Source organism: Tenacibaculum sp. SZ-18 (genome assembly GCF_002813915.1).
Taxonomy (GTDB): Bacteria; Bacteroidota; Bacteroidia; order Flavobacteriales; family Flavobacteriaceae; genus Polaribacter.
The window spans coordinates 2,661,236-2,718,906 of sequence record NZ_CP019335.1 but is presented as its reverse complement, the minus strand read 5'-3'; the positions used below and the strand labels follow the sequence as shown (position 1 = coordinate 2,718,906).

The 57,671-nt window shown below is 30.5% G+C and carries 57 protein-coding genes (1 of these 57 cut by a window edge); all 57 read right to left on the bottom strand.

The features are described 5' to 3' along the window. Positions 1–1,509: 1,509 nt before the first annotated feature. Positions 1,510–1,959, bottom strand: a complete 450-nt coding sequence (locus tag BTO06_RS12075) for a hypothetical protein (RefSeq protein ID WP_100925549.1) — start codon at positions 1,957–1,959, stop codon at positions 1,510–1,512. Between the two features lie 162 nt (positions 1,960–2,121). Next, positions 2,122–2,817 carry a hypothetical protein gene (locus BTO06_RS12070; protein ID WP_100925548.1) on the bottom strand — a complete coding sequence of 232 codons (696 nt, stop codon included), beginning with the start codon at positions 2,815–2,817 and terminating at the stop codon, positions 2,122–2,124. A gap of 160 nt (positions 2,818–2,977) precedes the next feature. Further along, positions 2,978–3,610, bottom strand: a complete 633-nt coding sequence (locus BTO06_RS12065) for a hypothetical protein (protein ID WP_100925547.1) — start codon at positions 3,608–3,610, stop codon at positions 2,978–2,980. A 217-nt stretch (positions 3,611–3,827) separates the two neighbouring features. Further along, the gene (locus BTO06_RS12060; RefSeq protein ID WP_100925546.1) at positions 3,828–4,235 is read right to left on the bottom strand and encodes a lipocalin family protein; all 408 of its coding nucleotides are present in this window, start codon (positions 4,233–4,235) and stop codon (positions 3,828–3,830) included. Between the two features lie 236 nt (positions 4,236–4,471). Then, on the bottom strand, positions 4,472–5,257 hold the full coding sequence (locus BTO06_RS12055; protein WP_100925545.1) for a hypothetical protein: 786 nt from the start codon (positions 5,255–5,257) through the stop codon (positions 4,472–4,474). Beyond that, positions 5,214–5,417, bottom strand: coding sequence for a hypothetical protein (locus BTO06_RS18515; RefSeq protein WP_157811831.1), 204 nt, complete (start codon positions 5,415–5,417; stop codon positions 5,214–5,216). The genes BTO06_RS12055 and BTO06_RS18515 overlap by 44 nt, the downstream gene beginning before the upstream one ends. Before the next feature lie 176 nt (positions 5,418–5,593). Beyond that, on the bottom strand, positions 5,594–6,019 hold the full coding sequence (locus tag BTO06_RS12050; protein WP_100925544.1) for a hypothetical protein: 426 nt from the start codon (positions 6,017–6,019) through the stop codon (positions 5,594–5,596). After that, positions 6,016–6,534, bottom strand: a complete 519-nt coding sequence (locus BTO06_RS12045) for a TPM domain-containing protein (RefSeq protein ID WP_157811830.1) — start codon at positions 6,532–6,534, stop codon at positions 6,016–6,018. The genes BTO06_RS12050 and BTO06_RS12045 overlap by 4 nt, the downstream gene beginning before the upstream one ends. A gap of 1 nt (position 6,535) precedes the next feature. Then, entirely contained in the window at positions 6,536–8,479 is a 1,944-nt protein-coding gene (locus tag BTO06_RS12040) for a WG repeat-containing protein (protein ID WP_100925542.1), read from the bottom strand. A 62-nt stretch (positions 8,480–8,541) separates the two neighbouring features. Beyond that, positions 8,542–9,246: a hypothetical protein gene (locus BTO06_RS12035; RefSeq protein WP_100925541.1), complete on the bottom strand. Its 705-nt coding sequence runs from the start codon at positions 9,244–9,246 to the stop codon at positions 8,542–8,544. Positions 9,247–9,292: 46 nt separating this feature from the next. Then, positions 9,293–10,150 (bottom strand): tetratricopeptide repeat protein, encoded by an 858-nt coding sequence (locus BTO06_RS12030; protein WP_100925540.1) that lies wholly within the window; start codon positions 10,148–10,150, stop codon positions 9,293–9,295. A 308-nt stretch (positions 10,151–10,458) separates the two neighbouring features. Then, positions 10,459–10,872, bottom strand: a complete 414-nt coding sequence (locus BTO06_RS12025) for a biotin/lipoyl-containing protein (RefSeq protein WP_100925539.1) — start codon at positions 10,870–10,872, stop codon at positions 10,459–10,461. Positions 10,873–10,918: 46 nt separating this feature from the next. Further along, on the bottom strand, positions 10,919–11,797 hold the full coding sequence (locus BTO06_RS12020; protein WP_157811829.1) for a copper resistance protein NlpE N-terminal domain-containing protein: 879 nt from the start codon (positions 11,795–11,797) through the stop codon (positions 10,919–10,921). Positions 11,798–11,881: 84 nt separating this feature from the next. After that, complete coding sequence (locus BTO06_RS12015) at positions 11,882–12,922, bottom strand: NADH:flavin oxidoreductase (RefSeq protein WP_232731453.1); 1,041 nt, start codon at positions 12,920–12,922, stop codon at positions 11,882–11,884. Positions 12,923–13,151: 229 nt separating this feature from the next. Beyond that, the gene (locus BTO06_RS12010; RefSeq protein ID WP_100925536.1) at positions 13,152–14,255 is read right to left on the bottom strand and encodes a linear amide C-N hydrolase; all 1,104 of its coding nucleotides are present in this window, start codon (positions 14,253–14,255) and stop codon (positions 13,152–13,154) included. Positions 14,256–14,506: 251 nt separating this feature from the next. Then, positions 14,507–14,986, bottom strand: a complete 480-nt coding sequence (locus BTO06_RS12005; RefSeq protein ID WP_100925535.1) for an acyltransferase — start codon at positions 14,984–14,986, stop codon at positions 14,507–14,509. Between the two features lie 160 nt (positions 14,987–15,146). Then, positions 15,147–16,904: an alpha/beta hydrolase-fold protein gene (locus BTO06_RS12000; protein ID WP_232731452.1), complete on the bottom strand. Its 1,758-nt coding sequence runs from the start codon at positions 16,902–16,904 to the stop codon at positions 15,147–15,149. Positions 16,905–17,022: 118 nt separating this feature from the next. Next, positions 17,023–20,292 (bottom strand): VPS10 domain-containing protein, encoded by a 3,270-nt coding sequence (locus tag BTO06_RS11995; protein WP_100925533.1) that lies wholly within the window; start codon positions 20,290–20,292, stop codon positions 17,023–17,025. A gap of 218 nt (positions 20,293–20,510) precedes the next feature. After that, positions 20,511–21,242 carry a TlpA family protein disulfide reductase gene (locus tag BTO06_RS11990; RefSeq protein ID WP_100925532.1) on the bottom strand — a complete coding sequence of 244 codons (732 nt, stop codon included), beginning with the start codon at positions 21,240–21,242 and terminating at the stop codon, positions 20,511–20,513. Positions 21,243–21,542: 300 nt separating this feature from the next. Further along, entirely contained in the window at positions 21,543–22,961 is a 1,419-nt protein-coding gene (locus tag BTO06_RS11985) for a TlpA family protein disulfide reductase (RefSeq protein WP_100925531.1), read from the bottom strand. A gap of 941 nt (positions 22,962–23,902) precedes the next feature. After that, a complete protein-coding gene (locus tag BTO06_RS11980) occupies positions 23,903–24,235 on the bottom strand; it encodes a hypothetical protein (RefSeq protein WP_100925530.1) in 333 nt (110 codons plus the stop codon). Positions 24,236–24,395: 160 nt separating this feature from the next. Then, complete coding sequence (locus tag BTO06_RS11975; RefSeq protein ID WP_100925529.1) at positions 24,396–25,499, bottom strand: hypothetical protein; 1,104 nt, start codon at positions 25,497–25,499, stop codon at positions 24,396–24,398. A 149-nt stretch (positions 25,500–25,648) separates the two neighbouring features. Further along, the gene (locus tag BTO06_RS11970) at positions 25,649–26,260 is read right to left on the bottom strand and encodes a DUF6563 family protein (protein ID WP_100925528.1); all 612 of its coding nucleotides are present in this window, start codon (positions 26,258–26,260) and stop codon (positions 25,649–25,651) included. Positions 26,261–26,485: 225 nt separating this feature from the next. Next, complete coding sequence (locus tag BTO06_RS11965; protein ID WP_157811828.1) at positions 26,486–26,917, bottom strand: hypothetical protein; 432 nt, start codon at positions 26,915–26,917, stop codon at positions 26,486–26,488. Positions 26,918–27,128: 211 nt separating this feature from the next. After that, positions 27,129–27,803, bottom strand: a complete 675-nt coding sequence (locus tag BTO06_RS11960) for a DMP19 family protein (RefSeq protein ID WP_100925526.1) — start codon at positions 27,801–27,803, stop codon at positions 27,129–27,131. A gap of 165 nt (positions 27,804–27,968) precedes the next feature. Continuing rightward, complete coding sequence (locus tag BTO06_RS11955; RefSeq protein WP_100925525.1) at positions 27,969–29,225, bottom strand: Yip1 family protein; 1,257 nt, start codon at positions 29,223–29,225, stop codon at positions 27,969–27,971. A gap of 1 nt (position 29,226) precedes the next feature. Then, positions 29,227–30,534 carry an ATP-binding protein gene (locus tag BTO06_RS11950; RefSeq protein WP_100925524.1) on the bottom strand — a complete coding sequence of 436 codons (1,308 nt, stop codon included), beginning with the start codon at positions 30,532–30,534 and terminating at the stop codon, positions 29,227–29,229. 56 nt (positions 30,535–30,590) lie between these two features. Continuing rightward, positions 30,591–31,406, bottom strand: coding sequence for an IS3 family transposase (locus BTO06_RS11945; RefSeq protein WP_100925523.1), 816 nt, complete (start codon positions 31,404–31,406; stop codon positions 30,591–30,593). A gap of 105 nt (positions 31,407–31,511) precedes the next feature. Continuing rightward, positions 31,512–31,814 (bottom strand): transposase, encoded by a 303-nt coding sequence (locus BTO06_RS11940; protein WP_232731451.1) that lies wholly within the window; start codon positions 31,812–31,814, stop codon positions 31,512–31,514. 204 nt (positions 31,815–32,018) lie between these two features. Further along, positions 32,019–33,515, bottom strand: coding sequence for a nitrilase-related carbon-nitrogen hydrolase (locus BTO06_RS11935; RefSeq protein ID WP_100925522.1), 1,497 nt, complete (start codon positions 33,513–33,515; stop codon positions 32,019–32,021). A gap of 39 nt (positions 33,516–33,554) precedes the next feature. Next, positions 33,555–33,770: a hypothetical protein gene (locus BTO06_RS11930; protein WP_100925521.1), complete on the bottom strand. Its 216-nt coding sequence runs from the start codon at positions 33,768–33,770 to the stop codon at positions 33,555–33,557. 81 nt (positions 33,771–33,851) lie between these two features. After that, on the bottom strand, positions 33,852–34,766 hold the full coding sequence (locus tag BTO06_RS11925; RefSeq protein ID WP_198517077.1) for an alpha/beta hydrolase family protein: 915 nt from the start codon (positions 34,764–34,766) through the stop codon (positions 33,852–33,854). A 167-nt stretch (positions 34,767–34,933) separates the two neighbouring features. Next, entirely contained in the window at positions 34,934–35,839 is a 906-nt protein-coding gene (locus tag BTO06_RS11920) for a retropepsin-like aspartic protease (RefSeq protein WP_100925520.1), read from the bottom strand. A 100-nt stretch (positions 35,840–35,939) separates the two neighbouring features. After that, complete coding sequence (locus tag BTO06_RS11915; protein WP_100925519.1) at positions 35,940–36,446, bottom strand: DMP19 family protein; 507 nt, start codon at positions 36,444–36,446, stop codon at positions 35,940–35,942. Positions 36,447–36,537: 91 nt separating this feature from the next. Beyond that, positions 36,538–37,113, bottom strand: coding sequence for a hypothetical protein (locus tag BTO06_RS11910; protein ID WP_100925518.1), 576 nt, complete (start codon positions 37,111–37,113; stop codon positions 36,538–36,540). Positions 37,114–37,154: 41 nt separating this feature from the next. Continuing rightward, positions 37,155–37,970: an IS3 family transposase gene (locus tag BTO06_RS11905; protein WP_100925517.1), complete on the bottom strand. Its 816-nt coding sequence runs from the start codon at positions 37,968–37,970 to the stop codon at positions 37,155–37,157. Positions 37,971–38,005: 35 nt separating this feature from the next. Then, positions 38,006–38,377: a transposase gene (locus tag BTO06_RS11900; protein ID WP_100925513.1), complete on the bottom strand. Its 372-nt coding sequence runs from the start codon at positions 38,375–38,377 to the stop codon at positions 38,006–38,008. A gap of 138 nt (positions 38,378–38,515) precedes the next feature. After that, positions 38,516–38,659, bottom strand: coding sequence for a hypothetical protein (locus BTO06_RS18510; RefSeq protein ID WP_157811692.1), 144 nt, complete (start codon positions 38,657–38,659; stop codon positions 38,516–38,518). Between the two features lie 1,509 nt (positions 38,660–40,168). Continuing rightward, on the bottom strand, positions 40,169–40,765 hold the full coding sequence (locus BTO06_RS11895) for a hypothetical protein (RefSeq protein WP_100925516.1): 597 nt from the start codon (positions 40,763–40,765) through the stop codon (positions 40,169–40,171). 155 nt (positions 40,766–40,920) lie between these two features. After that, positions 40,921–41,829 (bottom strand): hypothetical protein, encoded by a 909-nt coding sequence (locus BTO06_RS11890; protein WP_100925515.1) that lies wholly within the window; start codon positions 41,827–41,829, stop codon positions 40,921–40,923. A gap of 52 nt (positions 41,830–41,881) precedes the next feature. After that, complete coding sequence (locus BTO06_RS11885) at positions 41,882–42,697, bottom strand: IS3 family transposase (RefSeq protein WP_100925514.1); 816 nt, start codon at positions 42,695–42,697, stop codon at positions 41,882–41,884. A gap of 35 nt (positions 42,698–42,732) precedes the next feature. Beyond that, on the bottom strand, positions 42,733–43,104 hold the full coding sequence (locus BTO06_RS11880) for a transposase (RefSeq protein ID WP_100925513.1): 372 nt from the start codon (positions 43,102–43,104) through the stop codon (positions 42,733–42,735). Positions 43,105–43,889: 785 nt separating this feature from the next. Next, on the bottom strand, positions 43,890–44,477 hold the full coding sequence (locus BTO06_RS11875) for a hypothetical protein (protein ID WP_100925512.1): 588 nt from the start codon (positions 44,475–44,477) through the stop codon (positions 43,890–43,892). 122 nt (positions 44,478–44,599) lie between these two features. Continuing rightward, positions 44,600–45,094: an STM3941 family protein gene (locus BTO06_RS11870; protein WP_157811827.1), complete on the bottom strand. Its 495-nt coding sequence runs from the start codon at positions 45,092–45,094 to the stop codon at positions 44,600–44,602. 164 nt (positions 45,095–45,258) lie between these two features. After that, positions 45,259–45,645 (bottom strand): hypothetical protein, encoded by a 387-nt coding sequence (locus BTO06_RS11865; RefSeq protein WP_100925510.1) that lies wholly within the window; start codon positions 45,643–45,645, stop codon positions 45,259–45,261. A 323-nt stretch (positions 45,646–45,968) separates the two neighbouring features. Beyond that, positions 45,969–46,346, bottom strand: a complete 378-nt coding sequence (locus tag BTO06_RS11860) for a hypothetical protein (RefSeq protein WP_232731450.1) — start codon at positions 46,344–46,346, stop codon at positions 45,969–45,971. 107 nt (positions 46,347–46,453) lie between these two features. After that, positions 46,454–47,365 (bottom strand): hypothetical protein, encoded by a 912-nt coding sequence (locus tag BTO06_RS11855; protein ID WP_100925509.1) that lies wholly within the window; start codon positions 47,363–47,365, stop codon positions 46,454–46,456. 134 nt (positions 47,366–47,499) lie between these two features. Beyond that, complete coding sequence (locus BTO06_RS18505; RefSeq protein ID WP_157811692.1) at positions 47,500–47,643, bottom strand: hypothetical protein; 144 nt, start codon at positions 47,641–47,643, stop codon at positions 47,500–47,502. 932 nt (positions 47,644–48,575) lie between these two features. Next, positions 48,576–49,016 carry a hypothetical protein gene (locus BTO06_RS11850; RefSeq protein ID WP_100925508.1) on the bottom strand — a complete coding sequence of 147 codons (441 nt, stop codon included), beginning with the start codon at positions 49,014–49,016 and terminating at the stop codon, positions 48,576–48,578. Positions 49,017–49,244: 228 nt separating this feature from the next. Then, positions 49,245–49,883, bottom strand: coding sequence for an SMI1/KNR4 family protein (locus BTO06_RS11845; protein ID WP_157811826.1), 639 nt, complete (start codon positions 49,881–49,883; stop codon positions 49,245–49,247). A 1,260-nt stretch (positions 49,884–51,143) separates the two neighbouring features. Continuing rightward, positions 51,144–51,905 carry a hypothetical protein gene (locus BTO06_RS11840; protein WP_100925506.1) on the bottom strand — a complete coding sequence of 254 codons (762 nt, stop codon included), beginning with the start codon at positions 51,903–51,905 and terminating at the stop codon, positions 51,144–51,146. Positions 51,906–52,660: 755 nt separating this feature from the next. Then, the gene (locus tag BTO06_RS11835; protein ID WP_100925505.1) at positions 52,661–53,188 is read right to left on the bottom strand and encodes a hypothetical protein; all 528 of its coding nucleotides are present in this window, start codon (positions 53,186–53,188) and stop codon (positions 52,661–52,663) included. 752 nt (positions 53,189–53,940) lie between these two features. Continuing rightward, entirely contained in the window at positions 53,941–54,354 is a 414-nt protein-coding gene (locus BTO06_RS11830) for an FEKKY domain-containing protein (RefSeq protein WP_100925504.1), read from the bottom strand. A 160-nt stretch (positions 54,355–54,514) separates the two neighbouring features. Next, positions 54,515–55,501: a type I restriction enzyme HsdR N-terminal domain-containing protein gene (locus BTO06_RS11825; RefSeq protein WP_100925503.1), complete on the bottom strand. Its 987-nt coding sequence runs from the start codon at positions 55,499–55,501 to the stop codon at positions 54,515–54,517. Between the two features lie 96 nt (positions 55,502–55,597). Next, positions 55,598–56,419 (bottom strand): DUF4844 domain-containing protein, encoded by an 822-nt coding sequence (locus tag BTO06_RS11820; RefSeq protein ID WP_100925502.1) that lies wholly within the window; start codon positions 56,417–56,419, stop codon positions 55,598–55,600. A 208-nt stretch (positions 56,420–56,627) separates the two neighbouring features. Next, a complete protein-coding gene (locus BTO06_RS11815) occupies positions 56,628–57,257 on the bottom strand; it encodes a DUF6891 domain-containing protein (RefSeq protein ID WP_100925501.1) in 630 nt (209 codons plus the stop codon). Positions 57,258–57,428: 171 nt separating this feature from the next. Further along, on the bottom strand, positions 57,429–57,671 hold the 3' portion of the coding sequence (locus BTO06_RS11810; RefSeq protein ID WP_100925500.1) for a hypothetical protein. Its footprint extends 234 nt past the window's final position; only the last 243 of its 477 coding nucleotides appear in the window; its start codon lies off the right edge, out of view — the gene reads right to left on this strand; the stop codon is at positions 57,429–57,431.

Here is a 57,671-nt window from a genome sequence, read left to right as displayed (position 1 = left end):
AAAAAAAGGAAGAAGCTGAAATTATTGTTGAAAAGTACAATTTTGAAACTGACTTTGATTTATCAAAAGGAGAACTTCACATAATTCTCGACAATGATAGTTAACGTAATTGTGTATGAAAAGTTGCGATGATTTTTAGCAGCAATTTTTCATTCGTTTTTCATGATTTAAAAGTAAATATAATTTTTGATTTATAGAGAATGCAGCAATTTTTTATACACGCTGTTAACTAATGTTGGAGAACACTAGCCAAAATTCAAAGCGTTTTGAAAATTTTATACTGAAAGCAAACGAGACAGAATGCAACTCTAAAGGTTTACAAACAAGCACAATTGTCAGCCAATAAAAGATAAATAGTTACAAGCCTTACTTGCATTTAGTTTGCGTATTTTAAGATTTGTAAAAAGCCTTTTTTTAGAAAAAGAACGGATCAGAACGTTCAGCGAGAATTGGCTAAAAAGACGATAAGGTTCTACTCAAAAGTAAAAAGTAAGCTAAGTTATCGGAACGAGCCAGAGACTTTTCAAACACAAAACAAGAACCAACAATCAAGAAATAATGAGATTGGCAAATGATCCAAACCATAAAACGTTTAGTTCTCTAAAAAAAGGACGAAGCTGGAATTATTGTTGAAAAGTACAATTTTGAAACTGACTTTGATTTATCAAAAGGAGAACTTCACATAATTCTCGACAATGATAGTTAACGTAATTGTGTATGAAAAGTTGCGATGATTTTTAGTAGCAATTTTTCATTCGTTTTTCATGATTTAAAAGTAAATATAATTTTTGATTTATAGAGAAAGAAGCAATTTTTTATACACGCTGTTAACTAATGTTGGAGAACACTAGCCAAAATTAAAAGCGTTTAGAAAATTTTACACTGAAAGCAAACGAGACAGAATGCAAATCTAAAGTTTTACAAACAAGAACAATTGTCAGTCAATAAAAGATAAATAGTCACAAGCCTTACTTGCATTTAGTTTGCGTATTTTAAGATTTGTATAAAGCCTTTTTTTAGAAAAAGAACGGATCAGAACGTTCAGCGAGAATTGGCTAAAAATACGATGAGGTTCTACTCAAAAATAAAAAGTAAGCTAAGTTATCGGAACGAGCCAGAGACTTTTCAAACACAAAACAAGAACCGACAATCAAGAAATTAGGAGATTGGCAAATGATCCAAGCCATAAAACGTTTAGTTCTCTAAAAAAAGGACGAAGCTGGAATTATTGTTGAAAAGCAAAATTTTGCAACTTACTTTGATTTATTAAAAAGAGAACTTCACATAATTCTCGACAATGATAGTTAACGGTTTGTGTATGAAACGTAGCGTGTAAAAAGACACTAACTTTTCGGATTAACACAGAGCCTAATTTTTATATTTTATTTTTGATTTTACTCCTTTAAAAAGCCAAATTTAAAAATTTAGCGAACTTTATAAATATACATAAACCTTTTGGTTAAGCAATTATTAGCTATGTTTTATACACCGTGTTAGCACAAGTTATTTTTATCCGTCAATTGTCATATACTTTGGTTTCATTCCCTCAAAGTCAATCGAAACATAGTGTCTCATTGGTTTTGAATCATAAGTTATTGACCATTTAGTTTTTTCATTTTCAATCCGTCCGATTGAAATTCCATCAAATTCAAATTCGTTGTCAAAGTTATTCAGACCCGCATCCTCAATGTTATCTTCTAGTTCATCTTTTAAAAAAGGTAAGATTATGTTTTCTTTGATTTTATTATAATCGGTATTCAATTTTTTAAAGAATTCCTTTTGTTCATTAGTTGGTCCGTTTTCGTCTGCATCAATGTTAATTCCTATTAGGTTTCCCTGAAAATTCACTTGACCATCATAAAAATTTTTTGAAGAATCTTTAAATTTTGTATATCCTAACTCTCCAAATAGCTCATCAACGAACTTTGGTTTTTTCTTGAAGATGTCAAATATTCCCATTCTTGAATTTTATTTGTGCTAACGGTCTCGTATAACCGTCAGTTGCGGTTAAATTAGCGATTATTTTCGAATTAAACACTAGTCTTAGCAATTCCGAATGGATTCGGACGCAGTAAAATCCGCCGTAATTGCGGTTATACATTGTTGTAAACAGTGCTTTTTTCATTTAGTTATTCTATTTACTTTAACATAAAACCAAGGCACAGGTTCAAATCCGTTTTCTTGGTCATTCATAAATTCCATTAATTCGTTCCAGTTCCTAAAATTTTCTATAAGTCCAAATTCGTTTATTTTTAGTCCAAACTTATCTTTTAATTCATTTACTAAATCGTTACAATGAAAAGAATGGAAGTCTCCACTTATTTCAATTCCAATTATGTCGTAACCTAAAAATTCGTTTTTTTCTAAATCGAGTTCTTTGTTTTTAAGTTTATTATAAATTCCAATTTCTCCGCTATTCGATTCAGTCGGTTTCGTCATTTCCAAAGCCTCGCTCAAATCAGATTCAGGAAAACTGATACTTAATATTTCAAAGTCAGAATCATTAGGAAAAAACTTTTCTTTGTATTCGGTTAATGTTTTTAAGTCCGAAAAAGTATTTATCCAACCAAGCTTTTCTTCGTCCAATTTTTTGTCTGCCCAAAATTGTATTTCCTCAATATTTTTGTCAGTCAGATTAAAAGTTTGTTTAGTTTCTTCTAATTCTTTCTTTTCAGTCGTTGCCCAAGAAATTGACCAAGAGTCAAAAAAAGAGTCGTTTATACAACGACTACAAGTATAGATTTCTGAACCTTTAATCGTTCCATATTCGACAGGTTTTAATTTAATCAGATAATATGCTCCAATGTAGTATTTCACTCAGTTTTCGGCATTGTTTACAACGGTCTCGTATAACCGTCAGTTACGGGTTTAAAGTTACTGTTTTTCGGTTAAGCACTGGCTTTTGCAATTCCGAGTGGATTCGGACATAGTCGAAACCGCCGTAATTGTGGTTATACATTGTTGTGCGTAGGTTTTTTCAGTTTGTAATTTCCTTTCTATACTCAGCGATTATTGATAATAGGTCTTTTCCAAGTAAAAACATATTAAACGTATAATCTACTTTCTCAGCAATTTTCAAATTTTCAATATTTCCCACAGATATTTCGTAAGTGTCATTTTCAAGTTTATTGTTGAAAGTAAAATGCTCAGAAGAAAAATGAATATGTCCACTTAGTTTTTTATATAATGATTTAAACTGTGGGAAAATCGCATCAATTTTTGTGACAAGATAATTGTCAGTCATTTTATTACCATCCCTATCTTTTAGATTTCTAATATGTTCCCCGTTTAATACTTTTTCGTAAAATTCTCCAGAATCTCTATAAAGACTCAAAGCGTATAATCTTAAACAATTATCTATTTGAAGTCTCATTAAGGAAATAGCAGTTTGATAATTATTACTTTCTGCGAGTGTTACAAAACCTCTATTCAAAGAAATTGCTCTGTTTGTTACAGACATTATGTAGTGGTTTATTTTAGAAATACCTTCTTCAATTTCATATATTTTTTTTATTTCTAAAATAAATAATTTCTCCAACAGAAGGATATTCTTAAATGTATGATTTAAGTTATCTTCAGTTACATCCGTATTCAACTTTTGTTTATCCATTCGGTTGAGTTTTACTTACGCACAACGTCTCGGCTATGGTTAGTACGGGAATTCAGAGAACTGAACTTTCGGACTTGCATTTAGCCAAAACTTTTTATTTTGTTTTATCTTTTCATTTTTAAAGCCAAATCAAAAGATTTGGTGGACTTTATAAAAATACACTAAATTTAGATTAAGCACCAAAACCCGTATTAATTATAGCCATTGTTGTAACCAGTTATTTTTTTCGATTATATTTTTCCTTTTGAATTCCGTCATTCATTTTCATTTCCCATTCAAGTTTGTCTTTGGTCAGTTTTAAAATTTGCCAACTTTGTTTTTCTCCCCATAATTTAACATTGTCATATTCTATTGTTATCATTCTGTCATTTATTTTCCAAGTTCCAATTCCGCTTACGTCTTCATAGTTTTCTCCAAATTTTGGAAGGGTTATCATCATTCTATTGTCATCGGTGAATTTCAAGGTTGTATTTTTAGGTACTGGCGAACCTATTTCATTGAAAGTGCTTTGTTCAATAATCCAAGTTCCGATTATTGTTTCATCAATATTGTTCTTTATTCCTTTTTTTACTGAACCACAACTAATTATTAAAATAATCAATACTATTTGAATAGACTTTGTCATTTTTGAGGTAGCGTTTAATTGGTTACAACTCGTTATATCTGTATAAAAATTCCTATTTATCGATTAAATATTCCGGATAACAGGAACTATTGTGTTTTTTTAGTGTTTTTATTTATCAGGGTGTTTTTTCAAAAGTATTGAAAATTTAATTAACTCCAAATAGTTTTTTTAAACACAAAAAACACCCCACAGAAATTCTCAATAGGGTGTTATAATGGATAAAACAAAGATAAAGTTTACAAATCGATAATTATATTATCTCTACTTTCTTCTTCAGGTAAAGTTGTTTTCTTTTCAAAGATGTTGTAGGTAACCTCCAAACTATTACCTCTATTTTTTTCTAATTCTGCAAAACGTTTTTCGTAGTTTTTATTACTATGACAATAAATGATTTTAGTTGGATTATGAGACATTTTATTTCCTCCATACATTCTGCCATTCTCTTTTACCTGAGAAATGAAAACCCAAATCACTTCTGGAAATTGATTCCTTAACTCATTTAATTGATCTGCTGTAATCTTTAAATCGGTAACGGAATCGGCAACAATAACATCGTTAATTTGACTAATCGCCTTTAGCTCTTGCATTGGTTTTTCAACATAACCTTTAACCAGAATATTTCTTTTTCCTTGGGGAGTTGTATTTCTATTTAGAGAATCAATAGTGTCCTTACATTCCATTCCTCCTTGTTCATAATCGATATAAACAACTTTCTTGTTCAGTTCTCCAAAGCCATTAGCTATTTGCATAGCTAATTGACTTTTACTGGAGTGTTTATTTCCTTTGATAATGATCAGTTCTTTATACGGTTGGATATTCTGTAGAAATTTTCCAATTTCTCCTGGTAATCTATAAATTCCAGATGCTTGTTTTGGAGCCGAAGTAGCTTTTACATAACCAAGTTTTTGCATCTTCTTTTCGTATTCACTTAACTCTTCATTCTTTGTTATGTCTATAACTGGAGTAGATGAAATATTTTCAACAGTAGTTTCTTCTTCTTTTATAACAACAGGAGCAACCACAGTTGTTGCTATTGTTGGTTGGTTGTTGGTTTTTTAGGTTCAAAAGAACATAACCCGCTCCTTTTAATCCTAATTCCAATTGTCTTGATTTTCTTTGTTGTTTAGGAATGGAAAAGTTTACCGCAATTTTTAAGTGTCGTTTTTCAATTTCTGTTTTCATCTTTTTAATTAGAGAAGTTTTTCCTGCTTCTGTTAATAATAATGATTTTTTACTAATAACTTGTATTGTTAGAATCCACCTATAGTATAATGATTAAGCTTAAAATTAGTAATACAAGAATGGCTGCTAAGATTTTATGAATACTTTTTTTAGTAGTTTCATAATTAGAAGATTAATTAGGTTACTAATATACCTTTATTTTTATCTAATTCCTTTTTGTTATTCAATGTAAAGAATATAGTAAAGTCTGAGTTGTAGTTTGATTCTGAACCTATTGAGATGTTATCAGTATTTAGTGGGACTCGAAATAATGTTTTAGTTTTTCTTTTTATTTCAATAGTGTCATTGGTGATTTTGTCAATTATTCCTTCTGTAAGATATTCACTTTCGTTAGAATTATGTTCTTCTTTGAAATTCACGATAACGGTAATGCTTTTATTTAATAATTGATTTTTAAACTTTTGTTTTTCTAGTAGTGGATTAAGGAAAATAAAAGCAACGGTAAACATAGCTGGAATTACAAGCGCTAAAAATTTTAAGCTTGAAATATCGCTTGTTAAAAATCGAAAAGCATCATCAAATATGTTTTGAAATAAAATCATTTTGTCCAATTTTTAATGAGGGAATTTAATCCACTTTCGATTCCTTGATAGTATTTTCCTTCTCTAAATTCTGGCAAAATTAATTCATTTAAGATTTTTTGACACATGTTATCTGTAAGTATTTTCTCAGTTCCAGTTCCTGTAGATATTCGAATTTTTCTTAGGTTTTTACTGAAAACAATGGTAAGACCATTATCTAAACCCTTTTGCCCAACTCCATTAAAGTCGCTCAAATCCTGAGAAAACCTGTCAAAGTTTTCATATTCACCAATTGATTTAACAGAAACAATTGCTATTTGATTTGTAGTCTTTGCTTTGAAATCTTTGATAATTTTAGTCAAGTTTTCTTTTTGATTTGAAGTAAAAATATTCTCAAAATCAGTTACCCTATCTTGTAATACAGGCAATTTATTAAAATATGATTGAGTTGTTTCGCTAAGCTTATTCTTTTGTGCGTTGCAACTACTGGTTATTGTTAGCGTTAAAACAAGTAACAGTTTAAGTATTAGTTTCATTTTAATCATTGTATGGATCCATTAGTCCTTTTGAATAATAGGTTTGTTTCCTCCAGAATTGAGCTGGATTTACACTACCTTTAAAATTATTACTGTAAATTGATTTTTCTTTACCCTCAAGAGTCTTTTTATAAGATAACTTTGCTCTTAGTTCAGTTTGAAATTCACCTTCATAAACAGGGATGGTAAATTCCCAAAAATGATTATAAGGTAAGAACAAAGAATGGTAGCTATTTCCGCACCAACTGTTTGGTGAATATTCAATATCTCTCCATTTCCCTTTTTTATCTTTTGCTTGAATTTTTAAATCCAGTCTGCTATCCTGAGCATCAAAGAAAATTGTGTCTTTAGAATTATTACGAACAAATAATTTAATGCCATTATATTCTTTCTTGTAAATATCTTTTATTTCAGAATCAACATACACCTCGAATTTTTCATTTTCAAGTTTAGTTACATCATTGTTTTTTTGAAAATTATTATTTGAACCACCCCAACCGCCATAACCAGCAAGTTCTTTTTTATATGGAGAAGAAGCATAAAAATAACCTCTATTCATATAGTCGATATTCAATTTTTTGATTTCTTTATTCTCTTTATGCTTCCAAATATAATTTCCCTTATAATCGATGTATCCGACTTCTCCTTTATTATTTAAAACATAGATAAGGTCATTGTTGTGTAAAAATTCTAATCTAAAAAATTGAGGTTCAATTACAATGTCATTTTGTGAATCCCAAAAACCATATTGATAAGAGTAAGAATCATTTTCTATACTTATGTCTTGATGAAGAATTAAGAATCTTCCAGATCGACTCACATGACTATAATCAAAATCAAATTCTCTTGGCTTTTTTATGAATTCTCCTTTGGTATTAATAACGCCCCAACCATCTTTTGTTTTAACAAAATCGATTCCATTTTCAAATAGCTTTTCAGGTTTTACATCATAAGTATCATGTACTAAGTCAGTAATTTCTGGACTAATAATCTCTCCCTTCGAATTTATTAGCCAGTATTTGTTTTTGAAGTTTTCTACAAAGGCTGCATCATTTGAAAAAGGTGTAATTTCCTTAAAGTCTTTATTGCTGAATAAAACATTTCCATCTGTGTTAATTACTCCAGCGTAATCTGGAAGTTTGTCTGAATTTGAAATTATTAAGTTATTGGATTGCGAAGGCGTAATTTTAATGCAAGCAACATCATCATTAAAAAACTCGTAACCATATTCTAATCTCCAATTATCATAAGGAATTTTAAATTCTATTTTATCATTGACATTAATAAAAGCTTGGTCATCTTCATTTTCTTTTACACCAGGTATTGTTACTAACGCCAAGCCATTTTTAAAAGGGTAAATTTTGTCATATTTTCCTAAAGGGATTATCCATTTTCCATTTGTGTCGATTACACCAGTTTTTTTGTTTTTATGAACGATTAAACGTTCATTTGAAAAAGAACCAACACGAGTAAATATTGGAGAAATAATTTTCTTTCCAGATTTAGTAATAAGTCCAAATTTTCCTTTCTTATTGCGAACAAAATAGATGTTTTCCTCACTAGACTTTTTGATTTCACTATAGTTATGATCAAATAACTTGTCGCCTTTTTTATTTATGAGAAATGGTTTTCCATCAATGTAAACTAGTGCAATTCCATTTTGAAATTTATGAGCCATATCAAATTTTGGATGGATTTTAAATGCTCCAGTAACATCGATGTAACCATAATTTCCGTTGAGTCTCACTGCGGCTAAATTTTCTTCAAATAAAGAGGCAGATTTAAATTTTGGTTTGATAATTTGTTTTCCTGAACTATCAATATAACCCCACAACCCATTTTCGATTATTGGATATAGTTTTTTTGAGACGTTTAGTTTGTTTTGACTATTTATAAGACCTAGACAAAAAAGTGCTAGGATACAAAGTATTTGTTTCTTTTTCATTTTCTATAAGAATTAGCAATATAAAAATACTCAAAATCTTTTATTGAAACAATAAAGCTTGATTAATCTAAGGAACAGCCTCCAACGGAATACTTATTAAAAAGTTTTTTGCCATTTTTATTAGAAAGAAATAAGAGTGTTTCAGTAGCTGCATAATGATTAGAATAACCAATTAACATATCAATTTTGTTATCTCCATTTAAGTCACCAATCCAATAAATGAACAGCCCTCCTTCGTAACCACCTGCAGACCAGGATGGGATATTTTTAATATTCATTATAGTTTGAGACATGTTACTAGTTGTATTGGTTACTTTCAACTCGTAATTTTCAATTTTTTCAATGAAAGGGAACTTATTATTCTTTTTTTTAACTACCGTTCCAGAAGCATAAATGTAAAAAGAAGAATGGTCATTTTTGTCTTCTTGATTATATATTGTTAGAAGCATTGTTTCCCCTGGAAAAAACATTCTGTTAACCCATTTCCCGGTTGTGGATGAAAGAGAATTTGTATTCAGTCCTTTGATTAAGAACTTCGGAATAGTCGATTTTTTAGGGTTAAAGTTTTCAATAATGAAATTATCCCATTCATGATAATCTTTAACTTGATAAATTGCTTTGTATTCTTCAGATATGTTGTTTTTAATGGAAGTCCATTGGGATTCGATACCACAATTAGGTATTATTACATTGATGTTATTTTTGACTTGGCTAAAACTTGATTGGTAAGAAATTGCAGTAAGAAAAAGCAAGAATAAATTTTTCATAGTTTATAATTTAATCGTTACAGATTATCAATTATTGAACCAAAAATTATTCTTCATACCAGTTTTTCTCGAATGATTCAATGTACTTTACATAGTCAGCATTTTTCTGAGCGTATTTTCTAGTAAGCTTAGCCCATTGATCGAATTTTTTTCTGTTTTTTAGTTTGAAATAAGCCTGAGCCATGTTTAAAGCCATTTCGCTTTTTTCAAAGTCATTATTTGAAATCTCAATTCCTTTAGTATAAGTACTTTCTGCTTTTTTAATTTTACCTAAATGCACATAAGAGTAACCCAGTTCACGGAAAAAATAGAAATCTTTCGGATTGTTTTTTAATGCTTTCTTTAATATTGGAATTGCCTCTTCATATTTTTTTAGATGATTATATGCATAGGCCAATTCAAATTCTAATCCTTCAAAATGAGGGTTCATCTTGTAAGCTTTTAACAATGGTTTCAAGGCATTTTCACAGGCTCCAACATGGTTGTAATGATATCCTTCGTTTTTTAAATAACTAATTTCATTAGAGCCTTCTTTATACAAAGATAACCATGTCGGAACTTTGGGTAAGTTTAATTCTTTTATTTGTTCATCTGTTAAAATAACAACTTTATTAGTGTTCGGTTCTAGTCTATATTTTACTGTTCCAGGTTCAGTTTCTCTTTTTAAATTTTTTAATCCGTCTTCAAGAACAACTAACTTGTTTTCAAAGTCAAAAGTAAAACCTGCAGTATTATCTAGATAAATAAAACCATAAGCATGTACAAGACTAGAGTCAGTATTTGGGAAAACTACCCATTTATCAACAGCATCAAAAAAATTGGTGTCAAAGCTGAAATTGGATTGCTTATTTTGTGAGAAATTTAAACTGGTTATAAATACTAGTAATAAAAAGACTTTTTTCATAGTTAGTTCTTTCGTGGTTATTGGTAAATTTAGATTGACAAGTTAGGAAAGTTTTTTTACTGTAATGTTTCTTTTGTGGTTTAAAATCTTAGTGTTTTTAAATTATGAGATAAAGAATTCTTATTAGTGTTAATAAATACATCTAGTTTTATTAGTCGTTTCTGATTTCGATTTTCTCTGAGTAAACAAATTATCTTATCAGCTAATACTATAAAAGTAGCCACGCTACAACTGATATTTTTGGATTAAGAGTATTTTATGAGGTTGAGATATTCTATTGAACGAATTGATAAGAGTTTTACGATAGGTTAAAAACGACGGTTCTCATCTACGAAAATTGATCCTTGAATTTTACAAATTTCAGAATTAATTGGTATTAATTTATTTAAATCACAAGTCCAAATTATTTTACCCTCTATGAAACTTTCCAACTCCATTATGTATTTTCCAACATCTACTTCACATAAAACATCTCCTTTTTTTACCCAATCATTTTCTTTTACTTTCCACTTCGTAACTACTGAGTTTTCTTTAAATCCTAGATCAGGAATTTTTATCGTAGTGATATTGTTGGTTTCTGTAAGTGATTCTTTATTAGATGAATCGATTGCAGTGTCGTTTCCTCTATGCACATCAGGTTTTTGATAATTTAAATTATCTTTTTGTTCTTTTTTATGTTCTGAATAACCTGGGAATAAAAAGTTTAAAAATGATTTTATCATAAGGTTGTTGAATATTTTTTGTGAGAATTCGTTAAAATTAACTTTTTTATTCCTCTTTATTCGTGTATTTTTTTATATCCCAATTTTCACAGAAAACTTCGTCTAAAACAAGTCCTCTTATATTTTTTGAAAACCTGTAGGTGCTATCATTTATTAGTAAAAGGTTAGGTTCGTTTTTTGGATTAAAATATCGAATTAACTCTTGGTTGAACTTATTAAATCTTATTAATACTGTGTCCTTGTCAATTGTAGATTTTCCTTTGTAATTAAAAGTTTGGTCCTTTTCAATATTTGAATCTGAATAATATTGTACTTTAAAGTTGAATGTAGAGTCTTTTTCAATTGTTAAAGACATTTCGCGGTAGTCATTTCCATCTAATGAAAGTACATAAGGAAGTTTAAACTCATATTTTCCATCAATTGGATCTATATTATCAATACATGGAGAGTCTGGACATTCTGAACAAGGTTGATGAATAGTTTTAAACCTTGTGAGGTTATCATAACGAGTATAATGATTATTATATTCAATTCCGAAATATTTCCATTTCCAATAGTACGTTTTTTCAATGTTAGGATTTTTTTCAATAGAAAAAATTATAGGATCATCATTTTTTCGGCTTGTTGCTTTTAAAATATAATTATCTCCATATTTAATGATTTCCTTAACTAGAAAATCCTCATGGTATTCTTGTAATCCAATTTTTAATATTTTATACCCATTTGATATAGACATAAGTTCAATATTGCCTTCATTTCGGGAACAAGGATAGTAAATGACAAACTCACCATTTACTTTGGTTAATTTTTGCCAATTTTCAGGGAATAAATTATAATCTATTCTTACCTCAGATGGTTTTTTAGAGTTGTTTTCTTTGCAGTTAAAAATCAAGAAAAGCAGGAAGAGAAACTTTATGAATTTCATAGAGATATTTTTATGACAATTTTTTCTATAGTTGCTTTAAGAAAATGGTACAATAATTTTTATAATTTCAAAGAAAAAGACTCACTATTGATTATCTTTTTTTACAAACCCAGGCCATCTTTCCATGTATTTTATGAAATTTTCACCTAATCCTTCATTAGCTAGGTATTCCCTAGAAACAGGGATTTTCGTAGCATTAAAACTAATATCTTTCATTACTCTTTCTGGGAAGTTGTGGTGGAGAATGGCAGATTTTCCTATTGTGACAAAATCTATTTTAGATTCCATCATATTTTTCACATCATCTCCATTTCTAATATTTCCAGCAACGGTTAGCTTAACATTTTTGAAGTCTAATTCGGTAAAATGATTAAGTAATGTTAGGTTTTGATATTGCTTTTCTTCTGGTTTTTTATAAACATCCCATAATGAAATGTCAAGGAAATCAATAGTTGTTTCGTCTATTAACCTTTGCGTAATTAATTTTATTTCATTCAAATCAAGTCCGAATCTTTCTGGAGATAAACGAACACCTAATAGAAACTTGTTCCCACATTGTTCTCTTATTCCTGAAATAATTTCAAACAAAATTCGGGCTCTATTTTCGAGGCTTCCTCCGTATGAATCCGTTCTTTTGTTAATGGAAGCGCTCAAGAATTGGGTTAATATATAGCCATGTGCACCATGAACTTCGACTCCGTCGTAACCACTTTTTTGAGCACGCTTAGCAGAACTAATGAAATCATTTTTTAACTGTACGATTTCCTGTAAAGAAAGTCTACGAGCTCCATGTTTTTCATTATGAGAAGGACAGACGGGTTTTTGATTTACTAGTTCGGCAGGAGTTCTCATCCCAGCATGATGTAATTGAATAACAGCTAAACTACCGTAAGATTTAATTTTCTGACTCAGTTTTTTATGTCCTTCAATATGAATATCAGAAAATATTCCAAGCTGTCCTGGGAATCCTTTTCCACATTCTTGAACATGTGAGGCACATGTCATTACTAATCCGAATTGACCTTTTGCTCTCATGGTAAGCCAGTTGAATTCATCCTTAGATAATCTCCCATCTTCAAAACTTTGTGTATTGGTAAGCGGAGCTAGCATGAATCTATTTTTCATTTTTAACCCACAAGAAAATTGTACAGGAGAGGACATGTGATGTGTCATTTGGATAACTTCGTTTTTATGGATAGTGTAATTAATTTTAGTTCTATTTATTGTCAAATGAACTTTAGTAAATAGAACGAATTTGTAATGATTGTAAAATAAGATTGTATATTTCCAAAGACAATTAAATTATCAATATAAAAATTTACAATCACTCATTATTGATGAGTTGATTATACTTTTAATTTGGAGTGATATCTTTTATATTATTAGTTTTAAACGCATCATCGTCTAATATTTGTTCTTTAACGGTATTGAAATCGATGGATTTTAAATCAATCTTTCTTATCTGTCTATTCCACATCGTATGAAAATAAAAAACTTTGTTTTTTAAATCTGAGGATGTCGTAATTTGTGTAGCACTACTAATTCCTTTCGGAATGTGGTCTTTCGGTATTTGCGCTCCAAGTGGGATGTTAAAATTATCAAGAATTCTAAACGATTCAAAAACAGCGTCAATACTATTTTTTAAAGGACGGCAAGTCGCTGTGAACGCAGCAGCTCTTACAAATCGAGAAGGAGGTGTAAAGTCTCCAGGAAGACCAATAAGTCCAGAACCTCCACCTAAAGGCTTTAAATTATAAGGTTCAAACTCTATTGGTGTATTTGGAATATTTGAAAGTCTTAAATAATTTCTTTGATTGGTTATGTGCCAATCGTACGTCGGAGAATTTGTGATTACACCTAAATATGGATCGTATATTTTTACCTCTCCATTATTAACAATTTCAATTATTTTACTATTCCCTTTTGCGTCGGCGATTTTAAAATGAAAAGGTAAATCGGCACCTCCAAATTTTTCATTTTTTACATCTACAACGATAATTTTATCTAGATTGGCAATGACGTCTTCTACTGTTTTAAAAGAAGATAACATCCATTGCATTAAATCACCCACACTCATTGACTTTTCTGCTTTAGTTGGGTCATAATCGCTATACTCCGCAAAATCAGGAAGATAATAAACACCTACATATAAACCCTCTTCATTAAGGCCATCTGGACCATAATTTTGCCCGTATGCAGTTAAAGTAACAAATCCATATTTTCCTTTCCATTTTTTCCCATTAAAACCTTCAGGCGTTTGACCTGTAAAATTTTTATTACGAGGAACAACTAATATTTTATTGTGTTGAGCATCACTTAAAGCCCATTCTACAGTTCTCGCCACAATAATTCCTCCATCTTGAGATTTTAAGGTTATACCTGTACAGGCAAATAGAGGGCTATTAATTAATGAAAATGCAAGGACAATGCTAATCGTTTGAAATAATTTTTTCTTCATGATAAAATTGATAATGAATTAGTATTTAGACAAGGGATTATTAAAATAATTTAAAGTTACATAAAATGTTTAAATTGAGTTAGAATCCTTTAAAACTATTTACTTCCTGAGAGATTAAATGGCTTTTATTGTAATGTATAAATACATTATCATATTCGAGTGTCAATTTAACATTAAGATCTAATTACTTATTTAATGTTAATATGGTTAATTCAAATGTTTTTTGTCCATGTAAGTAACTGTTTGAGCAATTATAAATTACGAACAAATTTGGCAGGGTTACCCACCCATAGTTCTGATGAAGCAATATGCTTTGTAACAACGCTTCCTGCACCAATTAACGAATTTGATCCTATTATTAGGCCACCTAAAATGGTGGCATTGGCACCAATAGAAGCACCGTGTTGAATGACAGTTTTTTGGTATGAGTCAAGATATTGCTTAGAACGAGGATACTTATCATTTGTAAATGTAACATTTGGACCAATAAAAACATTATCTTCAATTATTAATCCATCCCATAAAAACACTCCACTTTTTATGGTAACATTATTACCAATAATAACGTTGTTTTCTATAAATGTGTGACTACTTATATTACAATTAACACCAATTTTCACATTTTCCATGATACTACTAAATTGCCATATCCTAGTTTGTTTTCCGATGTCTGTCGTTTGAACGTCAGCAAGTGGATGTATAAAAATTTCATTACTTTTTGGTTTGGTCATAGCGAGCTATATATAATTTGAATAATTAAAGTGTTTTATCTCGAGGTCCTTTAATTATAGTCGATATATTTTATTTTTTGATAAAAGAGCAACACAGCCTTTAAATATTATTAGATCATAGTTAAATATAATTATTGAAATGTATTATTTACCTATGTCATTAATATCTCCAACTTTTTAAATCCGCTCCTCTAGGTGCTACCTTTTGGACTTTATCAACATATTTTTTAATGAACATTCTATGATATCGTAATCTACTAATATGATTTCCGTTGTCATGATCTCCATTCCAGCAATGCTCAGCTCTATCACCATAATCAACTTCTCCGTTATAATAAGGTGCCGTTGTTTCAGATAGAATTTCTTCAGCTAAATAAACAGCATTGTTCAAATAGTAATTATCCATATCACCACAGTATAAGTGAATTTTGTTTTTCCAATCTTCACCATGTTTAGCCCAATCTCTTTTTAAAATATAAGCTAAATCATAGTTTTCTTTCCAGTACTGAGCAACTTCTTTGTCAATTTCTCCTGTTATACGATCCCAAATTCTTTTTGGATAACCTTCCTCATCAATTGGAGAATATGTTGCCTCCCAAATATCCCATTGTTGTCCAGATCTTCCTTTAGTTCCTAGAACTAATTCTTTATAATTCATGTCTCGTAAGGTTGCATCTACATTACCTAAATAATCACGATGACCAGCAACTAGTGTTTTACGGAAATCTCCTTCTTTATAATAGGCGTTTTTATCTTCATAAATATTAACTAAACAGTAAGCTCTAAAATCAATAGGATCAGGACAAGCAGCGAAGCACATTCCATACTCTTTTGGATATTTTACTTGAACGGCCAACGATTCCCAACCACCAGTACTTCCACCATAAACAAATCTAGACCATCCTTTTCCGATTCCTCTAAATTGTTTTTCAATGTAAGGAATGAGCTCATAAGTTATGGCGTCACCATATGGACCTTGAGCCTCACTGTTTACAGCATAAGAGTCATCGTAATAGGGAGTTGGGTGTTGTATTTCAATAGCAATAACTCTAGGGAAATTTGGACCAGTCCAAGTTTTATAAAAATCATAAGCTTCTTTTTGTACCATTATATTATATCCTTCTACATTAAATCTTTCACTGTATTCAGGTTTAAGGTTTTCATCTGGAGGAGTTGTGCGAAATCCACCAAAATCAGCAGGAAAATGTCCGTGAAAAATAGCTAGAGGATAGTTTACATCTGGGTGAGAATCCCATCCTTCAGGTAATAGGACATGAGCTCCTACATACATATCACGTCCCCAAAAGTCACTTAAAAGCTTACTTTTTATTTTAATATGTTTAATATATTTTGAATCTTCAGGTGGAGTAATTGCGGGAATTTTTTGATCTAGTGTTATATTCAGTTTTGGTAATTTCCCATTACTAATAGAAATCTTTTGTGGGGTAGAGTAGAGGTTACCAGGAGCTTTATTCCATTGTTGACCTTCACCTCTGTCCATAGGAAGTTTAACTGTATGACCATCTGCTCTATTAAACGTTTCATATTTATGAAATAAAGCTTGTACATAAAATTCTCCTGATGGTAATTCACTGAAGTCTTGAACAGGATAACCAAATGATTTGGAATCAAATTGAATTGAAGTCTCAGAATCCCAATTCGTAATATCCATTCCGAATCCCTGACAAGTTTTTGAGTCATCTCTTAATTGAAATCGTGGTTCAGTTTCATTATCTTTTGAAAGCAACAAAATCAATCTTCCATCTAATTTTTCTTCATATTGTTCAGCTAAATATGAAATTTGAATATCAACCTCTTTCTGTTTTTGATTCGATTCAGAGCATGAGAATAACATGGAGGTAAAGAGAAAAAGAGTAATAATTTTAATCCGAATGGATACGTGATTAGTTGTTATCATAATAGGATTGATTAAAAGGTTTTCAGATTTTTAGTTTACTTAAAAGCTGGTTGATAAAATCGTTTTTCAAAAAATAAAAACCTAAACTACTTATTGTAATTTAGGTTTTTGAAATAAATTAGTTCTTGATATTTGGAGCTCCTATTTGTTTTAATTGCGCTTTTGCTGGAGCTATTGAGTTTTTAATAAGGTTTAAATCAGTAAGCATCGAATTATATAATTTGTTTGCATTACTCAAGTATTTTAAATGTGCTTTTGTTGGACCATAAGTAGTTCTTGCACTAGCTGCCCACATATAATCTCTTACACTCAGATATTCATTTTTCTCTCCTACTTCTTTTCGAGGGTTACTTCCGCTGAATTGTTGTTCTAATTTTAAAATTTTTGTACGAAGCGTTAAAAGCTCTGAATGAAGATTTTCATTTCTTTTGGATGCACGGTCGTAAGCCTTTAATAGTACTGTAATCATTTGTTTAGTATCTCTTATATCGCTGCTCAAATCGCTCACTTTGGTTGATAAATCAGCCACATTTTTCCAATGAGAAACTACATTTTCAGGAGTACTACCTTGCATACCTTTTTTACCAAAAGGCTTTACATCAAATGAAACTTTGTCTCCTAAACTAGAATACTTTCCTTCGATTTGTTTATAAAGTTGAGCGTTATAATTCCCAGGAGCAACCATATAACCAGATCCTTTCCTGTTTACATTATTTGGTGAAATTGTGTAGGTTGGTTCAGTTGAAAGATCCCAATTAATTCTTCCAGTTCCTTTAGAATTTTTAGCTTCAATTCTTTTAAGGATATTATTATCATTATCACTAACAAATAACCATAGTTTTGGTTGTATTTCTTTTTGTTCATCTTCCAAAACAGACCATGCAGGAACAGATACGATTCCTTTATTTTTTTCAATTTCGTTCTCTTTCTCTTTACGTTTTGCTTCTTTACTTTTTAGATTATTTTTCACATAATAAGTAAATTCTACGCCAAAAGGAGGATTGTCAGCTACAAAAAAGTTATCACCTTGTGATGCTTTTCTTCCGCCTCCTAAAACTCTTCTTTGCATATACCATTTACCAGCTCTAGGTTTGAATAATTGAGCTTCATTATCAGGATTAATTGTACGTAATGCCGAATAATCGTCAAGAATGTAAATTCCTCTTCCGAAAGTTCCTGCTATTAAATCATTTTCTCTTTTTTGAATAGCTAAGTCTCTTACTGAAATATTAGGTAATCCTGATTTTAATTTCATCCAAGAATTTCCACTATCATTTGTGAAGTAAACACCAAACTCAGTTCCTAAAAACAATAAATTGCTGTTCACATGATCTTGAACAATTCGCCATAATAATGTTCTATCTGGTAAGTTATTAGCAATACTTTTCCATGTTTTTCCTTTGTCCGAACTTTTAAAAAGATATGGTTGATAATCTCCAAATTTGTGATTATCGAATACTGCATACACTACATTTTGATCAAATAAATCTGCTTTTATATCATTTACAAAGGCAGTTTCTGGTAATCCTTTTATTTTTGAAAAATCTACTTTTCTCCAATTTGCTCCACCATTTTCAGTTACTTGAATTATTCCATCATCAGTTCCTGCATAAATTAATCCTTCTTGTTTTGGAGATTCAGATAATGACGTTATTGTGCTGTAGTTAGACATTGCATAGATGTCCCATGCATTATCCCATTTTTGTTTTTTTCCGAAGAAAGGAGTTTGAATTCGCTCCATATTATTCGTTAAATCTCCAGAAATTGGTTGCCAAGAATCACCTCGATCATCAGATTTCCATACTCTTTGAGAAGCATGATAAATTCGTTTTGGATTATGTGGACTTACCAAAATTGGCGCATCCCAATTATGGCGTTCAGCTTTTTCACCTAATTCTGGCTGAGGTTTAATACTTACATTTTCCCCTGTAATTCTATCGTGACGATTTAAATTTCCTTGTTGCCATTGAGCATAAACAATATTTGGATTGCCTGGTTCTGTAGCAGGTTGATGTCCGTCGCCACCTAATACAATAAACCAATCTGAATTCCTAACTCCATGAATGTTGTCTGTTCTAGAAGGCGCTCCTTGAGTACTGTTATCTTGTGTTCCACCATAAACATAGTAGAAAGGTTCTGCATCATCAACTGCAATTTTATAGAATTGAGTAACTGGTAAGTTATTAATATATTTCCAGTTTTTCGTTTTGTCAAAACTTTCGTATAAACCTCCATCACAACCTACTAATATATAATTTGGATCATTTTTTTTGAAAGCTACAGCGTGATTGTCCACATGTTTTTCAGATTCGTTCATTTGAGTAAAAGTTTTTCCTCCGTCAAATGACTCCAACATATAGTTATTCGCTAAGTAAAGATGATCAAATCGATGTGGAGAAGCATAAAGTTCTTGATAGTAATGTGGTCCAGTACCACCAGACACAGCGTTGCTCATTTTTTTCCATGAACCACCTTTATTTTCACTTTTGTATACACCACCTGTTCTTCTATCTAATTCAATAGCTGCGTAAATTACGTCAGGTTTTTGAGGAGAAATGGCTAAACCAATTTTCCCCATATTACTACTTGGGAGTCCAGTTTTTAGTTTGGTCCAATTTTCCCCACCGTCGTTTGATTTGTAAATTCCGGTTCCTGGTCCACCGCCTAAATATCCAGCAACTGTTCTATGACGTTGCCAAGTTGCAGCGTACAGTAAATCAGGATTTCTCGGGTCAATTAATAAATCTGTTGCTCCAACCCATTTATCATCTCCAAGGGTTTGTTTCCAAGTTTTACCACCATCGGTAGATTTGAAAACACCACGTTCACCACCAGCACTCCATAATGGTCCTTGAGAAGCAACCCACATTATTTTCGAATCTTTTGGGTGAATTATAATTTTAGAAAGGTGTTCCGAATTTTTTAATCCCATGTTTTTCCATGATTTTCCACCATCTTCACTTTTGTAAATTCCATCTCCATATCCGATATGTCTACCTCCGTCGTTTTCACCTGTTCCAACCCAAACAATTTCTGGATTTTGAGGATCAAGAGTTACACAACCTATTGAGTAACTAACTTGACCGTCAAAAATAGAATTCCAAGTTGTTCCTGAATTTTCAGTTTTCCAAACTCCACCGGATGCTACTCCGACATACCACACATTTTCGTTATTAGGATGAATAACAATATCTGCAATTCTACCAGACATAAGAGCTGGGCCGATACTTCGAAATTTCAGTCCGTTATAAATTGAACTTTTGTCTTGTTTTTTCTTGTCGGCTACTTTCTTGTTTTTTTGAGCAAAACTTGTAGCGACTAAAGTCAGAAACACAAAAAATGAACATAACATTTTTGTAACCTTCTGTCGTTTGATTGTTGTAGTCATTTTGTTTTTTTTGATAACCTTATTTGAAGGATGTTAAAATAGATTTATAATGGTTTTCAGTGGTATAAGGTAAGAAAAAACTTAAAAATGAAAAGGATATTCTATCTGTACTTTTTATTAATTTAAATTAAAAAACACTCCTCAAATAATAATGCTATTTATACTAGTGGTATTTGTTTTTTAGGTTGGGTAATTTTTACCAACTCACTTAAAAAATCCTATTTTTTAGTTTCTGATTTTTTTAATAGCTCTTTTATTTCAGATTCTAATCTGTTGAAGTTTTCTTTATTTGCTTGATCTTTAGATATAGAGTGTTTTGTCCCAGTTTCATCTACATAAGTCATAGGTGCAGCAGCTCCAGTAGAATAATTAATAATTTGATTATCTTTTGATATTAAATAATTTGTTGGATATCCTGTTATGTGTTTAAAACCTGAAATATTAATTGTAGTTGGTTCTTTTTCTTTTCTTTCGGAAGGCACTAAATGAATATTTTCGTTATAACTATTAGCAAAAGTTTTTAGTTCTTTTTGATTATCCCAAAATAACAGTACAAAATCTACTTTGTCGCTATATTTTTCGGCTATTTTGTTCAAAGAAGAAATTTCAAATTTACAGGGAGCACACCAAGAAGCCGTTACTTGTAAGAAAAGCGGTTTGTTTCTGTTTTTAGTTTTATATTTTATGTTACGCATTGTTTTAAATTCATAACTTGAAATGTAGCTTTTAATTATTAGTTGTTTAATGGAGTCACTATATTTTAGAGCGTTTTCACTATCATTTTTATCCCAATACTTTTGAGAATCTTCACGGAATTTTTTTATTTGATCTTCTGTTTCTTCAAAAAGCTTTATTCGACTAGTTGTTATAGAATTAGTATTTAAATCATCTTTATGGCTTGAGTTACAAGACAAAGAGATTATTAGAAATAATAGGATAATTTTTTTCATAAGCGTTTCTTATAAATATTGCAATTTTACATGTTTAAATTAGTTATAATTTTCGATTTCTAATGAATGTTGGATGTAATGATACGAGCTTTTAAATGTCATACGGCTTATAAGACGCTACAGGGTCGAATAGTTGTGAAAGCGAAAAGTAAAAAGTTAGTTTTAATTGCTGGTTGTAATTAACTAAAAAAACAGGCTTTGACAATAGTAAAATGTAGCTTGTCATAGGATGAGAACTTTATATCCAAATTAAAACAAAAAGACTTGATTTTCACATTATTTCTTTTTTACCTCTTGTTTTCAATAAAGTTCTTGATCCAATAGATCAATCTCACTTGGTTTTGGAGCACTCTTATTTATTAATTCACCTTTTTCATTAGTTATAAAATATTTTGGAATACTTTTTACATTATAATTATTCATTAAGTCTTTCTGTAATTCTTGTGAAGCTAGTATATTTTGTCCTTGAAGCTCATAGTATTTGATATTTTCCTTCCATTTATCCTCGTCGTTAATATTGTCTAATGAAATTAGAAGTTTTTTATAATTTTTTGATTTCAATAAACTATCTAATTGATTATTGAACTTAAACTCAGACTTACAAGCACCACACCAAGTAGCCCAAATATCTATATAATATTTTTCACCCTTCAAGCTGTTTAAAAGTTCTTTCATTGTTGAAATATTTTCACCTTTCATGAGTATAACGTTTTCTGGTATTTTCTCTAAAACTTTTTTATAGTAGCTTTCTATAATTTTAATTTCAGGTTTTAAATACTTAATATATGCGCTTCTAGGATATAGATCTTGGAATTGATTGAACACTTTAATTAAGCTTTTTTCAAAACGTCTTTGTTTAGCAGCTTTCATAATAAAATTAGCAGATACTTTTTCTGCAATTTTAGAATCTTTGAATTTGTTTATAATTTTAAATTGAAACGGATACCATGTGTCATTTTGAATCATTTTTTGAATTGAATCAGAAGTAATTGTTTTTTTAGATTCTAAGTCGTATAAAGGTTTGTATAACAAAATATTATCTGCATAATCTAGCCAGCTGCTATTTTTATAGGAGGTGTTTAAAGGATAGGTTTTAGTTGTATGGTTAAATAGCTTGGTCAACTCTTCTTTATTTGATTTATTTTGAGAGAGTTTATTTAAAATTAATTTTTGTGTTTTTAATGCATAGAAATAGTTAATTTCTTCTTTTAAAACATTAACTAGTTTCGTTTCATTTTGTCTAATGTTTGTGAGTTTAATCAATTCATTATTTTTTAATCTTTCAATTTTTTGAGTTATTTGTAAGGATGAAGTATCCTTTCGAAATTCACTAAAATCATTTAAGTTAAAGAAAGACCTATTTAGTTGATTCAATAATTTCATTTCTTGAGCATTTTTACCTTTGAAAGATAATAATGAGTCAGTGTAAACTATTTCAATTCTACTATCAGGATGAATTATGGACTTCAAGCGTTTTTCTCCTATCTTTACTATTACAAATTCTGGTGAAACTATATCTTTTTTAAATAAAAATTCATTTTTTGGATTAGGATATATAGTGTCTTTTTTCATGTCCCAGATGTAAATATCTTCTAATGGATTGTTGACTTCTACAAATTTAGTATTATCAATTTTTATATTTATTTCGGCGTAATTCTTTTCTTTCTTCATGCATGATGAGAGAAATATTACACTCATTAAAAAATATAAGTTTTTCATTAAAGCAATTTTTAAATTAGAGTATTGTATTCTAAAGTATTCGTTTAGGAAAATATGGAAAAAAAATAACGAAAATTACCATAGCTTATACAAATTGTAATATTAGTAAAATATTTGGATGAAGTTACATATAAAGTGTTTTTTTAATACTTTGTTACCTGCTAGCTTTTGGCTTATTGTTCTTTCAATTTCTAAAGTTTATAAATTCTCGACTAAAATGATACCATTTTCGTCTATAGAATAATTGAAGGGAATTGCTTGATTTTTCGAGTTCATGATTTACTGTTTTATCTATATCAATTAAGTTGGTCCAAGTAAGATTATCTTTCTTCAAAGCCTGACTCCAATTCTTCTTTTTGTCATCTATCTAAATATTTACAATATTATCATTCTCAAACTTCTTTTTGAGTTTTGTCAAATGAGGATGTTTTATTTTGCAATATTTACACCAAGAACCTCAAAAGTCAACCAATATTATTTTACCTAAAAACATTTTTATGTTAATAATTTTGTCTTTATTGTTTAGCAAAGAAAATTTCAAGAAGAGTTTTTTTTATTCCATTTTCATGAAGGTTTTCGATTTTCATTTTAAATATATCAAAAATTGCCATTGCTGTTGATTTTAGTGTCTCGTTAGTTGGGCATTACGTGATTGTATATGGTTTGTTGCGTGTTTTGAACACCTAATTTAGCAAATACAAACCGAATAGAAAATCCTTGCTGATTTTCGTAAGTAGGCTCTAGCTATCAATAAATTATATACGGTATTAGCATACGTTTTTTATTTCTTATGGAACCACATCAAATTTTGTCGTCTCGTTTTTGTTGAATATTTTGGTCATTATTTCTTTACCAATTTCAGTCGCTTTATATTTGGCCGAATTTAATTCAAGTTTATAAACTGGTGCTTCTTTTAAATCAGAGTAATGAGTTTTATTTCCCTAAGTCGTTTTGACTAAATTATAATTATTCCTATTTGCAAAATCTGTAATTTTTTCGACATAATTTTTTTGGATATTTGTCATAACCTCAAATTCAATGTTTATTTTTCCTTTGTTATCTGCGAAATAAATACAATCAATTCCATCAGATGTTATTCCGAAAAAGTTATATTCCATTTTTCCCTCTAACAATTGAGTCATTAAAGGTTCTAATTCCGTAAGTTGAATTTGTTTAGCGACTTGAATAATTGGATTATTCCCATTCTTATTTCTTGAGATGAAATATATAACTCCTATTACTACTAAAATTCCAATTATTATTCTTGTTTTCATTCGCTGTTCGGTTTTTTTAATAATAGTTAACGGTTAGTGTATGAGTAGTTTCGGATTTATACTCACGTATCTTTCGGTTTTGCACTGACATATGTTTTATATTTTGACTTTCGCTTTATCACTTAAACCCGCTATTACTTATACAGCGTATTGGTAACCTTTATTTTTTAGATTCAATCTGTAATTGTTCTCTAATATAGTCGTTCAATTCAGATTTATTTATTCCTAGGTATTTTTCAATCGTATTGTAGTAGTCCTCATCAGTTTTACCACCTGACATAAACTCTGAGAGTAAACTCCAACCACCTTTTTCTAATATTTTCCTTGCTATTAGTCCCCCCAAAACATAATGATAAGAAGTTTCACTATCCAAGTTTGTTAACTTGAGCATATCGTTTAGATCTATTTCAGAATGCTTCTGTAAATAGATATTTGTTCGTTTGATGTGCCAGTCCAAGCTTTTTCCGCGACTTCCTCCCAATAGTGTGGCTACTCCTTCGGAAACCCAAAAATGCTTATTTGGAAAGTGTTTGTCTATTTGAACGTGGAAAACTTCGTGTGGATAATATTCTCCCAAACCACCGCAATAAACTTTGTCGTCAGTTGCTTTACCGCTTGGTTTTGACTGTCCGCCCATTCCTATGTAATAATCAAACCCTTTTAGTTTTTGGATTTCATCATAGTCGTCAGCGAGATAATATTCAAATGGTTTTGGTTGCACCCCAAAATTGTCACAAGTTTCATTTATGAAATTATTAAGTTTTTGAGCTTTCTGATAGTTGAACTTATGGGAAGTCGGATAGTAAAAGTCGACAATACCAACTGTTGTACAATTCCAGGTTTGTTTATTTACAGTTAGAGCATTGAACAGTTTAAATGTTCCGTTTTCCTTTTTCGCAAAATAGTTTACTATTGCTAAAACGTATGGACTTCCATCTTCTTTGCAATAAGAGAACTGAGCTTTAATTTGGTAGATATTATTTCTGAATTTTATACTCAAAACGTGAATTGGAAACCCCATATAAAGTGAAGGTTGAAACTCGCTTTCCAAGAAGTCGTAGTTCTTATGTTTTTGTTGCTCTTCAATATTCCAAAATTCATTTTTTTCTTTATTTTGAGGGCTTGAAGCCAAGTAGTTTTCAAAGAGTATCATTACCTTTTTAGTTTCAATATCTGCTGTATCAACAATGTGGTTATATGTTACCTTTTGCCCAAAAGCTTGAAAGCTCAGAAAAAGTAATATGATGATTTGTAGTAGTTTCATTACAATAGTTGCCAACCGTTTTGGGTATGGTTTTTTGTGATGTTTTGACTCTAAATTAGTAAATAAAAACTAGACTTTGGTTAAGCAATTATTTTTGTTATTTAGTACTTAAAGAACAACAAACTATACCCTCGTGTTGTAGTGAGTTTTTACTCATATATTTTGTTAAGTCGTTCTAAATAATTCAAAAATAATTCGGCAGACCAATTTTCTTTTATTTCATTATCAAAAGAGTTAAGTAGTTCCTTATCAACCTCTAAAAGTTTTCTTAGTCTAGTTTTAGTAAGAACCTTGGTTTTATGTCCTTTATCTATATCTAAATAGTATATTTTATTTTTTCCATTTGGTCCTAGTATCAAAGCTCCAAGTAATCCTCCTGTATTAAATCCTGCTTGTCCTTGTATATTTATTGGATAAGATTCATCAACTAGAAATGCACAGTATTTTCCTTTAATAACAAGCTTGGAAAACCTATTCTTGGTCATAAACTCTACATTGTATCTCATATTGTAATACAAGTCTTGATTGTATCTAATAGCAATTGTCTTATTTATTTTTTTAAATCCTTTACATTTTAAATCTATGTTTTTTACTGTTAATAATAAATCCGTCTTATCTTTTATATTGAGTATCTCAACCTCACAAGGTTTATTATCTTTAAACTGCTCAAAGTTGATAAAAACAGCATTATTAATATTGGATTCTTGACCAAATAAATGAAAGATTGAAAGATATATTGATAATATTAAAGCATTTTTCATAATAATTTTTTGTTTTATTCACTTCAACGGTTTGGCTAAGCTGCGTTAAAATGCAGTATAGGTTTTGTTGTGGTTAGTTTTTATTTATTTCGATCCACCTTTTTAGGTCAAACTTTATTTTTTGTTTTTTCAATAAGTAAACCTCATTATTGATCTCGTTATGTTGTTTACTTTCCCTCAATTTACTTAATTCACTTGGTAATTTTGAGTAATTTATTAAAGCTATTAGTTTTTTTGATTTTCATAAAAGATCTTAATTTGTGTCAATGCTCGTTGAAGTTTATCCTGTTCGATTAGTGATTCTACCTCTGAAACAATTTCTTTTGTCATACGCTCAGTTCCCCAATTTTTAAGATTTTCAAGATTATTTAATAGAACAGTCTCAAATTCAGAATAAGGAATTTCTGCTAATAGGAATAGAATTGAACTTACTCTTTTCTTTAGAGTTTTATCATTTGCGTTTTCGGCAAGCTTTTTTCTTATAGTTTGTTCTTTGTTGAATCCCACACCAAACCCAACTAGCCATTCACCCTCAAGTTGATCATATTCCAAAGTTCTTGTATGTTCCCATAATATTAAATCTGTATCTAGTCCAATTTTTAGACCTTCAATCTCACCTTTTACTATTGGAGCATATAATCCCATTATTTTTTTCAATTAACCATAATGTTCTGTGTATGGATAGTAGGGCAGGATAGAAGCAGACCACTTTCTGTTACCCACTACACCAAAACAAACGTTTTTACTTTTAATTTTCTTTTTTGTTAAACGTCAAAACTTTGTTTTGGCGTTGCCTGCTCAAAGAACAGGACTTTCAATTTTCTCTAAATGCTTGTTTTTTACCTCAGTTTTTTGTTGTGCATAGTTTTTAATCGATAAAATATTTGATGTTTTCTCTGATGTACTTAATTTGTAATTTTTCCAAATTTTCCTTTTCTGTAATTTTAAAATATTTATTTTCAAGTTCGTTTAATTTGGTAAATTCAAACGAGCTGTCATACAAACTTCTAACTTTTCCAAATGTATATTTAAAACTCTTGAAGTAATTGTTTGCTTCTCTCAATAAATCATAAGATTCATTAGCCTGGATCAATTTAAGACTTTCTTGAGCAAGCATAGAAAATTTGCCACTAGAGTTCTCGTAAAATTGTAAAAGTCCGCCATTTTCAATTTCAGTGTTAAAAATCCAGATTGAATAAATTACTTGTCTATGGATATTAAATGATTTGATTATTTCCAACTCATTCTCATAATCAGACCCAATTTTTTCAGTTAAATTATCAAAAATCACCTGAATTAACTTTTTGTCTTCAGTATTTTCAAGGGTATCTAAATCTAAATTTTTGTAAACCTTCCTATTTTTAAATTCTTCGACTTGGTTTAAGATGTCTGAATAATCTATATCAGATTTTTCTGTAGGTTGTTGTTTTTTAATTTCTGTATTTTCAAAATCAATTTCGTTATACTCGTCTAATTGAGATAAGTATTCTATTTCATCTTTAATGTCAATTCTTTTATTATGTTTTCCTAATTTTTTAAACATAAGGATAGATTTAATTATGCACAACTTTTTGTGTATGGTTAGTTGCGTATTTGAAAAAAAACATTTTTTTTAGCTAAACACTAGCTTTATAAAAAATCATTTACTTTGTGTTTAGCAAGGAATAGCAATTAACTATGCGCTTTTTTGGCGGTAGTTATTTATTCATTAGAGGTTGTCCTCTTTTATTAACATGTAGTTTGCTACCCATTGAAATGCTACAAATCCAAAAATGAAAACAACCGACATTAAGTTGAACATTTCTCCTGTTGAAAAAGTTAGTCCGATTGCTGTAAGTCCTATGAAAGCCAAAGCAATTGAATAAATCAATAGACCGAATTTGTTCTTTGAGGGAGAGAACATTGTACCCAATGGCAGCATCATAGTAAAACCAAAGGCAGCAATAGTCAACATTTTATTGTCCGATAATGTAAAATAAAGAAGTAGTCCACCTAAAAATATGCTCAAACTAATAGCTACAAAATTTGAACTCATTTTTTCTTTTTTGTCGAGAAGTAATTGTCCGTATTTGTTAAATCTCAAAAACAAATTACTTATTGGTGCTATAATCCAAGTTGAAAAAGCAATGAAAGCAAGAGCTATGATTAGCGGTATCAAATAGGGTTGAAGTCCTTCGTTATTACGAGCTATTATTTTTAATCCTTTAAAACCAAGATAAAATGTAATAATAACTCCCCACTGATATTTTGCAGTTAGATTGCTCATAAAAAACGAGTACTTCAAGAATATCCTGTAAATGGGGTTTTTTGCTTTAATTGCTTCAAGTATTCCTGATTGTGCGTATTCAAAAGTTGGGTCATTTGTTAAAGCTTCTTTAAAATGCACTAATGCTTTTTTATGGTCACCTTTTTCGAGTAAACCCCAACCATAATTTGCATGAGTAAAAGCATTATTGGGGTCTTCGCGTAACGCACCTTCAATTGTTTCAAAAGACTCTTCACTTCGATTAAGTTTATTTAATGCGGTGCTTCTTGTATTTAATGCCAATAGATTTTCTGAATCTATTTCTAGAGCTCTGTTTGCTGTGTCGAGCGCTTCTTCAAACTGTTTACGCCCCAACTTAATGTTTGCCAATAAAGCAAAGTAATCAGCATCATAAGGGTCAAGTTCAATAGCTTGATTTATATTCTTCTCAGCTTCGCTTATTTTGTCTTGCTGAATAGCAACTCGAGATTTAATATAAAACAAATGAGGTGTATCGGGAGACAGCCCGATTGAATTTTCAATAATACTATTTGCATTATCAAATTTATCTTGTTGCAAATAAACCTCTGCCAACAAAGTGAGAAATCGAATGTTGTTTGAATCTTCTGTAAGTAGTTCAGATAGTAGTTTTTCTGCTTCACCAAACTTTTTCTGTTGAATTAGAATTTCAACTTTAGATAGCCTTTTTTCTTCTTTCATACTATTTCTTAATTTTCAAGTAAGTTAAAATTTCGTCATAAAGTCCTGAATCATTTGCAAACATTGCAAAGTTCTTAGCTGTTGAAAACCATTCTTGCGTACTTGGTTTGTGTTTTTTTAATGCATTTAACAAATCACGTGTTTCAAGTGGTCTTGGAATACCATCGCTAAATGAAGATTCGAGCTTTTGTTCTATTGCAATGTCAATAATTGCGTCTATGTCTGCTCCTGAATAATTAGCAGCTTTCTTCGAAATGCTATGTAAATCAATAATTCCAGTTGGTTTGTTGTTCAGTTTTAAGTTTAGAATTGACTCTCTTGTTGTTACGTCAGGTGGCGGAACAAATACAATTCTGTCAAATCTTCCTGGGCGTCTAAATGCAGAGTCAAGATTCCAAGGCGTATTCGTTGCTCCAATTATTAAGACACCTTCATTTGCACTTTCAATTCCGTCAAGTTCTTGAAGAAAATGGTTGATTAAATGTCTTCCACTTGATTGTTTCATGTCGCTTCTACTTGCACCCAAAGCGTCAATTTCGTCTATGAATAAAACACATGGCGTATTGTTTCTTGCTAGTTCAAATATTTCATGCAGATTTTTTTCACTGTTACCAATCCACATATCCAAAATGTCGTTTAAGCCAACACTTATAAACTTTGCATTTACTTGTCCGGCTGTCGCTTTCGCAATAAATGTTTTGCCGCAACCTGGTGGGCCATAAAGCAAAATACCACCACCTACTTTTTTACCGTATGCTTGGTAAAGTTCAGGGTGAAGTAGTGGTTTTATAATTTTAAGTTCAATTTCTTTCTTAACTGTTTCCATACCACCAACATCACTGAAATTGATATTGGGTTTTAGCAAAAAACGACTATCAATTTCTTCTTCCTCTTCTGAAATTTCATTACTTCCTTTCTGACGTAACTGATTGTCAAGTTCTTCATCATAATATTTCGGGTCTATTTCTAATGCTTTTTTATAAGTATCTATTGCTTTTGCTACCGAATGTTCTTTTAAGAGTCCTTTAGCGTAAAGTGTGTAAACACTTATGTCGTTTGTCCCTTTTTCTATTACTTCTTCTAGAATAACATTGCAGGCAGAATAACTTCTTTTTTTGAAAAACACTCTAGCCAGTCCAAGTTTAGCTTTACTATCATTTGATATTTTAAGAAGTGTTGAAAATTCAGTTTCAGCTTCATCAAGTCTGTTCAAAGTCAATAAAGTGTCAGCTAGTAATTGTCTTAAAGGGATGTTATTAGGCGAATGCTTTAAAGCATTCCGTAAACTGTCTATTGTATTCTCGTTCATATTTTCATTTTAATTAATGTCTAGTCCTGAAATATGGCTACAGGTTAAAAATTGATTTAGGCTGTTAATTTGTATACCATATTTGGTGTTTTATAGTCTAAAGATACGTGTAATCTTATTTGGTTGTATAGATTGATTGCATTTTTTGCAGCTCTTTTTGCATGTATCACATTATCAAAGGTTTGATCTAAGTAAAACTCATCTTTTAATATACCATTTACCCTTTCAGCGACAGCATTTTCATAACAATGATTATCTTCTGTCATGCTAATTTTAATGTTCTTTCCTTTTAAAATTTGTGTGTATAGATTACTGCAATATTGTATTCCTCTATCGGAGTGATGTATGAGTTCATCCGTATTTTTAGCTTGATATAATGCTTTTTTTAATGCTCTTACACAGCCGCTAAGCTCTAAGCTATCACTGAGATCATACCCTATTATTTTTCTAGAATACAAGTCGGTTATAAGGGCTAAATAACAAAATCCCTTTACAGTTCTGATGTATGTGATATCACTTACCCATACCTGGTTAGGTCTATCAACAAGCACATCTTTTATAATGTTTTTGTATTTATAGAATCTATGAAAAGAATTGGTAGTTCTATAACTAGGTTTCTTTCTGGTTGTGAGCATATTGTGTTTTCTAAGCACATTGAATAGCATGTCTCTTCCTACTTTAATATTTGCATTATCAAAATCGTTTTTCAAGGATATTTTGAGTTTACGCACACCTTCTCTTGGTAAGGATTTGCGTTTTTGCTTAACAATTTGAATAATCTGTTGTTCTAGCTTTAAACGTTTATCAGCTCTGTGTTTATATTTGTAATATGCATCACGTTTAAGTCCGAAACAGTTAGTTATAGTTGTCAAAGACGCAAATCCTTTAGCTTTGGTTTTAGATGTAATTAACGCTCTATATTTAGCTTTTTTTTTAGTTCTGCTACAGATTTATAACCAAGGTCTTCAGCAGCAACTTCAAGGTATGAATCTTGAATCATAGCATCCAAGTCTTTTTTTAACAAGAGTTTTTTTTAGTTGTTCAATCTCTTTTTGAAGTTGTTTAATTCTGGTTATTTCATCCTTAGTTTTCACGGTTATTCTGGTATTCATAAGGTCTTTACGGTTATACTTTTTAATCCATTCATTAATGGTAGTTGGAGCAATACCATATGCCTTACCTAATTGATACTTGTTTAATTTTCCGGTTGTAAGTTCGTCTAAAATTTTCAATTTAAAAGGTTCTGAATAACGTCTGATGACTTTGTCGTTTTTATACATAATGTTTAAAATTATGTAGCCTTTATTCAGGACGGGTCATAATGATAGTTAATGGTCTCGTATATGAAAAGTAGCGGATTTTTATGCCCTTAATTTAGGGTTAGCACTGATTGTAAATTTACAGAACTAACTTTGATTGAAGTACTAAACCGCTATTTGTCATATACATTTTTGGCAACTGGCTTTATACTGTTCACCCTAGTTTTAAAGAAAGTGACTGGTTTTTAAACTAACTGTTTCCCGTTTTTTAAGGATTATACCTGTCAAAACAAATAGGAGTAAACAAAAAACAATGAAACTATCTCCAATCATAGAATATATAGTACGAACTCCTTTTGTTGGTAGTTGTGTTATTAGTGTTTTATCATTATCGGTAAAATGATCCATTTCACTAATTATTTTTCCTGTATAATCAGTTCCTGCAGATAAACCGAAGCTGGTTTGACGAATCAAATTAAATCCTTGTTCAATCGCTCTGAATTTTGCCATATCTGTATGAATTGGGTCAATTTCTTTCCAATCATTGCTTGGTGCCAAAAGAATATCAGAACCCTTTGCTTGTTTCAGATAATCAGGGAAATCTAAATCAAAACATATGGCTCCTGCAATTGTTCCATACGGTGTTATTGCCTTTTGAATTCCAGTAGCCTTATTATTACTGACTTCAGCTTCGCCACCTGGAACCGAGATACCTTTCCAGTAATCAATCACTTTATTGCCAGACTGGTCAAATACAACAAATTTATTTTCAAGGAATTTGCTATTAGTCGGGTCCACTACCGCTACTCCCAAACCTAAATAGATATTTTGTTCCAAAGCTATTTCACTAGCTTTTTCATAGAGTTCATTTTCATCTCCTTTTAATATGACTGCATTGCCTTCTGCCCAAAAAACTATTTTAGCTCCAGCCTGGGCTTGTGCGATACTTCTGTCAAATAAATTTTGATTTAGTTTCGAAGCATTTCTCCGGGTTTCAATCTTCACATCATCTTCAGTTTCTTTATTATTCAATCCTTGAATATCGACAAAGACTTTAAGACTATCCAATGCAGAAATAGAAGCTACCCGAACAGTTTCGGAATTAGATTTCTGAAATGTTACGCGATAGCCGCCATACATCATTGTCAAGCCCAAAACAAGACTATAAGTAAGTACTCCCTTTTTTATATTTCCCCCGTTGTTTCGCTGTTCATAAACCCAATTACTAACCGAGGCAAACCAACTAATTAAAAAAGTGATGTAACCCATTCCAAAAACGGAAATAGATTGAAGCAAAAGATGCTGTGATTGTTGCGAATAGGCGAAATGACCCCAATTACCATATTGATTAATCAGGTGATAAGCATATTCTAATAAAACTGCAGAACAGGGAAGTATTAATGTACTCAGAAATGAACCTCTCTTTTTTGGAAAAAAAGAATCAATTAAGTAGGGTAAAGAGGCAAATACACTAAAAATTACACTGATAACAATTGATATAGCAACGGGTAAGAATGGCAAGACATCAAAACCTATATAATAGCTTATCCCTAAGGTTAAAAACGCAAATAAGAAGCCTTGCCATCTTTTTAATTTTCGAACAGCAAAAAGAAGCATGGGTGTGGCAATCCAAATGGCAAAAAAGACAGCATATTGACCGTTCGAAAATAAAAGAAATAAAAATAAAATGGATACGAAGATTACTTTTCTAAGAGCTTTCATTTTTTCTATGTGTTAAATTAATATGCTGTCAATATCAATTTAATCGTGCCTCCAAGAAAGCTGTTTTTGCTGGATTATCGGTTTGATTGGTTGAATTGTAAGTGTTGTGTCAACTAATTTTCCTAGATCAGTCACAGTCCATTGGTACTTATATACATCTTTATTCTTCTCAAATTCCTGAACAAATTTTGGTCTTGTATCGCAACTAATAACTATAACTGCTAACGTGATAAGTAAAAGTAAATTAGCATTCATGTTTTATATTTGCGCTAACGTTTTGGCTAAGCTGCGTTTTAATGCAGTTTAGGTGTTGTTATAGGCAAGTGGTTCTAATTTCTATTTGTTATTCTTAATTTCCAATGACTTTTGTTTTATCCAATTAACAGAAATTTTTATTGGTTCTGTCTTGTTAGTATTATGTCCTAATGATGGAAACAGAACATACTCAAATGGTTTGTTCGCTAATTTTAAATCGTTGAGATGCTTGATACACATTTTTACAGGAATTTGTATATCTTTTTCTCCAAATACCCAAAGCCCCGGAATTGATAATTTTCTTAGAACCTCTTTTGGGTCAGTAGCTTCAAATTGAAATCTATCGGGGTCGTTTTTAATATGTTCACGTGCGTCACTTTCTGTATGATTATCCCAAAAATCGGTTCTCCCATTTGTGTAAAATTGAAATCTCAATTGTTCAAGTGTAGTTATTGTGGGACTACTCATTAAAACCATAAATTCTACTAATGGATTTTCATTTGCGACAATAGGAATTATCCAACCTGCTTGACTCGCACCTATTAGACCAATGGGTAAATCTTTTTCTTTACTATGAATGAAATTAATAGCGGAACTTGCATCTTTTGCTAATAGAATTATATTTTCAACGCTAATATTATTCGTTCCTACTTCTGGTCCTGCATACACTCCACCAGATTCTCCAACCCCACGTTTATCATAGGTAAATACTAAAATATCGTTCTTAGCTAAAAATTCGGCAAACTTTGTCATTCGAGGTACTTGGTCAGAACCGTGAACAATGACGACTGCTGAGTGTGGATGATTAGGACTATAAATTGTACCCGCCAATTTAATCCCTTCACTTTCAAAAGTTACATTTTCTGTTTTTATAGAATCAATCGATTCCGTTTTTTCTTGAGTAGATGTCGTATTTTTTTGTTCGACTGATTTATTGCAACGGTTCATAGTTACAATTAGGATTAAAAATAAAAGTCGATTTGTTAATTTAATCATATAATTTTCTTGATATTTCTGTCTCATTGCCTACAACGGTAAGTATATGAAAAGTAGGCGATTTCGAAGCAAGTACCTTTCGGTTAAGCACAAGGTTTGAAACGAGCCAAAACCTTTGGTTTTATTACTGTTTCGCCTATTTTTTATTATATTGTAAGCTGTAGTTTTTATTCTTCATAAAAATCAGTGTATAAGTTTTTGTTCAGTTTTAAATATATAAAATTGCTATTATAGTTTAGGATAATATTAAATTTTTTCAGAAAAGCATTGCCGTAAAACCCAGCTAATTTATCACTTGCATCAATTCCTTCAGTAGCATTGGAAAGAGCTGTAGGAATGTTGTAGAAGTATTTTTTTACAAATTCAATTTCAGGACATAAAAAAATTGGCATTTCGTATTCTAATCCGTCAGAACCTATAAATCCTGCTGAACCTATTCTCCTCATTTTATTTGCAAAATTGTTATTTCTAGAAAAACGAGAAGTTAATGTCAAAACATCATCAGCACCAGTATCAAGTCCAAAAAGACCTTTGTATTTTTTTCCTTTAATTAACAAGGTGCTTTTTATATAAGTGGGATAAATGTCAGAGGACATTTTTAATTTTGTATACCCATTATAATCAATGTTTTTATCATTCTTTTCATAAAAATTGATAATTTGTTTGTGATAATCAATTTCAATTATATGTTCTCTCATTATATCGGTACCAATAATGCCATCAAATTCGTCACTTTCAAAAGGTATAATTGTAAAAAGAATATCTTTTTTATGAATTGTTCCCAGTATCATTTCGTTATTAGAACTTTCCTCAACTTCATTTGTTCCATTCGAACCTGTATTAATTGATTTACCATCAATTTTAAGTTTCACTTTTCGTGTTGATTCTTGATTTATAACACTTCCATTTGCGCCTGTATCAAAAAGAAATCTTAAGCTATCTGTCTTATTTACTTTCGCATAAATATAAATTTGATTCTTTTCGACTTTAAAAGGGATGGATTCAGTTGGTTTGGCTTGAGCATAAAGAGTTAGTGAGATAAAGGATTTTATAAGTATTATTATGTTTTTCATTTTTCAGATTTTTACTTGAAATTACAGCTAACGGTTTGGCATAGGTGCGTTTTAATGGAGTTTAGGTGTTGTTGTAGGTAGGCTATTTTATAGCTCGTTTCTATTTTTTTTCTGCATATTTACGATATAAGTCCATCTTTGGACCGTCTGGATAACTTGAAAATTCATTGTCAAATTTCATCATCAATCTTTCCGAATTTTCGTCAGAACTTTCAAAAAACCAACTATTATTTTCTGGAAGTAATGCAATCGCCTGCTCTATAATTTTAGCAGATTTAGTAGCTCCAATTTCACCCAAAGATTTTACAACTTGTTTTTTCTGTTTAGGAAACCATTCTTGTAAAAAAGATAAGATACTATCTGCTTGACCAGCATTTTCCAAGTGCATACAAAGAAATAAATTCTGTTGTACTGAGTTTAAAGAATTTGGATTTTTAACGTGCCTATTTACAAGAATCTCGTGCAACGCAATTGAAAAATCAGAATTGTCATCTAATAAAAATAAGTTTTCTATTTCTTCATCTCTTACAATTTTATCTCTTTTCCGAATTTCAGCTTTCATTTCTTCTGTCATCCATGAAAGTCTATTAAAAGAGTCATTATCCATAATTTTAAATTTATTCCCTGCGTTTTTAAGCTTACCTACAACGTTTTGGCTAAGCTGCGTTTTAATGCATTTTAGGTTTAGTTGGCAATAGTTACTCTATTATTAATTTATAAAACTTTAATTCCTTACACATATCAATAAAACTGTTATTACTTTCCCTTTTTGATATTGTTCCATATTTAGGATGTTCATAGTTTTTTTCATATCCGTTACTGAAAAAAATAAATTTATAATCAATGTTTTCCAGATAGACTTGGTAATGAAAATGGTTTAAACTAATAATTTTTAGCTTTTCTTTATTTTTAAATGAGCTTAGAATCGTTCTTTTTCCATATTTCATAAAAAGAGTTTCTATTTTTAATGAGTCTCTTTTTTCACAATTATTTCCAAAAACACATTCTTCTTTTATTGAGTTCAAAATTTCAAGAGATTTATCATAATCTTTCTCTTTAATTGCTATTTTAGACTCTAAAAAACTAATCTCTCCTTTAATTTTAGCTACGCTGTTTCCACAAAATCCTGATTCACTATTTTTTAAAATATTAATCTGTCTTTTTGCTCTTTCTAAATCTCCTTTTTTAATTTCCTCTTCAGTCATATCCAATAAAGATTGACTAAAAGACAAGTTTGAAATGAATATTAAAAGTAAAATTAGAGTTCTATTCATAATGTCTAGTCCTGAAATATGGCTACAGGTTAAAAATTGATTTAGGCTGTTAATTTGTATACCATATTTGGTGTTTTATAGTCTAAAGATACGTGTAATCTTATTTGGTTGTATAGATTGATTGCACTTTTTGCAGCTCTTTTTGCATGTATCACATTATCAAAGGTTTGATCTAAGTAAAACTCATCTTTTAATATACCATTTACCCTTTCAGCGACAGCATTTTCATAACAATGATTATCTTCTGTCATGCTAATTTTAATGTTCTTCCTTTTTAAAATTTGTGTGTATAGATTACTGCAATATTGTATTCCTCTATCGGAGTGATGTATGAGTTCATCCGTATTTTTAGCTTGATATAATGCTTTTTTTAATGCTCTTACACAGCCGCTAAGCTCTAAGCTATCACTGAGATCATACCCTATTATTTTTCTAGAATACAAGTCGGTTATAAGGGCTAAATAACAAAATCCCTTTACAGTTCTGATGTATGTGATATCACTTACCCATACCTGGTTAGGTCTATCAACAAGCACATCTTTTATAATGTTTTTGTATTTATAGAATCTATGAAAAGAATTGGTAGTTCTATAACTAGGTTTCTTTCTGGTTGTTAGCATATTGTGTTTTCTAAGCACATTGAATAGCATGTCTCTTCCTACTTTAATATTTGCATTATCAAAATCGTTTTTCAAGGATATTTTGAGTTTACGCACACCTTCTCTTGGTAAGGATTTGCGTTTTTGCTTAACAATTTGAATAATCTGTTGTTCAAGTTTTAAACGTTTATCGGCTCTAGCTTTGTATTTATAGTACGCATCTCGTTTAAGTCCAAAACAAAGACTTATGGTTGTCAAAGACGCAAATCCTTTAGCTTTGGTTTTAGATTTAATTAACGCTCTATATTTAGCTTTTTTTTTAGTTCTGCTACAGATTTATAACCAAGGTCTTCTGCAGCAACTTCAAGGTATGAATCTTGAATCATAGCATCCAAGTCTTTTTTTAACAAGAGTTTTTTTAGTTGTTCAATCTCTTTTTGAAGCTGTTTAATTCTGGTTATTTCATCCTTAGTTTTCACGGTTATTCTTGTGTTCATAAGGTCTTTACGGTTATACTTTTTAATCCATTCATTAATGGTAGTTGGAGCAATACCATATGCCTTACCTAATTGATACTTGTTTAATTTTCCGGTTGTAAGTTCGTCTAAAATTTTCAATTTAAAAGGTTCTGAATAACGTCTGATGACTTTGTCGTTTTTATACATAATGTTTAAAATTATGTAGCCTTTATTCAGGACGGGTCAGCGTTTTAATGCAATTTACACGTTGTTGTTTGTAGTAAATATAGCTAAAATCTTATAGTTTCTGTTTTTATTTTTACGTAGTCAGTCCAGGCGCTACATTTAGATTACTTTAAATCCACTTGTTTTTTCAAGATTATGAATTATATCAACCACAGACTGATATGGTTTGTTATCTGAAAAATGATTTTCTGCTTTGCTGTAAAACATTGATTTAAATAAAATTATCGTTTTAAAACTTGACATTGTCAAAAAATTCTTCTAATTTCGGCAAGCTTTTTACGCTAGCATGCGTATTTGAAAGTGTAACTCTCATACGATGTCAATCGATAAGCTTGACTAAACTGCATTCTTACGTTTAGTTAATTTTAATCCTGTTTTACCTATCCTTGATCACAATCAAAAAGTGTATTTAAAAGCCAAAAGTTGGACTTATTACATACAACGTAATTGTGTATGAAAAGTTGCGATGATTTTAGTAGCAATTTTTCATTCGTTTTCATGATTTAAAAGTAAATATAATTTTTGATTTATAGAGAAAGAAGCAATTTTTTATACACGCTGTTAACTAATGTTGGAGAACACTAGCCAAAATTCAAAGCGTTTAGAAAATTTTACACTGAAAGCAAACGAGACAGAATGCAAAACTAAACGTTTTCAAACAAGAACAATTGTCAGCCAATAAAAGATAAATAGTCACAAGCCTTACTTGCATTTAGTTTGCGTATTTTAAGATTTGTATGAAGCCTTTTTTTTAGAAAAAGAACGGATCAGAACGTTCAGCGAGAATTGGCTAAAAATACGATGAGGTTCTACTCAAAAGTAAACAGTAAGCTTAGTTATCGGAACGAACCAGAGACTTTTCAAACACAAAACAAAAACCGACAATCAAGAAATAATGAGATTGGCAAATGAGCCAAACCATCAAACGTTTAGTTCTCTAAAAAAAGGACAAAGCTGGAATTACTCTTGAAAAGTACAATTTTGCAACTGACTTTGATTTATCAAAAGGAGAACTTCACATAATTCTCGACAATGATAGTTAACGTAATTGTGTATGAAAAGTTGCGATGATTTTAGCAGCAATTTTTCATTCATTTTCATGATTTAAAAGTAAATATAATTTTTGATTTATAGAGGATGCAGCAATTTTTTATACACGCTGTTAACTAACGTTGGAGAACACTAGCCAAAATTCAAAGCGTTTAGAAAATTTTACACTGAAAGCAAACGATACAGAATGCAAATCTAAAGGTTTACAAACAAGCACAATTGTCAGCCAATAAAAGATAAATAGTTACAAGCCTTACTTGCATTTAGTTTGCGTAATTTGATTGCTGTAAAAAGCCTTTTTTTAGAAAAAGAACGGATCAGAACGTTCAGCGAGAATTGGCTAAAAATACGATGAGGTTCTACTCAAAAATAAAAAGTAAGCTTAGTTATCGGAACGAGCCAGAGACTTTTCAAATACAAAATAAGAACCGACAATCAAGAAACAATGAGATTGGCAAATGATCTAAACCATAAAACGTTTAGTTCTCTAAAAAAAGGACAAAGCTGGAATTACTCTTGAAAAGTAAAATTTTGAAACTGACTTTGATTTATCAAAAAGAGAACTTCACATAATTCTCGACAATGATAGTTAACGTATTTGTGTATGATTTTTTGCGGGAAAGGACGCGAGTCCTTTTCCGATGTTGCGGAAAGATAATTAATAAGATTGAATTTCCGCCGAGGAAATTCAGCCGCAATTAATTATACACGTTGTTGGCTACTGTTTATAAATCTTATCCTTAAGTATTTTTTAAGTAGTTCTTTTTCTTCTACTGTGAGAGAATCTAAAGGAATCAATTGTTCAGGGAAATATTTACTTGAGTTATAAGAATATAGACTCAAAAACTTATTGTCAGTCTTGAAAAAATCATAATATAACCAAGAAGTTTTTTTCTCAAACAAGTCAGTTTTTATTAAAATTTCCTTTTCATTTATTTCAATTTTAAAAAATGTTACACCTTTTTTAAATTTTTGCTTTCTCAAGTTTAATGTAGTACTGATATTATTTTTCGTTTTCCAAAAATCTATACATTTTAATAATGAAAACAATATAAAACCAAGTCCTATTCCTAATTCTATACCGTAATTTATAAAAGTGATTTTTTCTTTTCCGTTTTCATATAATCTTTGTTCTACGTCTTTGTCTCCATAAATCCCAGTAATAAATAGTATTATACCAATAAAAAGTATAATCAAAAATGGTAATATCTTCTTAACACCAAGGAAATCAGAAAACACTTTATTCCTTTCTTGATTATATTTTTCGATGTCAGAAATTTCAATTTTAATTAATTCCATTTTTTTAATTGTAGCCAACGTATTTGTGTATGATTTTTTGCGGGAAAGGACGCGAGTCATTTTCCGATGTTGCGGAAAGATAATTAATAAGACGGAATTTTCGTTGAGGAAATTCAGCCGCAATTAATTATACATCTTGTTGTACCACGTTGCTTTTAAAATCCATATTTTATTTTTATTAGACTATCCTTTTTTTCTTTTAATTCTAATGGAGGTAGTCCGATTGAAATTCGGTTGCTGTCCACTTTTTTCAAGTCCGAAATCATTTTTGCATATCCACCTCCTTGTGCTCCGTACGTACCGTTAATTTGAGGGTCTCCGTTATATAAGTGGAATTGGTCAATGACAGTTCCTAAGGTGTATGGTGAAGCTGTCCCTTTTTGCACAAAATCCTTTAATTTCGGAACGAAATAATTCATTCGAATACTGTCATCGGTATGTAAAAGAAGAAGTCCAACGTCAACTTGATAATCTCCTGTATGGGGGCCTACGATTTTGTCAGTAGGATAACCAATAGTTTCAAAAATTTCAATAAGTCGTTTTTCGTGAAGTTTATCTATACTGTCCTGTTTGACAATATTTTCTTGATAATTTTCATTTCTATAAAGTTGGTCGGCTGTTTGCATTGCAAGAAGCTCGTTTCTAAGTTTGAAATCTGCATTTTTTTCGAATTTTTCTCTCAATTTTTGATATTGAGAGGTCAAGTTTTGACCAAATTCTGATTTAAGAAATTCATCAAAATTTTCACTGTTACCAAACCGGTTTAATTCAACACCATTCAGGATTAATTTTTTTGCATAATCATAGGTTATATCAAATCGTTTCAAAATGGCGGAAGTTACTGTGAATTTCCAAATTTCATTATAGTTGACTGTGTTTACTGCTTCGCATGATTTGAACGCATCATCGTATAAATCAAAGGCTTTTTGGTAATTCTTAGTTTCAAATTCCCAATCCGCCTTGTAGACGGTTTGGTAATAATCAGTCACATAGTTGCATTCTGTTTTCTTTTCTGATTGACAAGAAAATATAATAATAGCAAAAAGGATGGTCAATTTTCTCATTATTTTTCGGAAATGTCTAGTCCTGAAATATGGCTACAGGTTAAAATTTGATTTATGCTGTTTTTAAATATACCATATTTGGTGTTTTATAGTTTAAAGATACGTGTAATCTTATTTGGTTGTATAGATTGATTGCATTTTTTGTAGCTCTTTTTGCATGTATCACATTATCAAATGTTTGATCTAAGTAAAACTCATCTTTTAATATACCATTTACCCTTTCAGCGACAGCATTTTCATAACAATGATTATCTTCTGTCATGCTAATTTTAATGTTCTTTCCTTTTAAAATTTGTGTGTATAGATTACTGCAATATTGTATTCCTCTATCGGAGTGATGTATGAGTTCATCCGTATTTTTAGCTTGATATAATGCTTTTTTTAATGCTCTTACACATCCGCTAAGCTCTAAGCTATCACTAAGATCATACCCTATTATTTTTCTAGAATACAAGTCGGTTATAAGGGCTAAATAACAAAATCCTTTTACAGTTCTAATGTAGGTGATGTCACTTACCCATACCTGGTTAGGTCTATCAACAAGCACATCTTTTATGATGTTTTTGTATTTATAGAATCTATGAAAAGAATTGGTAGTTCTATAACTTGGTTTCTTTCTGGTTGTAAGCATATTGTGTTTTCTAAGCACATTGAATAGTGTGTCTCTTCCTACTTTAATATTTGCATTATCAAAATCGTTTTTCAAGGATATTTTGAGTTTACGAACACCTTCTCTTGGTAAGGATTTGCGTTTTTGCTTAACAATTTGAATAATCTGTTGTTCAAGTTTTAAACGTTTATCGGCTCTAGCTCTGTATTTATAGTACGCATCACGTTTAAGTCCAAAACAAAGACTTATGGTTGTCAAAGACGCAAATCCTTTAGCTTTGGTTTTAGATTTAATTAACGCTCTATATTTAGCTTTTTTTTTAGTTCTGCTACAGATTTATAACCAAGGTCTTCTGCAGCAACTTCTAGGTATGAATCTTGAATCATAGCATCCAAGTCTTTTTTTAACAAGAGTTTTTTTAGTTGTTCAATCTCTTTTTGAAGCTGTTTAATTCTGGTTATTTCATCCTTAGTTTTCACGGTTATTCTGGTATTCATAAGGTCTTTACGGTTATACTTTTTAATCCATTCATTAATGGTAGTTGGAGCAATACCATATGCCTTACCTAATTGATACTTGTTTAATTTTCCGGTTGTAAGTTCGTCTAAAATTTTCAATTTAAAAGGTTCTGAATAGCGTCTGATGACTTTGTCGTTTTTATACATAATGTTTAAAATTATGTAGCCTTTATTCAGGACGGGTCATAATGTTGTACAACGTAATTGTGTATGAAAAGTTGCGATGATTTTAGTAGCAATTTTTCATTCATTTTCATGATTTAAAAGTAAATATAATTTTTGATTTATAGAGAAAGAAGCAATTTTTTATACACGCTGTTAACTAATGTTGGAGAACACTAGCCAAAATTCAAAGCGTTTAGAAAATTTTACACTGAAAGCAAACGAGACAGAATGCAAAACTAAAGGTTTTCAAACAAGAACAATTGTCAGCCAATAAAGGATAAATAGTCAAAAGCCTTACTTGCATTTAGTTTGCGTATTTTAAGATTTATATAAAGCCTTTTTTTAGAAAAAGAACGGATCAGAACGTTCAGCGAGAATTGGCTAAGAATGCGACGAGGTTCTACTCAAAAGTAAAAAGTAAGCTAAGTTATCGGAACGAGCCAAAGACTTTTCAAACACAAAATAAGAACCGACAATCAAGAAACAATGAGATTGGCAAATGAGCCAAACCATAAAACGTTTAGTTCTCTAAAAAAAGGACGAAGCTGGAATTACTCTTGAAAAGCAAAATTTTGCAACTTACTTGATTTATCAAAAAGAGAACTTCACATAATTCTCGACAATGATAGTTAACTGTCTTGTATATGGTTTGTTGCGTGGTTTAAGCACTAAACTTAGCAAAAAAAAACCGAATAGAAAATCCGCGGGGATTTTCGTAAGTAGGCTAGGACTAGCAATAAATTATATACGGTGTTACCACATGTTTTTTATTCGATATTCTTTAATTCAGATATAAATTGTTGTCGTATTTGTTCAATTCGATTTGCTAAATTCATTCTTTCATTCAGCGCATTAATTTTGTCTTCATCATCTTTAAAAAATTCAGACTTTCGCTCGTATTTTTTTATTTCCTCTTCTGTCAGTTTTTTTAATCGGTCAAGAAATTTAGTTTGTAATATACTTTCTTTTGTTTTTTCATCATTTTGTTTATAATAGAAATTTAAAAGATTTTGATAATTATCAATCCAATCTTCTTTTGTTAATTCCGATACATTTTCTACAAAACTATCAACTTTAAATTCGCCAATTTGATAGCTATCACTCCAAAAATCTAAAATTCCATTTTCTATTTCCTCAATATCTAAATAGTTATCCGTAAATTTTTTAAGTTCAGTTTTGAGTTTGGTTTTCTTTTCAATTCCGATAAGTTTTAGTTCAAAATTTTTAAATTCTTTCGGTTTTAATTTTCTCGGAAAATGATTTGTATGAGTTAGTTTTAACTTTAATCCGCTTGAGTTTTTCTGGTCTATTACGTCGAGAAGAATAAAGTTTAAATTTGCACTAATAATGTTCATTTCAAATTTGTGGTAACGGTTTGTGTATGGTTAGTTGCGTGGTTAAATGTACAATTTTTTCAGCTAAACAATAGCTTTATAAAAAATCATTTACCTTTGTTTTAGCAAGGAATAGGAATTAACTATACATTTTGTTGTGTAGCGTTTTTCATTTCAGATTTCCATTCATTAAGAACTTTAACCAATTCTTCAGTTTTCATTCCGTAATTATCAGGTAGAGCTCCGTCAGATCCAGAAAAATAATTAGAAATTTTCCTGCTGGTTTTGTAATTATTGTAACTTTCAGAATAGTCAATCATAACCATTTTTTTGTTGTAGTATCTGAATTTTAAATAGCCAACTTTGAAATTTTCAATGTCCGTCCATTTTGTGAAGTCAGATTTGTAAAGATTTTTAACTTCAAAACCTTCTTTGCTCAGTTTTAAATAGTTAGAGTTAGGCAAAAGTTGTATGCCAAATATAACTACACCCAACCCAAAAAATATAAAACCAATCCAGTCTATAAATTCAAATTCACTATCAAAATATAGAGAAGGAATAATAAATATAAGACAACCAATTAGGTAAATTAAAGTTTTCCACTTTTTTGTTTTTAAAATTAATGTCTTTTTCATCATTTTAACAATGTTACACAACGTATTTGTATAACTGTTGTTACGGGATTAAAGTTGCATATTTTGTTTAAAAACTAGCGTTAGTAATTACCGAGTGGATTCGGACGTAGTCGAATCCGCCGTAATTGCGGTTATACATTGTTGTATGCTGGCTTTTTTTATTCATTTCATTCCGATTTCAGCTTAAATCTTGCTCCTTTTCTCCATTTGCCTTCGCGACAATATAAGTAAATCAGTTTATTTTCGGTCAATTTAAAATAATCATTCACAAAATCATTCGGACTTTTTTGGTCAAACAGATAATATTTTCCACTTTTAGAATAGGTTCCATTTGATTCTATTTCTGGGACTGAGTTTTTATAGCTTTCAATTCCATTTTTTTCTCTGAATTCATAATACCTCTGGATAAAAGTTGAGTCTGAATTCAGTATTATTTCATTCACATAATACTTTTTTTCGATTTTAAAAGTCTTTCCTGAATTTAGAAATACCTTTTCTTGCGCAGAGGATGTTGCTGTTGTGAATAGTAAAATCCAAATTAAATATTCTTTCATTGGGCAATTTTTTCAACTTGCATACAACGTCTCGGCTATGGTTAGTACGGGAATTAAAATTAAATAAACTTTCGAACTCGCACTTAGCCAAAACTTTTTATTTTGTTTTATCTTTTTCTTTATAAAGCCAAACCAAAAGATTTGGCGGACTTAACTTAAAAGCAATTGCCTTTTGGTTAAGCACTAAAACCCGTATTAATTATAGCCATTGTTGGCAAATCGTTTTTTATTTCCGTTTTCAATTTTTCATCAGATTTTCCAATAGTTTTTAGTTTGATTATATTCAGTTTTTAGATTATAATTTAGTTGGATTAATTTCTTATCTATTTTTCTGTTTTTTGATGAAATAATTGTGGTTTTCTGATATATGAGGCGAAAATGGTTGCCATAAGAATTAGCATTACAATTTCAGATGGTTTTCCTTTATACATATGAATTAATACAATAAAAGTCATATATAAAACCAACATTGCTGTCCCAATCAGTATCGTTTTGTTGTATAAGAAAAGAGCTATTCCAATTAAAATAAAAATTCCAGCTGTAATCATTACTATACTACTTTCTACGATTTTTCCAGTTTGGTCGTGATTAATCAATTTATCCAAAGCATTTTGAATATAAAAAAGTATTATTACCAATGAAGGTAACCATATCAATATTCTACTTAATATTTTTTCTGTCCTCAATTTTTGTTCAGCCATAATTTTGTCAGTATGCGGTTAGTTCTTAATGTTTGCTAACGTTTAGTATATGAAGCGTAGTATCCCGCAGGGTGCTATGATTTTATATACAATGTTATGCTCTTTTTTCATTCTTTAAAATCTGATAAATTCAGACCATTTTCAATAATCTCTTTTTCATTAATAATTCTCATAAAGGGAACAATACCTCTTAGGGTTAAATCCTTTTTTAGTTCATCGGCATATGAATGAGCAAATACTTCTTTCTCACTACTCGGAATAGAAAAGTATTTTTCCTCCAATTCTTGAATCCTTTTATTGTATTCATCATCTAAGGAATTCCATTTATCAAATAGTGGATTCGTTTCAGAAGTATCATTGTCATCAATCTGATCATCTAATTGGTTGAGTTGAGTTTGAATTTCAGATAAAGGTCGCTTTACTACTTCTAAATAATGAACATAATGTCCAAATTCGTGCGGAAGGGTTCTATAAAGTTGAGTCGCTCTGATATTCCTTAATTCATATTCCGCTTCATAAAACCTTTTACTCATTTTGATTTTATGTCCATCTTCTTTTAGCCTTTTTAATTCCTTTTGAGAATCAACACTCAGTTTTTTGGGCCACTTAAAAGTTCGATCTAAATCTACCGCTTCAATAATAACAGCAGGTGAATAATCATTTTCAAATTCATATGAGTAAATCATCCGTCCCCAAACAGATTTTAAATTCTCTTCCTTTCTTGTAGGTTGTCTAAGAATAATTAATTCTAATTCACCGTAATCCTCTTTAGGTATTTGATTTAGTATTTGTTCAATGTCTTCTATAGTGCAAGCGTGAAAAGAATTTTGACGAGTTTTCTCAACAACAAATCTGAATTTGTGTCCATTGATAATTTTCTCAATCGTTTTATGTTCTCCCAATCTCTCGAAAAATGATTTCATCTCAACAGCAGGATAAGGAACAACTAATTTGTTGTCTTGACTATACCCCTGTTTAGCTGTTCCAATATATCTATTTCTTCTAGTCGGATTTATCATCTCGGTTTAATTGAGCATAACGTTTCGAGTAAGTTGCGTTTTAATGCAATTTACACGTTGTTGTTTGTAGTAAATATAGCTAAAATCTTATAGTTTCTGTTTTTATATTTACGTAGTCAGTCCAGGCGCTACATTCAGATTACTTTAAATCCACTTGTTTTTTCAAGATTATGAATTATATCAACCACAGACTGATATGGTTTGTTATCTGAAAAATGATTTTCTGCTTTGCTGTAAAACATTGATTTAAATAAAATTATCGTTTTAAAACTTGACATTGTCAAAAAAATCTTCTAATTTCGGCAAGCTTATTACGCTAGCATGCGTATTTGAAAGTGTAACTCTCATACGATGTCAATCGATAAGCTTGACTAAACTGCATTCTTACGTTTAGTTAATTTTAATCCTGTTTTACCTATCCTTGATCACAATCAAAAAGTGTATTTAAAAGCCAAAAGTTGGACTTATTACATACAACGTATTTGTGTATGAAAAGTTGCGATGATTTTTAGTAGCAATTTTTCATTCGTTTTTCATGATTTAAAAGTAAATATATTTTTTGATTTATAGAGAATGAAGCAATTTTTTATACACCCTGTTAACTAATGTTGGAGAACACTAGCCAAAATTCAAAGCGTTTAGAAAATTTTACACTGAAAGCAAACGAGACAGAATGCAACTCTAAAGGTTTACAAACAAGCACAATTGTTAGCCAATAAAAGATAAATAGTTACAAGCCTTACTTGCATTTAGTTTGCGTATTTTAAGATTTGTATAAAGCCTTTTTTTAGAAAAAGAACGGATCAGAACGTTCAGCGAGAATTGGCTAAGAATGCGACGAGGTTCTACTCAAAAGTAAAAAGTAAGCTAAGTTATCGGAACGAGCCAGAGACTTTTCAAACACAAAACAAGAACCGACAATCAAGAAATAATGAGATTGGCAAATGATCCAAGCCATAAAACGTTTAGTTCTCTAAAAAAAGGAAGAAGCTGGAATTACTGTTGAAAAGTACAATTTTGCAACTGACTTTGATTTATCAAAAAGAGAACTTCACATAATTCTCGACAATGATAGTTAACGTGTTTGTGTATGATTAGTTGCGGACAAGTACACGATAATTATTCCGCAATGTAATATAGTGAATTGTAAGAAAAGATCGTCGTCTTAGCCAGCAAAAGCAATGAATTATACACGGTGTTGTAAGCAGTTTTATATATTGATAATATCAATAACATTTAATTCTTTCATAATTATTGAATAAATACTCTTTCCGTAAACTTTAGATTTTACTTTTTCCGAAACTACTATTTCCGCATCTATGTCATAGATATTGTTTTCTTTGTGAGGAATTAATACTTCATTAATCCTACAATCTGCTACAACTATTTTTGAGTTTGGTGCTTTAGATGCTTCTTCTAATATCTTTTTGAAATTTTCTTCAAGATTATTAAAATACGCTTTCTGATAATCAGATATTTTTCTATTAGTTGTAGGCAAAATAATTTTGATTGGATATTCTAGACTTTTAGAGTAGATTTTTCCACGATATGCATATTCATCAAATTCGTAAGTGTAAATTAATTTTCCAATTCCATCAACATATTCAAATTGTTCTTTTGATTTGGGTTTTAAAAAGTCAAATGTTCCCATAAAGTTTTTCTCAAATTGCTTACAACGGACATGTGTATGAAACGTAGCGTACAAAAAGACACTAACTTTTCGATTTAACACAGAGCCGAATTTTTATATTTTGTTTTTAATTTTTCTCTATTTCAAAGCCAAATTAAAAATTTGGTGGACTTTCTAAATATACACAAATCTTTAGGTTTAACACTTATTAACTATGTTTTATACACCGTGTTACCTGCTGGCTTTTTATTAAAACATATTTTTCAATCTGTTCCATAAACCTTGTTTGTCAAATTCAAAATTGTTTTCTGGTGTTGTTTTTTTAATATTTTCTTTTAATTCTCCATTTGCACTATGCAATTCTATTAGTCTATCAATTTCTGTTAAAATCATTTCATTTACGCTATTCCATTCATTCAGAGGTTTAACATTTTTTGTTCCACACCTATAAACTTTATTGTTGTTTTTGTTCACATACAACAAAGAACCGTTTCCATAGTCATAACCACCAATAAAAAAGTATTCGGGTTTCGCATTTCTTGGTCTTTCAAAAAGGTTTTTGGTAGATAGAGCAAATGGTAATCTATTTTCGATTGCTTTTTGTCTATTATATGATTCTCTCAAACCATTTAGATAAAGTGTTGTGTTAAAAATATGAAGTCCATTTGAAAATTTTAAAAACTCTTTATAATCTTTAGGGATTTCAGTTTTTAACTCTTGTTCAAGTCTACCAATTTCATCATTATTCAATCCTTTGTAAATAGAATGCAAATAAGCCAAGGGTGCAATATGAGGCGCTTTTCCAATCAATTCAGTTCCGTTAGATTGTTTTTCAATACCTAGTTTTTCGTACTTGTTTAATCGATTTCTAATTTCTATTTCAATCATTTTTTGGTGCTTGCAGGTAACGTAATTGTGTATGAAAAGTTGCGATGATTTTAGTAGCAATTTTTCATTCGTTTTCATGATTTAAAAGTAAATATAATTTTTGATTTATAGAGAATGCAGCAATTTTTTATACACGCTGTTAACTAATGTTGGAGAACACTAGCCAAAATTCAAAGCGTTTAGAAAATTTTACACTGAAAGCAAACGAGACAGAATGCAAAACTAAACGTTTTCAAACAAGAACAATTGTCAGCCAATAAAAGATAAATAGTCACAAGCCTTACTTGCATTTAGTTTGCGTATTTTAAGATTTGTATAAAGCCTTTTTTTAGAAAAAGAACGGATCAGAACGTTCAGCGAGAATTGGCTAAAAATACGATTAGGTTCTACTTAAAAGTAAAAAGTAATCTAAGTTATCGGAACGAGCCAGAGACGTTGCAAACACAAAACAAGAACCAACAATCAAGAAATTAGGAGATTGGCAAATGATCCAAGCCATAAAACGTTTAGTTCTCTGAAAAAAGGACGAAGCTGGAATTACTGTTGAAAAGTAAAATTTTGAAACTGACTTTGATTTATCAAAAGGAGAACTTCACATAATTCTCGACAATGATAGTTAACGTAATTGTGTATGAAAAGTTGCGATGATTTTGGTAGTAATTTTTCATTCATTTTCATGATTTAAAAGTAATTATAATTTTTGATTTATAGAGAATGCAGCAATTTTTTATACACACTGTTAACTAATGTTGGAGAACACTAGCCAAAATTCAATGCGTTTAGAAAATTTTACACTGAAAGCAAACGAGACAGAATGCAACTCTAAACGTTTTCAAACAAGAACAATTGTCAGCCAATAAAGGATAAATAGTCAAAAGCCTTACTTGCATTTAGTTTGCGTATTTTAAGTTTTGAATAAAGCCTTTTTTTAGAAAAAGAACGGATCAGAACGTTCAGCGAGAATTGGCTAAAAATACGATGAGGTTCTGCTCAAAAGTAAAAAGTAAGCTAAGTTATCGGAACTAGCTAGAAACTTTGCAAACACAAAACAAGAACCGACAATCAAGAAACAATGAGATTGGCAAATGAGCCAAACCATAAAACGTTTAGTTCTCTAAAAAAAGGACAAAGCTGGAATTATTGTTGAAAAGTACAATTTTGAAACTGACTTTGATTTATCAAAAGGAGAACTTCATATAATTCTCGACAATGATAGTTAACGGTTTGGCTAAACTGCGTTTTAATGCAGTTTAGGTATTGTTAGAAACTTTTTTTATTTTCAATGAATGTCGAAAAATATTTCCTGTAAGCAGCTACTACCTCCTCATCTTCTCTATATTTATCCATTATATTGTCGAATCCAGAAACTTCGTAAGCATACGAATCATTCCAATCAATTTTTTGAATAGGGTTATATCCTAAGTCAATTAAAATACCATTAATATCTGCACCTGGAAATCCTTCATAACATTTATTGCATTTAGTCTTAAGTATTTCGGAGTGCCTTTCAAAAACTGTTAATACTTCAGCCTTACTAATTTCAGAAATTGGTTTTAATTTTTTAATAGAATCTAACTCCTTAATCGAATACAATTTATTCGTACAGTATGGAACTTGCAAATTGCAGTTATCATTAGCATTAGGCACTTTTTTATCGCCATAATATACATCACCGATATAAGTAATTGAAGAGCTATCCTTAGTTGAGTAGATAAAAGACATTAATGCGCCCTTATTTCTTCTGGTGTTTTTCGCTACTATCATTAATTTATCGTCAAATTGGTTCGTTTGACAAGGAAAAAGTGTCAAAGAATCTGCTTTTGGTGCTCCTGAATAAAATTGTTCAAATTCTGAAATCGTATGATCATTGATTAGGCTTACAAATAAAGAATCATTTTTAACGGTGAAGAAAGTTGTTCGACTTCCACTAAATGCCCATTTACCGTCAAGAGAAGAAACTTCTTGCCCAAAAGATAATGGGCTAATTGAAATAATAGTTAATAATAAAATTAAGGTTTTCATTTTTCGATTTATTGTTTCTAACGTAATTGTGTATGAAAAGTTGCGATGATTTTTAGTAGCAATTTTTCATTCATTTTCATGATTTAAAAGTAAATATAATTTTTGATTTATAGAGAATGAAGCAATTTTTTATACACGCTGTTAACTAATGTTGGAGAACACTAGCCAAAATTCAAAGCATTTAGAGGATTTTATACTGAAAGCAAACGAGACAGAATGCAAATCTAAAGGTTTATAAGCAAGAACAATTGTCAGCCAATAAAAGATAAATAGTTACAAGCCTTACTTGCATTTAGTTTGCGTATTTTAAGTTTAGTACAAAGCCTTTTTTTAGAAAAAGAACGGATCAGAACGTTCAGCGAGAATTGGCTAAAATTACGATGAGGTTCTACTCAAAAGTAAAAAGTGAGCCAAGTTATCGGAACAAGCCAGAGACTTTTCAAACACAAAACAAGAACCGACAATCACGAAATTAGGAGATTGGCAAATGATCTAAACCATCAAACGTTTAGTTCTCTAAAAAAAGGACAAAGCTGGAATTACTCTTGAAAAGTACAATTTTGCAACTTACTTTGATTTATCAAAAAGAGAACTTCACATAATTCTCGACAATGATAGTTAACGTATTTGTGTATGATTTTTTGCGGGAAAAGGACGCGAGTCATTTTCCGATGTTGCCGAAAGATAATTAATAAGATTGAATTTCCGATGAGGAAATTCAGCCGCAATTAATTATACGCTTTGTTAGCTACTGTTTACGCTTCTCCATTGATATGGAAGTTATGAATTGTATTAGTTTTTGTATTTATAATAACTGTAAAAAAAGTATCACCTCCGTCCATTACATCTAAATACCTTGAATCAATCAACTCATTATCAATCTCTTTTTCAAGTTTTTTTTCAAGTTCTTTATTGCCTTCAAAATCTATATAACCGTAGTCAAAAATTAGATATATCTTTTTAGTTTTACTTCTAACATCATAGAATCCAGAAATCTGAACGCTATAATTACAGATCTCATTTTTGATTCTGTCTGTAGCTCTCTTATGCTCAGTTATCTTGGTTTTAATCATTTCCATTATATAAGGAATCTCGTATTCATTTACGTTTATTGGCTTATAGACGTCATAATCAATGTCAGGATCAAATTTTTTAAACAATTCATTTTGGACAGTAATAAAAGGAGATGGATATTCTGGTCCAATAATTTCATAATTAAGAATACAATCTTTTTTACAAGAATAAATAGAAAGTATAATTAATAGGTATAGTCGTCTTTTCATTTCAAAGAATTGTAGCTAACGTAATTGTGTATGAAAAGTTGCGATGATTTTGGTAGCAATTTTTCATTCATTTTTCATGATTTAAAAGTAAATATAATTTTTGATTTATAGAGAATGCAGCAATTTTTTATACACGCTGTTAACTAATGTTGGAGAACACTAGCCAAAATTCAAAGCGTTTAGAAAATTTTACACTGAAAGCAAACGAGACAGAATGCAAAACTAAAGGTTTACAAACAAGCACAATTGTCAGCCAATAAAAGATAAATAGTTATAAGCCCTACTTGCATTTAGTTTGCGTATTTTAAGATTTGTATGAAGCCTTTTTTTAGAAAAAGAACGTATCAGAACGTTCAGCGAGAATTGGCTAAAAAGACGATGAGGTTCTACTTAAAAGTAAACAGTAAGCTAAGTTATCGGAACGAGCCAGAAACTTTTCAAACACAAAACAAGAACCGACAATCAAGAAATTAGAAGATTGGCAAATGAGCCAAATCATAAAACGTTTAGTTCTCTAAAAAAAGGGTAAAGCTGGAATTATTGTTGAAAAGTACAATTTTGAAACTGACTTTGATTTATCAAAAAGAGAACTTCACATAATTCTCGACAATGATAGTTAACGTTTTGGCTATGGTTTCGTTACGGAATGGTACGAGAGTATCATTCCGCCGCAACCATAAATATAGCAAAAAGGCTTGAAATTCCGATTAGGAATTTCAGCCGTAATGAACTATAGCCGTTGTTGTGTATAGTTATTTAATTCCGATTGCGCCATCTCTAATTTCATTTCGCCATTTTTTTCCATATTTTTTATCCAAATAAGCGAAAATGGTTTGGTTATATTCTTCTTCGTTTTCATCTTCGCCCATTCTAATGCAACCTTGGCTAAAGAATTCCACTGAATATTTCTTTTGAAAAGCAATATCTTTTTCATTGTCGAAATCAGGCATTCCACCAAAACCACCTGGAAATAAAATCCGAATTTTTTCTTTTTTAATAGCTTTTTTAGCACCTTCAATATTAAAATCAGATTTAAAATCGACTTTTACCGTATGAGTAAAAATCGGTTTTTTTAATTCGGTTGAATCTTTTTCCGATTGCGCATTTATTCCGCAAGCTATAAGACTGCAAAATATTATCAAATATGTGTTCTTCAGTTTTTCCATTATTATACACAACGGTTTTGTATAAGATTAGTTGCGTGTTTTAAGCAACTAATTTAGCAAATACAAACCGAATAGAAAATCCGCGAAGATTTTCGTAAGTAATCTAGAACCAAGCAATTAATTTTATACGTTGTTGGCAACTGGCTTTTCTTTCCGATTTCTATTTGTCAATCGAAACTAAAACTTTTTCAATTTCGAGTTTTTGCCATTCTCCATTTCTAAATTCTGGTCTTGACCTTAAATTTCCTAAAACTCCCGAAGTTTCTTTAAATCTGTTAGCATTCCAAACTTTTTGTTTAGAAGTTCCGTTTTTATAAAATGTCGTGATATAAGCAGTTTTGGTCAATAAAAGTCTCCTTTTAAATTCATATTCCGTTGACGGATTTAATTCAATGGGTAAAATACCATTTGAATAATCAACTATTCTTTGTTTAGAAAAGTCTCTTTTTGGTAATTCACTTTGCTTTGGTAGAGTATTTTTTGCTCTAATCTCAACTGTCAAATTCTCCAAAACTGACTCAATTAATTCTCCATCGTATTCGTCTAGAAAATCTTGTTTTATAAGTTCCGATATTTTTGCTTGATAATTTTCTTCGAGTAGTTTTTTTGTCAGTTCTTTATGTTCTTCTCTGCGATTTAATTTTTTTAGTCCGTTAAGAGTGAAATTCTGCAATGATTCTTGGTTAAAATTTTCTTTTGCAAATATTTCGACAAATTTTAATCCTTTTTCATTATCCTTTGTGAACTTTATTGTTTCTAAAAGGATTGGGTCTTCTTGTTTTGCCAAATCTCCATCATAAAAAATTTGGATTCCTTGTCCGATTAAAATTCCGTATTCGAGTTTTAACTGACGCATATATGAAAATAACTGTTGCTGAAATCTTGAATTAAGTGGAATGTTTGGCTGTTTAATTTCAATTACGAACAATTTTCTATTATCGGAATTTTTTATAACAAAATCAGGTGTAATTCTGTTGGCTGCACCAACTTGAAAAGAAGGTCGAATTTCAATATCTCCAGTGTATTCTTTCCAATCCAAAACTCTTAAAGCTTGGACTACGTTTTGTTCAAAATCACTTTCGCTAATATCAGTCCGAATATTTTCGGATAGTAAAAAGCAGATTTCATTCCATTTTTCGTTGTTCATTTTCGGTTTTCTCGGTTTTTTTTCAGCTTGTTGCCAACGTTTTGGCTAAGCTGCGTTTTAATGCAGTTTAGGTTTTGTTAGCTACAGTTTTACTTTTTAATCTCCTTGGCCTTCTGGAACAATAACAAAAGCCCATTCCGCTTCGTCAGGAACTCCATATTTTACCAGAAATTCGCCTCCAAGTCCGCTGACTTGTGATTTCTTGTCCTCGATTTCAAGTCCATAGGTTTCTCCAAACATAAATTTTACACCATTGTTTAATTCGAGCGTGTCTGTATCTACCATATTGAAAACTTTGAATTCGTTAGGTTGTATTTTAAGTCTTTCCGAAACTTGAATTTCGTTCTTAGTCTCGTTGAAAATAAACACTTTGTATGTTTTTCCAGTTTTCTCGTATTTAGCTGGAATTATGGAAACTTCATTTCCTTTTTGGATAAAGATGTTACCGTGTTGATCTGTCCATCTTTCTTCTTTTTCCATCTCCATTGGGTCAAATCCATACATAAATTTATTCAACTGTCCATTCGAGCTTTCCAGTCCGACTATATCCATTAATTGCTCGATATAAACACAAACCATTTCTCGGTCTTCCGTATCTAATTCCAGATAGTTTTCTCTAAATCTTGAAAGTCCAATTCCAATCTGTTCTTGATAATCTTTGTCAGTCGGACTTTCAGATTCCGCAATGGTTTTAAAGTCATATGCAATTTGGTTGATTTTCTCTGTGAAAATTGGTCGCATTTTTTCATCTACGATTCCTGGATAGTAATTCGGATAGGGTTGAGCAACAAATTTTTTCTTCGCAACGAATTCTGCAAATTTTTCATTTGCATTTATAGGTGTTTTCATTTCAGTTGCTTTTTGTCCGCAAGCTGATAAGGTTAAAAAAAGTATGAATATTTGGATGTATTTCGTCATTTCTCAAATTGTAGCTAACGGTCTCGTATAACCGTCAGTTACGGGTTTAAAGTTACTGTTTTTTGGTTAAGCACTGACGCTTGCAATTCCGAGTAGATTCGAACGTAGACGAATCCGCAGTAATTGCGGTTATACATTGTTAGGTGCAGTATTTTTACCATAATTTCCAAAAAGGTTTTTTGCTTTTCATTTCAGTTTTAGGACTTACTTATGTATTATATTTTTCCATTATTTCAAAAACTCTTTTATAGTTGTAATCAATATTATCAACAGTCTTTTTCCAATCGATATCAGAAATTTCAATCCGAGTTTTTAATGAGCCATTCCATTTTGTTTTGAATCCGTTTTTATCTAAAACCTCAATTATTTTGTAAGCAACTTCTTTGGCAAGTTCATCTTCTCGATTATAGCTGTCATAAGCTAGAAATAAGTTTTTTTCAGTTCCGATGGCTCTTTCCAAATCTTGCGTATGGTAAAAACAGTAACCTTTTGCTTTAACTCCAATGGAATTCAGTTCATCGATTATTTCAGCACAATCTTCTTCTCCATCTTGTCGTGTATATCCTGCTTTGTGTAGTGAAACAATTTTTTCTTTATTCAGTTCGTCAAAGGTTTTAACTAATTTGTCAAAGTCAGTTGGTTTTTCCCAATTCAAGCTTTCTGATTTGTGTTTATGTAATCTTTCTTGAATTTCCTGTTTTAACCAATCTTCATCGAAATTTTCCTCATCATAAAACATTTCTGAAATAGTCTCAAGAAGGTCATCCGCATTTTCAAATCCAAATAGAATATCTTTTTCTAATTGCTCAATTGCTTCGTCTTTAATTTCTTGATTCATTCTAATTCGGTTCGTTTGTCGATATTGCACCTAACGTTTTTGTGTATTATTTTTTGCGGGAAAAGGATGTGAGTCGTTTTCCGATGTAGCGGAAAGATAATTAATAAGATTGAATTTCCGAAGAGGAAATTCTGCCGCAATTAATTATACACCTTGTTGTAACTTTTGCGTTTAAGTTTTTATTAATATCTCAGTTAATATACTCTTTGGAAATTCATATTCAATTTTTTCTGATTTTTCGGGGTATAAGACTCCGTTTCCATTTCTGTACTCAACATGTAAATTTACTATTATAGATTTTGGTTTGATTTCCTTGATTTCCATTTTTGAAACTCTAATCTTAAAGTTATTTAAGGTTTCGATAGATTCTAAATATTGCTCTGAAAACCAATTGTTAAATCCGTTGTCAACACG

Bases quoted from the DNA above. Each gene is read 5' to 3' on its own strand.
- BTO06_RS11960 (WP_100925526.1), bottom strand. From the start codon at position 27,803: ATGTTTAAAAAATTAGGAAAACATAATAAAAGAATTGACATTAAAGAT.
- BTO06_RS12045 (WP_157811830.1), bottom strand. From the start codon at position 6,534: ATGAAACTAATACTTAAACTGTTACTTGTTTTAACGCTAACAATAACC.
- BTO06_RS12060 (WP_100925546.1), bottom strand. From the start codon at position 4,235: ATGACAAAGTCTATTCAAATAGTATTGATTATTTTAATAATTAGTTGT.
- BTO06_RS18505 (WP_157811692.1), bottom strand. From the start codon at position 47,643: ATGTCAAGTTTTAAAACGATAATTTTATTTAAATCAATGTTTTACAGC.
- BTO06_RS18510 (WP_157811692.1), bottom strand. From the start codon at position 38,659: ATGTCAAGTTTTAAAACGATAATTTTATTTAAATCAATGTTTTACAGC.
- BTO06_RS12030 (WP_100925540.1), bottom strand. From the start codon at position 10,150: ATGAAAAAAGTCTTTTTATTACTAGTATTTATAACCAGTTTAAATTTC.
- BTO06_RS11900 (WP_100925513.1), bottom strand. From the start codon at position 38,377: ATGTATAAAAACGACAAAGTCATCAGACGTTATTCAGAACCTTTTAAA.
- BTO06_RS11855 (WP_100925509.1), bottom strand. From the start codon at position 47,365: ATGATAAATCCGACTAGAAGAAATAGATATATTGGAACAGCTAAACAG.
- BTO06_RS11950 (WP_100925524.1), bottom strand. From the start codon at position 30,534: ATGAACGAGAATACAATAGACAGTTTACGGAATGCTTTAAAGCATTCG.
- BTO06_RS11845 (WP_157811826.1), bottom strand. From the start codon at position 49,883: ATGATTGAAATAGAAATTAGAAATCGATTAAACAAGTACGAAAAACTA.
- BTO06_RS11940 (WP_232731451.1), bottom strand. From the start codon at position 31,814: ATGTATAAAAACGACAAAGTCATCAGACGTTATTCAGAACCTTTTAAA.
- BTO06_RS11925 (WP_198517077.1), bottom strand. From the start codon at position 34,766: ATGATTAAATTAACAAATCGACTTTTATTTTTAATCCTAATTGTAACT.
- BTO06_RS11825 (WP_100925503.1), bottom strand. From the start codon at position 55,501: ATGAACAACGAAAAATGGAATGAAATCTGCTTTTTACTATCCGAAAAT.
- BTO06_RS11935 (WP_100925522.1), bottom strand. From the start codon at position 33,515: ATGAAAGCTCTTAGAAAAGTAATCTTCGTATCCATTTTATTTTTATTT.
- BTO06_RS11835 (WP_100925505.1), bottom strand. From the start codon at position 53,188: ATGAAAAGACGACTATACCTATTAATTATACTTTCTATTTATTCTTGT.
- BTO06_RS11920 (WP_100925520.1), bottom strand. From the start codon at position 35,839: ATGAAAAACATAATAATACTTATAAAATCCTTTATCTCACTAACTCTT.
- BTO06_RS11870 (WP_157811827.1), bottom strand. From the start codon at position 45,094: ATGATGAAAAAGACATTAATTTTAAAAACAAAAAAGTGGAAAACTTTA.
- BTO06_RS11860 (WP_232731450.1), bottom strand. From the start codon at position 46,346: ATGGCTGAACAAAAATTGAGGACAGAAAAAATATTAAGTAGAATATTG.
- BTO06_RS11980 (WP_100925530.1), bottom strand. From the start codon at position 24,235: ATGAAAACAAGAATAATAATTGGAATTTTAGTAGTAATAGGAGTTATA.
- BTO06_RS12020 (WP_157811829.1), bottom strand. From the start codon at position 11,797: ATGAAATTCATAAAGTTTCTCTTCCTGCTTTTCTTGATTTTTAACTGC.
- BTO06_RS12040 (WP_100925542.1), bottom strand. From the start codon at position 8,479: ATGAAAAAGAAACAAATACTTTGTATCCTAGCACTTTTTTGTCTAGGT.
- BTO06_RS12065 (WP_100925547.1), bottom strand. From the start codon at position 3,610: ATGGATAAACAAAAGTTGAATACGGATGTAACTGAAGATAACTTAAAT.
- BTO06_RS11840 (WP_100925506.1), bottom strand. From the start codon at position 51,905: ATGAAAACCTTAATTTTATTATTAACTATTATTTCAATTAGCCCATTA.
- BTO06_RS12000 (WP_232731452.1), bottom strand. From the start codon at position 16,904: ATGATAACAACTAATCACGTATCCATTCGGATTAAAATTATTACTCTT.
- BTO06_RS12010 (WP_100925536.1), bottom strand. From the start codon at position 14,255: ATGAAGAAAAAATTATTTCAAACGATTAGCATTGTCCTTGCATTTTCA.
- BTO06_RS11850 (WP_100925508.1), bottom strand. From the start codon at position 49,016: ATGGGAACATTTGACTTTTTAAAACCCAAATCAAAAGAACAATTTGAA.
- BTO06_RS11830 (WP_100925504.1), bottom strand. From the start codon at position 54,354: ATGGAAAAACTGAAGAACACATATTTGATAATATTTTGCAGTCTTATA.
- BTO06_RS11865 (WP_100925510.1), bottom strand. From the start codon at position 45,645: ATGAAAGAATATTTAATTTGGATTTTACTATTCACAACAGCAACATCC.
- BTO06_RS11875 (WP_100925512.1), bottom strand. From the start codon at position 44,477: ATGAACATTATTAGTGCAAATTTAAACTTTATTCTTCTCGACGTAATA.
- BTO06_RS11975 (WP_100925529.1), bottom strand. From the start codon at position 25,499: ATGAAACTACTACAAATCATCATATTACTTTTTCTGAGCTTTCAAGCT.
- BTO06_RS11985 (WP_100925531.1), bottom strand. From the start codon at position 22,961: ATGAAAAACTTATATTTTTTAATGAGTGTAATATTTCTCTCATCATGC.
- BTO06_RS11915 (WP_100925519.1), bottom strand. From the start codon at position 36,446: ATGGATAATGACTCTTTTAATAGACTTTCATGGATGACAGAAGAAATG.
- BTO06_RS11890 (WP_100925515.1), bottom strand. From the start codon at position 41,829: ATGAGAAAATTGACCATCCTTTTTGCTATTATTATATTTTCTTGTCAA.
- BTO06_RS11995 (WP_100925533.1), bottom strand. From the start codon at position 20,292: ATGACTACAACAATCAAACGACAGAAGGTTACAAAAATGTTATGTTCA.
- BTO06_RS12075 (WP_100925549.1), bottom strand. From the start codon at position 1,959: ATGGGAATATTTGACATCTTCAAGAAAAAACCAAAGTTCGTTGATGAG.
- BTO06_RS12050 (WP_100925544.1), bottom strand. From the start codon at position 6,019: ATGATTTTATTTCAAAACATATTTGATGATGCTTTTCGATTTTTAACA.
- BTO06_RS11815 (WP_100925501.1), bottom strand. From the start codon at position 57,257: ATGAATCAAGAAATTAAAGACGAAGCAATTGAGCAATTAGAAAAAGAT.
- BTO06_RS11880 (WP_100925513.1), bottom strand. From the start codon at position 43,104: ATGTATAAAAACGACAAAGTCATCAGACGCTATTCAGAACCTTTTAAA.
- BTO06_RS11820 (WP_100925502.1), bottom strand. From the start codon at position 56,419: ATGACGAAATACATCCAAATATTCATACTTTTTTTAACCTTATCAGCT.
- BTO06_RS11955 (WP_100925525.1), bottom strand. From the start codon at position 29,225: ATGAAAGAAGAAAAAAGGCTATCTAAAGTTGAAATTCTAATTCAACAG.
- BTO06_RS11970 (WP_100925528.1), bottom strand. From the start codon at position 26,260: ATGAAAAATGCTTTAATATTATCAATATATCTTTCAATCTTTCATTTA.
- BTO06_RS12025 (WP_100925539.1), bottom strand. From the start codon at position 10,872: ATGATAAAATCATTTTTAAACTTTTTATTCCCAGGTTATTCAGAACAT.
- BTO06_RS18515 (WP_157811831.1), bottom strand. From the start codon at position 5,417: ATGAAAACAGAAATTGAAAAACGACACTTAAAAATTGCGGTAAACTTT.
- BTO06_RS11895 (WP_100925516.1), bottom strand. From the start codon at position 40,765: ATGGAATTAATTAAAATTGAAATTTCTGACATCGAAAAATATAATCAA.
- BTO06_RS11990 (WP_100925532.1), bottom strand. From the start codon at position 21,242: ATGAAAAAAATTATCCTATTATTTCTAATAATCTCTTTGTCTTGTAAC.
- BTO06_RS11930 (WP_100925521.1), bottom strand. From the start codon at position 33,770: ATGAATGCTAATTTACTTTTACTTATCACGTTAGCAGTTATAGTTATT.
- BTO06_RS12005 (WP_100925535.1), bottom strand. From the start codon at position 14,986: ATGACCAAACCAAAAAGTAATGAAATTTTTATACATCCACTTGCTGAC.
- BTO06_RS12035 (WP_100925541.1), bottom strand. From the start codon at position 9,246: ATGAAAAATTTATTCTTGCTTTTTCTTACTGCAATTTCTTACCAATCA.
- BTO06_RS11910 (WP_100925518.1), bottom strand. From the start codon at position 37,113: ATGAATAGAACTCTAATTTTACTTTTAATATTCATTTCAAACTTGTCT.
- BTO06_RS12015 (WP_232731453.1), bottom strand. From the start codon at position 12,922: ATGAAAAATAGATTCATGCTAGCTCCGCTTACCAATACACAAAGTTTT.